14 protein-coding genes (1 of these 14 running past the window's edge) are annotated in these 57,671 nt (G+C 71.1%); 2 read left to right on the top strand and 12 right to left on the bottom strand.

What is annotated here, in order from left to right; translation table 11 throughout:
- Together D7V97_RS03305 and D7V97_RS03300 are read left to right on the top strand one after the other, a co-directional pair.
- On the top strand, positions 1-294 hold part of the coding region annotated (locus D7V97_RS03305; RefSeq protein ID WP_120609118.1) for an Hsp70 family protein (this coding region is incomplete at its 5' end). 1,595 nt of the annotated region lie to the left of the window's left edge; 294 of 1,889 annotated nt are visible.
- Between the two features lie 176 nt (positions 295-470).
- On the top strand, positions 471-45,350 hold the full coding sequence (locus tag D7V97_RS03300; protein WP_120609117.1) for a non-ribosomal peptide synthase/polyketide synthase: 44,880 nt from the start codon (positions 471-473) through the stop codon (positions 45,348-45,350).
- 127 nt (positions 45,351-45,477) lie between these two features.
- On the opposite strand, the gene D7V97_RS03295 is transcribed toward D7V97_RS03300, so the two are convergent.
- The 12 genes from D7V97_RS03295 to D7V97_RS03240 form a co-directional block, all read right to left on the bottom strand.
- The gene (locus D7V97_RS03295) at positions 45,478-46,269 is read right to left on the bottom strand and encodes a DedA family protein (protein WP_120609116.1); all 792 of its coding nucleotides are present in this window, start codon (positions 46,267-46,269) and stop codon (positions 45,478-45,480) included.
- Positions 46,270-46,599: 330 nt separating this feature from the next.
- Positions 46,600-47,070 (bottom strand): cyclic nucleotide-binding domain-containing protein, encoded by a 471-nt coding sequence (locus D7V97_RS03290; protein ID WP_120609115.1) that lies wholly within the window; start codon positions 47,068-47,070, stop codon positions 46,600-46,602.
- 33 nt (positions 47,071-47,103) lie between these two features.
- On the bottom strand, positions 47,104-47,619 hold the full coding sequence (locus tag D7V97_RS03285; RefSeq protein WP_120609114.1) for a gamma carbonic anhydrase family protein: 516 nt from the start codon (positions 47,617-47,619) through the stop codon (positions 47,104-47,106).
- A 40-nt stretch (positions 47,620-47,659) separates the two neighbouring features.
- A complete protein-coding gene (gene miaB, locus D7V97_RS03280) occupies positions 47,660-49,045 on the bottom strand; it encodes a tRNA (N6-isopentenyl adenosine(37)-C2)-methylthiotransferase MiaB (protein WP_120609113.1) in 1,386 nt (461 codons plus the stop codon).
- A gap of 73 nt (positions 49,046-49,118) precedes the next feature.
- Positions 49,119-49,634 carry a hypothetical protein gene (locus D7V97_RS03275; RefSeq protein WP_120609112.1) on the bottom strand — a complete coding sequence of 172 codons (516 nt, stop codon included), beginning with the start codon at positions 49,632-49,634 and terminating at the stop codon, positions 49,119-49,121.
- A gap of 26 nt (positions 49,635-49,660) precedes the next feature.
- On the bottom strand, positions 49,661-51,058 hold the full coding sequence (locus D7V97_RS03270) for a VWA domain-containing protein (protein ID WP_120609111.1): 1,398 nt from the start codon (positions 51,056-51,058) through the stop codon (positions 49,661-49,663).
- Between the two features lie 32 nt (positions 51,059-51,090).
- Entirely contained in the window at positions 51,091-52,380 is a 1,290-nt protein-coding gene (locus D7V97_RS03265) for a class I SAM-dependent RNA methyltransferase (protein WP_120609110.1), read from the bottom strand.
- A 36-nt stretch (positions 52,381-52,416) separates the two neighbouring features.
- Positions 52,417-52,821, bottom strand: coding sequence for a TIGR02266 family protein (locus D7V97_RS03260; RefSeq protein WP_120609109.1), 405 nt, complete (start codon positions 52,819-52,821; stop codon positions 52,417-52,419).
- 78 nt (positions 52,822-52,899) lie between these two features.
- Positions 52,900-53,556: a CoA transferase subunit B gene (locus D7V97_RS03255; protein ID WP_120609108.1), complete on the bottom strand. Its 657-nt coding sequence runs from the start codon at positions 53,554-53,556 to the stop codon at positions 52,900-52,902.
- Positions 53,557-53,560: 4 nt separating this feature from the next.
- A complete protein-coding gene (locus tag D7V97_RS03250; RefSeq protein ID WP_120609107.1) occupies positions 53,561-54,262 on the bottom strand; it encodes a CoA transferase subunit A in 702 nt (233 codons plus the stop codon).
- A 10-nt stretch (positions 54,263-54,272) separates the two neighbouring features.
- The gene (locus D7V97_RS03245) at positions 54,273-55,454 is read right to left on the bottom strand and encodes an acetyl-CoA C-acetyltransferase (RefSeq protein WP_120609106.1); all 1,182 of its coding nucleotides are present in this window, start codon (positions 55,452-55,454) and stop codon (positions 54,273-54,275) included.
- A 136-nt stretch (positions 55,455-55,590) separates the two neighbouring features.
- The gene (locus D7V97_RS03240) at positions 55,591-57,297 is read right to left on the bottom strand and encodes a 30S ribosomal protein S1 (protein WP_120609105.1); all 1,707 of its coding nucleotides are present in this window, start codon (positions 57,295-57,297) and stop codon (positions 55,591-55,593) included.
- Positions 57,298-57,671: the final 374 nt, after the last annotated feature.

Here is a 57,671-nt window from a genome sequence, read left to right as displayed (position 1 = left end):
TCGCTGCTGAAGGTCGTCGCACGGGAGGCCACGTCGGGGCGCGAGGTGGTCAGCACGTTCACCACGCGCGACACGCCGGAGACGGTGAAGGCACGGCTGGCGCAGTCGGAGTCCGCGCCTGTTGCCTCCGGTGTCACGCACGCGGCCGGGAATGGCGCGGCGTCGGCGGCAAGCGTGAACCGCAACATCGCTGTCGCAGCGCCCGTGGTGCCGGTGCTGACGCCAGACGCGGCGGTGGTGTCGAAGCAGAAAGGTTTCATGGGGTGGTTGAAGGGGCTGTTCGGGCGCGCCTGAGACGCTCCCCCGGGAAGCTGGCGGCGCAGCGTGTGCGCACCCTCGGCAGCACCGCGAGTACCTACGGGATTGAGCGCAAGGGCTGCTAAGAAGTGTCGGCGCTTTTTCCGACACATGGACGGCCCCCCGTGCCCGACTTCTCGCGAACCCTTCCTGGCGTCCTGTTGAATCTGGCGGTGGGCCCTTCGGCCCATGCGCCGCTGTACACGTTTCTGGGTGAGGTGGACGGCGACGAGACGGTGCTGAGCGCGTTCGAACTGGACGTGCGGGCCCGGCGCATCGCAGCGGCGTTGCAGGCGCGGGGCGCGGTAGGCGAGCGCGTGTTGCTGCTGTACCCGCCGGGGTTGGATTACATCGCGGGGTTCTTCGGGTGCCTGTACGCGGGCGCGATCGCGGTGCCGGCGTATCCGCCGGATCCGATGCGGCTGGAGCGCACCCTGCCCCGCCTGCGCGCCATCATCCAGGACGCCGAGGCGTCGGTGGTGCTCACCACGTCCGGCATCCTGGAGCTGTCGGACTTCGTCTTCGAGCAGGCGCCGGACTTCCGCGCGCTGCACTGGATGGCGACGGACGCGCTGCCGGAGGGCGGCGAGCGGGACTGGCGCACGCCGTCGGACGTGGGCGCGGAGTCGCTCGCGTTCCTGCAGTACACGTCGGGGAGCACGGGGATGCCGAAGGGCGTGATGCTCACGCACGCGAACCTGCTGCACAACCTGGGGCTCATCTCCGGGGCGTTCCAGGTGCGCCGCGACAGCGTGGGCGTCATCTGGCTGCCGCCGTACCACGACATGGGCCTCATCGGAGGCATCCTCCAGCCGCTGCTCGGAGGCTTCCCGGTGGCGCTGATGTCGCCGATGGCGTTCCTCCAGAAGCCGCTGCGCTGGTTGCAGGCGGTGTCGCGCTTCCGGGGGACCATCAGCGGCGGGCCCAACTTCGCGTTCGAGTTGTGCGCGCGTCGCGCGACGCCGGAGGACGTGGCGTCGCTGGACCTGTCGTCGTGGGAGGTGGCGTTCTGCGGCGCGGAGCCCATCCGCGCGTCCACGCTGAAGCGCTTCGCGGAGGTGTTCGCGCCGAGCGGCTTCCGGCCGGAGGCGTTCTACCCGTGCTACGGCCTGGCGGAAGGGACGCTCATCGTCACCGGCGAGGAGAAGGGCCGGGGCGTGCGCGTCCATGCGTTGGAAGACGCGGCGCTGTCGCGCGGGCTCGCGGTGGCGGGGCCCGTGGATGCGGCCGGCGTGAGGACGCACATCGGTTGCGGGATGACGTTGGCGGATCAGCGATTGCTGGTCGTGGATCCGGACTCGCTCGTGCCGCGCGCGCCCGGGCAGGTTGGTGAGATCTGGGTGTCGGGCGCGAGTGTGGCGCAGGGGTATTGGCGCAAGCCGGAGCTGAGCGAGGCCACGTTCCATGCGCGTCCCGCTGGCGTAGTGGATGGGCCGGAGTACCTGCGCACGGGCGACCTGGGCGTGCTGCGGGAGGACGGGCAGTTGCTCGTCACCGGGCGGCGGAAGGATTTGATCATCCTGCGCGGACGGAACCTGTACCCGCAGGACGTGGAGGGCGTGGTCGAGCGCACCGAGCCGCGCGTGCGTGCGGGCGGCGTGGCGGCGTTCTCCGTGGAGACGACGGCCGGTGAGGCGCTGGCCGTGGTGGCGGAGGTGAGCCGGGACCTGGCTGAGTCCGCGGATCCGACCGTGCTGGCCGCGGTGGCAAACGGTCTGCGTCAGGCGCTCTCGCGCGAGCTGGAGGTCCAGACGCACACGGTGGCGCTGTTGCCGCCGGGCGCGGTGCCCAAGACGTCGAGCGGGAAGATCCAGCGCTTCGCGTGCCGCGCGGGGCTCGTGTCGGGTGAGCTGTCTGTGCTGTGGCGCAGTGAGATGACGGGCGCGGAGCCGTTGGTGCGGGCGGCGGTGGCGCCTGTGTCCGTGGCGGATGCTTCGACTGGCGCGACGGCGGAGCACGTCGGCGCGGTAGCGGATGCCTCGACGGCCTCGGCTGAGGCTTCAGCAAACGTGCCGCCAGCGCCGGTTGCAGCGCCCCCTTCCCGCTCGGTGGAGGAGCTGGAGCGCATCCTTCGCGAAGAGCTCACCGCGGTCCTCGGCGCGGAGGCGGGCCTTCAGGCTTCGGACGTTCCGCTCACGCAGTTGGGAATGGATTCGCTCGCGGCCGCGGACCTCCAGGCCCGCATCGAAAAGCGACTCGGTGCTCGCGTCTCCGCCGCCACGCTGTTGCAGGACGTGACCCTCCAGGCACTCGTGGCTTCACTGGCCAAGGGCAGCACCGCGACGGGCCTTGCGGCCCTTCCTCCCGTGCAGCGTCGCTCTGCTTCGGCGGGCCTGGCTCCGGCCTCGTTCTCCCAGCAGCGCCTGTGGTTCCTCCAGCAGCTCGCTCCGGACTCCACCGCGTACCATGTCCCGGTGGCGCTCTCGTTTCGGGGCCCCCTGGTTCCGGAGACGCTGTCGCGGTCACTGACCGAACTGGTCCGCCGTCACGAATCACTGCGCACGAGCTTCGTGGCTCGGGACGGTGTGCTGTTCCAGCAGGTCCATGCCCCCTCGCCCGTGTCGCTCGGCGTGGAGGATGTCTCCGGTACGGAATCCGCTTCACGCCAGGCCGTGCTCGATGCGTGGGCGGTCCGTGATGCCCAGCGGCCGATGGACATGTTCACCGGGCCGCTGCTGCGCTTAGTGCTGCTGCGCTTCGCTTCGGATGACCACGTCCTGCTCGTCTTCGTGCACCACCTGGTCGCCGACGGCTGGTCCGTGGGCGTCATGGCCCGCGAGCTGACCGCGCTCTACGGTGCCTTCGGAGACCAGCGCCCCTCTCCCCTTCCCGAACCCGCGCTCCAGTACGGCGACTTCGCGGCGTGGCAGCAGACGAACCTGACGCCCCAGGCCCTGGGCACCGAGCTGGCGTGGTGGAAGCAGACGCTCTCCGGCGCCCCTTCGCTGCTGGCCCTGGCCACCGACAAGCTCCGGCCGCAGCGGCTGTCCTCCCAGGGTGCCCGCCGTCTTCGCGTGTTGCCCGCGCCCTTGATGGCGAAGCTGAACGCGCTGGGACGCCGTGAGGGCGCGACGCCCTTCGTGACCCTGGTGACCGCGCTGGCCACCGTGCTGCACCGGTGGAGTGGCCAGACGGACTTCGTCCTCGGCTCCGCGGCGTCCGGGCGCGATGTGCCGGGCACCCGCTCCCTCGTCGGCGACCTCACCAACTTCATCCCGCTGCGCCTGCGCGTGCCCTCGGACACCACCGTGTCGGGGCTCCTCGCCAGCGTGAAGCAGACGACCCTCGACGCCCTGGCCCACGGCCATGTTCCGTTCGACCACGTGCTCGCGGTCGCGCAGACCAGCGCGCAGCGGCGCGAGCTGTACAACATCGCGTTCGTCCTGGACGACTACGCCGTGCCCCATGGGCAACCGGTGGGCGGTGGGCTGACGCTCGACGTGGGGCTGTTGGACAACCGCACCACCGAAATCGACATGACCTTCGAGGCCGCCCCTGGCCCCGATGGCCTGCTCATCGGCTGCAAGTACGCCACCGACCTGTTCGAGCCCGAGACGATTGACCGGCTCCTGGCCCACCTGGAGGTCGTGGTCGGAGGCATGGTCGCCGCGCCGGAGACGAAGCTCTCCGAGCTGCCCGTGATGACGGAGGCCGAGCGCCACCAGGTGCTCCACGGCTGGAACCCGCCGTGTGAGCCGTTCCCTACGGGCACGCTGGTGGAGCGCTTCGAGGCACAGGTCGAGCGCACCCCGGACGCCATCGCCGTCACCTTCGAGCTGCGCCAGCTCACCTACCGCGAGCTGGACGCGCGGGCCAACCGGCTCGCGCATGTCCTCTGGGAGCGCGGCGTGCGCCCCGAGGTCCTTGTGGGCGTGTGCCTGGAGCGCGGCGTGGAGCTGGTCGTCACGCTGCTCGGCATCCTCAAGGCGGGCGGCGCGTACCTCCCGTTGGATTCGGCGCACCCGCGCGAACACCTGGCGTTCCTGCTGGAGGACGCGCGTGCGCCCATCGTCGTCACCCAGTCCTCGCTGGAGGACCGCGTGCCGTCGGTGGACGGAACCACCGTGCTCACGTTCGAGGCCGCGATGGCCTCCGGCGCTTCGTCGGAGCGGCTCGCGCACCGGAGCGCTCCCGGGGACCTGGCCTACGTCATCTACACGTCGGGCTCCACCGGACGTCCCAAGGGCGTGATGGTGCAGCACGATCACGTCACGCGGTTGTTCACCGCGACGGATTCGAAGTTCCACTTCGGGCCTTCGGATGTGTGGACGCTGTTCCACTCGTACGCGTTCGACTTCTCCGTCTGGGAGCTGTGGGGCGCGCTGCTGTACGGCGGCCGGCTGGTGGTGGTCCCGTACTTCATCAGCCGCTCGCCGCAGGCGTTCCTGAGTCTGCTGTCCGACGAGGGTGTCACCGTCCTCAACCAGACGCCCACTGCGTTCCGGCAGCTCCTGCACGCGGAGCAGCAGGCCGCGGCCCAGGGCGAAGCTCCGCCCCTGGCGCTGCGCTACGTCATCTTCGGCGGTGAGGCGCTGGACCTCGCGTCGCTGCGCCCCTGGTTCGAGCGTCACGGCGACGCGCGCCCGCAGCTCGTGAACATGTACGGCATCACCGAGACGACGGTGCATGTCACCTGGCGTCCGGTGGGGCTCGCGGACCTGGAGCGCCCTGCCTCCAGCGTCATCGGCCAGCCCATCCCCGACCTCCAGCTCTACCTGCTGGACGCGGCGGGACAGCCCGTGCCCATTGGCGTGCCGGGAGAGATCCACGTCGGCGGCGCGGGCGTTGCGCGCGGCTACCTGCGCCGGCCCGAGCTGACGGCGGCGCGCTTCGTGGAAGACCGCTTCGGCCCCGTGCCGGGCCGCAAGCTCTACCGCGCGGGAGATCTGGCGCGGCGGCTGCCCAACGGAGACCTGGAGTACCTGGGCCGCATCGACCACCAGGTGAAGCTGCGCGGCTTCCGCATCGAGCTGGGGGAGATCGAGTCCTCGCTCAGCACGCACCCCGACGTGCGCGAGACCGTGGTCATCGTGCGCGAGGACGTGCCCGGTGATCAGCGCCTCGTGGCCTACGTCGTCCCCGCCACCGTGGAGGCCGCTGTCCTGCGCGAGCACCTGCGCCAGCGGCTGCCCGAGTACATGGTGCCCTCCGCCTTCGTTGGCCTGGACGCCCTGCCCCTCACGACCAACGGCAAGGTGGAGCGGCGCGCCCTCCCCGCCCCCACGCTCGCCACGTCCGCCTCCGAGGACGAGGCCCCGCTGTCCCCGCTCCAGGAGCAGCTGGCGGCGCTGTTCCGCGAAGTGCTGCGCGTGGAGCGCGTGGGCCTGCATGACGACTTCTTCGACCTGGGTGGGCACTCGCTGCTGGCCACGCAGCTGGTGACGCGGGTGGGCGCGCGCTTCGGCGTGGACCTGCCCCTGCGCACGTTGTTCGAGGCGCCCACGCTGGCGCTGCTCTCGGAGCGCATCCAGGCGCTGCCGTCACGCAAGGCCACCCCCGCACTGCGCACCGTGCCCCGCGACGGGGACCTGCCGCTGTCGTTCGCGCAGCAGCGCATGTGGTTCCTGGATCAGCTCGAACCGGGCCAGGCGCTCTACAACATCCCCCTGGCGCTGCGGCTCACCGGCGCGCTGGACGTGGAGGTGCTGCGCCGCACCTTCGCGGAAGTGGTCCGTCGGCACGAACCGCTGCGCACCACGTTCCTGGAGCGTGACGGTCAGCCGCTCCAGCGCATCCACGCCGCGCCCGCGGAGTGGGCCCTGCCAGTGGAAGTCATCCCGGAAGGCGCCACGCGCGAGGACACCTTGCGGCGGCGCATGCGGGATGAGGCCGCACGGCCGTTCGACCTGGGCACCGGTCCGCTGCTGCGCACGCGGTTGCTCCGGCTGGGCGCGGAAGAGCACGTGCTGCTCCTGTGCATGCACCACATCGTCTCCGACGGTTGGTCCATGGGCGTGCTGGTGCACGAGGTGGGGAGCCTCTACGCGGCGTTCGCGGAAGGTCGTCCGTCCCCGCTGCCGGCGCTGGAAGTGCAGGCCGCCGACTTCGCCGTGTGGCAGCGACAGGAGGGGAACTCCGACGGCGTGCAGGCCCACCTGGACGCGCTCAAGGAGTCGCTCAAGGACCTGCCCACGCTGACGCTGCCTTCCGAGCACGGCCTGCCCGCGGCGCGGACCCTTCGCGGCGCGAGCCATGTCTTCACGCTGCCCGCCTCGCTGGTGCGCTCGCTGGAGCAGGTGGGCCGCGACCGGGATGCAACGCTGTTCATGGTGCTGCTGGCCGGGTACCAGACGCTGCTGTCGCGCTACTCCGGGCAGGACGACTTCGCCGTGGGCAGCCCCGTGGCCCACCGCACCCGGCCGGAGCTGGAGCCGCTCATCGGCGTGTTCCTCAACACGCTGGTGCTGCGCGCGCGCCTGGACGGCGACCCCCGCTTCACGGAGCTGCTGGACCGCGTGCGCGAGTCCTCCCTGTCCGCGTATGCCCACCAGGACGTGCCCTTCGAGCGACTGGTGGAAGCGCTGGGGGCGGAGCGTGGCGCGGAGCGCGCGTCGCTGTTCCAGGTGATGTTCGCGCTGCACAACGCGCCCGTGCCTCCGCCGTCCCTGCCGGGCGTGCGCGTGGCGCTGCTGCCCACCGCGCCGGACACGTCCCGCTTCGACGTGAGCCTGTCGATGATGGAGCGCGACGGCGGGCTGGAGGGGACGCTCGAGTACAGCCTGGACCTCTTCACCTCGGCCACCGCCGCGCGGCTGGCGTCGCAGCTCCGCGTGCTGCTGGAGGCCGTGGCGCACGATGCGACGGTGCCTGTCAGCCGCCTGCCGCTGATGGACGCGGAGGAGCGCTCGTGGGTGCTGGTGGACTGGAACGACTCCGGCTCGCACCCCTTCGTGGAGGACACCCTCCCCCGCTGCTTCGAGGCCCATGTCCGGCGCGCGCCCAACGCCGTCGCCGTGGAGCACGAGGGACGGACGCTCACCTACGGGGCGCTGGATGCGCGGGCGAACCAGCTTGCGCGGCACCTGCTGTCGCTGGGCCTGCGTCCGGAGGGCCGCGTGGGCCTGTGCCTGGAGCGCGGCCTGGACCTCGTGGTGGGCATGCTGGGCGTGCTCAAGGCTGGCGGCTGCTACGTGCCGTTGGATCCGACCTACCCCCAGCAGCGCCTGACGTTCATGTTCCAGGACGCGGGCCTGTCCGCGGTGGTGACGGAGCGCTCGCTCTTGCCGTCCCTGCTGGAGCAGTCCTGGCCCACCGTGTGCCTGGATGCCGAACCGGACGTGCTGGAGCGCCACGACACGAGCGCCCCCGCGCATGTCACGGTGCTGCCGGGCCAGCTCGCCTATGTGCTCTACACGTCGGGCTCCACCGGGACGCCGAAGGGCGCGGGCGTGGAGCACCGCTCCATCGTTCACCTGGTCCGCGACACGAACTTCGTGCGCCTGACGCCCGAGGACCGCATCGCGCAGGTGTCCACGCCGTCTTTCGACGCGGCCACGTTCGAGGTCTGGGGCGCGCTGCTCAACGGCGCGCGGCTGGTCATCATCCCGCGCGACATCACGCTGTCCCCGCCGCACCTCGCCCGGAAGCTGCGCGAGGTGGGCGCCACCACCGTGCTGCTCACCACCGCCCTCTTCCACGAGGTGGCGCGCGAGGAGCCCGGCGCGCTGGCGGCCCTGCGCAACGCCTTCTTCGGCGGGGACCGGGCGGATCCTCGCGCGGTGCGGAGCGTGCTCGCGGCGGGGTTGCGCGGGCAGCTCGTCAACCTGTACGGCCCCACCGAGGCCACCGTCTGCGCCACCTTCCACTCCGTGGACGCGCTGGCGGCGGACGCCACCATGGTGCCCATTGGCCGGCCCGTGGCCCGTGCGCGGCTGTACGTGCTGGATGCGCACGGTGAGCCCGTGGCACCGGGCGTTCCTGGCGAGCTGTTCATCGGCGGCGACGGCGTGGGGCGTGGCTATCCCGGCCACCCCGCGACGACGGCCGAGCGCTTCGTGCCGGACGCGTTCAGCGGCATCCCGGGCGCGCGGCTGTACCGCACGGGCGACCGGGCGCGGTGGCGGGCGGATGGGACGCTCGACTTCGTGGGCCGCGTGGACGCGCAGGTGAAGGTGCGCGGCTTCCGCATCGAACCGGGCGAGGTGGAGTCCGCCCTGCACGCCCATCCCTCCGTGCGCGAGGCGGTGGTCGTGGTGCGCGAGGACGTGCCCGGCGACAAGCGACTGGTGGCCTACGTCGTGGGCCACCCCTCGCCGGATCCCGTCGCGCTGCGCGCCTTCCTCGCGGAGCGGCTGCCCGCGCACCTCGTGCCGTCCGCGTTCGTGCCCATGACGGCGCTGCCGCTGACGCCCGGGGGCAAGCTGGATCGCAAGGCGCTGCCCGTGCCGGAGCAGTCCGTGTCGGCGCTGGTGCCCGCCGTCCCCGAGCGCCTGACACCCTTCCAGCAGCGCGTCGCCGGGCTGTTCCGCGACGTGCTGCACGTGGAGCGCGTGGGGCTGCACGATGACTTCTTCGCCCTGGGCGGACACTCGCTCCTGGCCACGCAGCTCATCTCCCGCCTGCGCGCCACGTTCCAGGTGGAGCTGCCCCTGCGCGGCCTCTTCACCGCGTCCACCGTGGCCCGCGTCACGGAGCTGGTGGAAGAGCAGCTCCTGGTGCGCACGGACGGCCCGCGTGTGCCCGCGCTCCGTCCCGTGTCGCGCGACGGCGCGCTGCCCCTGTCGTTCTCGCAGCAGCGGCTGTGGGTGCTGGATCAGCTCCAGCCTGGTGCCACGCCCTACGTGCTGCTCGGGGCCGTGCGGCTGGAGGGTTCGCTCGACGCGGAGGCCCTGCGTCGCGCGCTGGAGCTGCTGGTCGAACGTCATGAGGCCCTGCGCACCACGTTCGTGCTGAAGGGCAACGAACCCGTCCAGCTCATCCACCCCACGCCCGCGTGGACCCTGCCTGTCATGGACCTGGGCGACCTGTCGCCGGAGACGCGCGAGTCGGCGCTCCAGCGGCTGGCCCTGGAGGAAGCGGGTCAGCCCTTCGACCTGGGCACGGGCCCGCTGCTGCGCTCGAAGCTGGTGCGGTTCGCGCCCTCGGACCATGTGCTGATGCTGTCCATGCACCACATCGTCTCCGACGGCTGGTCCGTGGGCGTGATGGTGCGCGAGGTGGCGACGGCCTACGCGGCCTTCTCCACCGGGAAGGCGCACGGGCTTCCGGCCCTGCCGGTGCAGTACGCCGACTTCGCCTCGTGGCAGCGCGGCTGGCTCCAGGGGGACGTGCTTGCGGAGCAGGTTGCGTGGTGGAAGCAGCAACTCGCCGGGGCGCCGCACGTCCTGGACCTGCCCATCGACCACCCCCGTCCGACGCCGCGCTCCCCGAATGGCGCGATCCTCCCCGTGCACCTGCCCCGCACCCTGGGCGACCGCCTGGGGACGCTCGCGCGGCAGGAGGGCGCCACGTCGTTCATGGCGCTGCTGTCCGTGTGGCAGCTGCTGCTGTCGCGCTACAGCCGGCAGGAGGACCTGCTGGTGGGCTCGCCCATCGCGGGCCGCAACCATGGCGACGTGGAGGGGCTGGTCGGCTTCTTCATCAACACGCTGGTGCTGCGCGCCCGCGTCCGCCCGGAGGATTCATTCCGCGCGCTGCTGACGCAGGTGCGGGACACGACGCTCGCGGCCTATGAGCACCAGGACCTGCCGTTCGAGAAGCTCGTTGAAGAGCTTCAGGTGCAACGCGACCTGGGTCGCACGCCGCTGGTGCAGGCCATCTTCGCGCTCCAGAACGCGCCCGGTGGAACGCTGGAGGTGCCGGGCCTGACGCTGCGCATGCTGGACGTGGACACGGCCACGGCGCGCTTCGACCTGGGCCTCGTGCTCGCGGAGACGCCGGACGGCCTTCGCGGCGTCATCGAGTACAGCACCGCCCTCTTCGACCGCGACACGATGGTCCGGCTCGCCGGCCAACTGCGCGTGGTGATGGAGGCCGCGGTCGCGAACCCGGACGTGCCGCTGTCCCAGCTCCCCTGGCTCACGCCGGCCGAGCACCAGCAGGTGCTCGTCGACTGGAACGACACCGTCCGGCCCTACCCCGCCGAGAGCACCGTGGCGGCGGAGTTCGCGCGGCAGGTCGCGCGGCACCCGAACGCCATCGCGGTGGAGTCCGACGATGAACGGCTGACGTACGCGCAGCTCGACGTGCGGGCCAACCAGCTGGCCCATGAGCTGCGGGCCCGGGGTGTGGGCCCGGACGTGGCGGTGGCGCTGTGCCTGGAGCGCTCCGTCGTCTTCGTCGTCGCCGTGCTCGGTGTCATCAAGGCCGGCGGCTGCTACGTGCCGATGGATGCGTCGTACCCCGCGCAGCGGTTGACCTTCATGCTGGAGGACGCGAAGCCGAAGCTCGTCCTCACCACGCGCGCCCTGCGGGGGCGGCTGCAACTGCCGGACGCGTCCCTGCCGTGCCTCCTCGTGGAGGAGCTGTCGCTCGACGCCCATCCCGTCACCGCGCCGGTGGTGGACGTGGGCCCGCGCAACCTGGCCTACGTCATCTTCACGTCCGGCAGCAGCGGGCGGCCCAAGGGCGTGGCCAGCGAACAGCGCGGCCTGCTTCGCCTGATGCACGCGATGCCGTACGCGCGCTTCGACACCACCGACACGACGCTGCTCTTCGCGCCCATCTCCTTCGACGGCTCGGTGCTGGAGCTGTGGCTTCCGCTGATGCATGGCAGCCGGCTCGTCATCTTCCCGGCGCAGGCCGTGGCCGGTGACATGGACGCGCTCGCCCGGGTGGTGGAGCGGCACAAGGTCACCTTCGTCCACATGCCGGCCGGCCTCTTCGCGCAGCTCGTCGAGCACCGGATGGACATCCTCCGGCGCCTGCACGAGCTGCACGTCGGTGGCGACGTCGTCTCCGCGCCCCACGTGCGCAAGGCGATGGAGACCCTGCACATCCAGTTCACCAACGGCTACGGGCCCTCCGAGTGCTCCGTCGTCGCGACCGCCTACACGATGAACCAGCCGGAGCAGGTGGTGCCGGGGATGTCGGTGCCCATCGGGCCGGCGCTCTTCAACACCACGGTCTACGTGCTGGATGCGCGGCTGCGCCCGGTGCCGGTGGGCGTGCCGGGCGAGCTGTTCCTCGGCGGTGATGGCCTGGCGCGCGGCTACGTGTCGCGGCCGGATCTCACGGCGGAGCGCTTCATCCCGGACGCGCAGGGCACCACGCCCGGCGCGCGGCTGTACCGCACGGGCGACGTGGTCCGCTGGCTCCCCAGTGGGCTGCTGGAGTTCCTGGGCCGCGCCGACCACCAGGTGAAGGTGCGCGGCTTCCGCATCGAACTGATGGAGGTGGAGGCCGCCCTGCGCGACCTGCCCGCCGTGCAGGAAGCGGCCGTGGTGGTGCGCGAGGACGTGGCCGGCGACAAGCGGCTCATCGCGTACCTGATGCCCCGCGAAGGACACCCGCTGGACACCGCGTCGCTGCGCGCGGGCCTGCGGCTGCGGCTGCCGGAGTACATGGTGCCGTCGGTGTTCGTGATGCTGCCCGTCCTGCCCCTGAATCCCAGCGGCAAGGTGGACCGCAAGGCCCTGCCCGCGCCGGACGCCGCGTCCACCGGCCGCCAGGGCCGCTTCGTGGAGCCCACCCACCCGCTGGAGCAGCGGATGGCGCCCGTGTTCGCCCGCGAGCTGGGCACCGACAAGGTGGGCGTGCACGACCACCTCTTCGAGGACCTGGGCGGCACGTCGCTGTCCGTGGTCCGCATCGCCGCGCGCCTTCGCGAGGAGCTCCAGCGCGACGTGCCCGTGGTGTGGCTCTTCGAGCACCCCACCGTGCATGACCTGGCCCGCCGCCTGGAGCGTGAGTCGGGAGGCCCCGCGGCCTCCGCTGAACCCGTGGCCCCGGCCCCCGCGCCCCGTCCGCGCGAGGCGCCGAAGGCCGGTGCTGCTTCGGGCTCCATCGCGATCATCGGGCTCGCGGGTCGCTTCCCCGGCGCGATGACGGTGCAGGAGTTCTGGCGCAACCTGCGCGGGGGCGTGGAGTCCATCTCGCGCTTCACGCCGGAGGAGCTGGAGCACCTGCCCGGCCTGCCGGAGGGGCTGGAGCTGTGGCACCACCCGGCCTTCGTTCCGGCGGGCGGCGTCATCGACGGCGTGGAGAAGTTCGACCACGCGTTCTTCGATATGTCGCTGCGCGAGGCGCAGTTCACGGATCCGCAGCAGCGGCTGTTCCTCCAGACGGCCTGGGCGGCGCTGGAGGACGCGGGCGTGGATCCGGACCGGTTCCCGGGCGCCATCTCGCTCTACGCGGGCGCCACGGGCTCCGGGTACACGGAGGCCGTGCGTCAGGCGATGCCGCTGGACGCGGCGTCGTACCTGGAGCTGCACGGCACCGCCACGCACGAGAGCCTGGCGACCAAGGCGTCCTTCAAGCTGGGGCTCACGGGTGAGAGCACGCTGCTCTACACCGCGTGCTCCACGGGCCTCGTCGCGGTGCACCTGGCCTGCCAGAGCCTCCAGGTGGGCCAGTCCGACGTGGCGATCGCTGGCGCGACGCGCCTGTCGGTGCCGCAGCGCACGGGCTACGTGCACCAGGAGGGGATGATCTTCTCCCCGGACGGCCACTGCCGCGCGTTCGATGAGAAGGCGCAGGGCACGCTCGCGGCCAACGGCGTGGGCGCCGTGGTGCTCAAGCGCCTGGAGGACGCGGTGCGGGATGGCGACGCCATCTATGCCGTCATCCGGGGCTCGGCCATCAACAACGACGGCCGGCACAAGTCCGGCTTCACCGCGCCCAGCGTGCAGGGGCAGGCGGCCGTGGTGTCGCAGGCGCTCGCGAAGGCGGGAGTGTCGCCGGAAGCGATTGGCTACGTGGAGACCCACGGCACGGCGACGCCGCTGGGGGATCCGATTGAAGTGGCGGCGCTGACGCGCGCGTACGGCCTGGGCGCGGAGCACCAGGGCACCATCGCGCTGGCGTCGCTGAAGACCAACATCGGCCACCTGGACACGGTGGCGGGCCTGGCGGGGCTCATCAAGGTCGCGCTGTCGCTGCACCACGGAGAGATCCCGGCCAGCCTCCACTTCGAGCGGCCCAACCCGCAGATCGACTTCGACGCGGGCCCGTTCTTCGTCAACACCCGTTTGCGACAGTGGCCCCGGGGCGAGACGCCCCGCTTCGCCGCCGTCAGCTCCTTCGGCATTGGTGGCACCAATGCCCACGCGATTCTCGAGGAAGCTCCCATGCGGCAGAGTGGTTCCACCACCCGTTCCCACCAGCTCGTCCTGCTGTCTGCGCGCACGCCCGAGGCGTTGGAAGCGGCGTCGCGGCAGCTCGACGCGCACGCACAGGCCGGAGGCGCGGACCTGTCGATGGCGGACCTGGCGTTCACGCATGCCGTGGGCCGCAAGGTCTTCGAGTTCCGGCGGGCGCTGGTGGCGAAGGACGCGGCGGACCTGTCGCGGCAGTTGCAGAAGCCGGCCCCGGCCGTGAAGGGCACGAACCGCGCGCCGCGCGTGGCGTTCGTGTTCTCCGGTCAGGGTGCGCAGCAGGTGGGCATGGGGCGCGAGCTGGCGGAGGCGTCGCCGCTGTTCCGCGCGCACCTGGAGGCGTGCCTCGCGCTGCTGGACGCGCCGCTGCGGGCGCGGGTGTCGGGCTTGTTGCGCCCGGCGGAGGGCGCGGAGGCGGAGGCGACGGCGAGCCTCGCGGACACGCGCGTGGCGCTGCCCGCGTTGTTCAGTGTGCAGGTGTCGCTGGCGTGGCTGTGGAAGGACCTGGGGGTGACGCCGCACGCGGTGCTGGGTCACAGCTTCGGGGAGTACGCGGCGGCGTGCATCGCGGGCGTGCTGTCGTTGGAGGACGCGCTGCGGCTCGCGGTGACTCGCGGGGAGCTGATGCACCGCATGCCTCCGGGGGCGATGCTCGCGGTGGCGCTACCGGAGACGCAGGTGGCCCCGATGCTGACGGGGCGGCTGACGCTCGCGGCGGTCAACGCGGCGGACCGGTGCGTGGTGTCCGGACCGGTGGAGGAAGTGGAGGCGCTGAAGGCGGAGCTGGAGCGCCGCAAGGCGGGCGTCGTGCGCATGCCCGCGCCGCATGCGTTCCATTCAGCGGACGTGGAGCCGCTGATGCCGGAGCTGGCGCGGGTGGTGGGCTCACTCCGCCGTTCGGAGCCGACTGTGCGCTACGCGTCCGGACTCACCGGGACGTTCGCGCAGCGGGGGCAGTTGGTGGAGCCGCGCTACTGGACGGAGCAGATGCGCCAGCCGGTGCGCTTCAGTGACGCCGTGGGCGCCCTGCTGGAAGAGGGCTGCGGCGTGCTGCTGGAGGTAGGGCCCGGGCAGGACCTGACGCCGCTGGTCCGCGCCAGCCTGGGTCAGGATCGCGACCGCGTCCGCGCGCTGGCCTCGCTGCGCCGGGGCGGGACGACGACGGAGCAGCAGGGCTGGATGCAGGGCGTGGGCGAGCTGTGGACCGCGGGCGTCGCGGTGGACTGGAGCGCGTTCTACGCGCACGAGCAGCGCCTGCGGCTGCACCTGCCGACGTATGCGTTCCAGGAGAAGTCGGTGTGGGTGGAGTCGCGCGCCCGCGCCCTGCCCTCCGCGTTCACGGCGCCGGCCCTGCCCGCCGTGCGTGCACCGCAGACCGTGTCCGCGTCGAACGCGGGTGTTCCGTCGCAGGGCGTGGCTCCGACGGCTCCGGCTCATGCCGGCGCACAGGGGACGACGGGTCCGGTGCCTCAACACTCCGTGCCCACGGGCCCGGGGGCTCAGGGCTTCGTGCCCCAGCACGCCGTGGCTCCAGGGCCTCATCAGCCCGTGCTCCTCGGTCCGCCGCTCTCCGAGCCTCCGACCGCTGGGATGTCCGCGCCCTACGCGGGCCGTGCCCCGACGACCCAATCCGGCATCGCCGCGATGGCGACCTCGGGCCGCGTCGCCACGGTGACACTGTCTCCTGCCGATGGCTCCGAGCACACGGGCCCGTCGAACGCTCCGGCTCCCACGGTTGGCGACTCGAACCCGTTCGTGACGCCGGCCGCCTCCGGGCTCGCGCAGTCGGTTCATGCCGGCGCGTCCATGCCCACGGGCGCGGCGTTCGTTCCCACCCCGGAAGCCGCACCCACCACCGCGCGGACCCTGATGCCGGGCCTCAGCGCCCACACGGCTTCCGAGATCGTGGTCCCCGCCCCCGTCCCCGCGGGCCGTGAGGACGCGCCGCGCGGCGACGTCGAGGAACGCGTGGCCGCGCTGTGGCGCGAACGCCTGGGCCTGGAGTTCGTCGGCCGCGAGGACAACTTCCTCGAGATCGGCGGCAACTCGCTGACAGCGGCGCAGCTCCTCAACCAGGTGCGTGACACCTTCGGCGTGCAGCTCCCGCTCGCCGCGCTCTTCGAGGCCCCCACCGTCGCGGGCATCGCCCAGCGCCTGGAGCCGCTGCTGCGCCAGGCCCCGCAGGCCCAGGTGTCCGTGGAGCTTCCGCTGGTGCCCCGCGCGCGCACGGGTGAGCTGGCCCTGTCCTTCGTACAGGAGCGCGTCTGGCGCCTGGAGCAGCACCTGCCCGGCCTGTCCGCGTACAACATCCCGTTCGTGCTGCGGCTCGAAGGCGTCGTGAACGCCGACGTGCTGGAGCGCGGCATCCAGGAGATCGTCCACCGCCACGAGGCCCTGCGCACCACCTACGACGTGGTGGACGGCCGCCCCGTGCAGCGCTTCCACGCCAAGGTCCACATCCCGCTGGCGCGCGTGGAGCTCCGGGGCCCGCTGGACACGCGCGAACCCGAGGCCCTGCGCATCGCTCGCGAGGACGCGGCCCTGCCGTTCGACCTGGTGAATGGCCCCGTGCTGCGCACCACGCTCGTCCGGCTGGACGCGCAGGTGCACATGCTGATGGTCAGCATCCACCACATCGTCTGCGACACGCTCTCCGTCGCCCTCTTCGTCCAGGAGCTGGGGCAGCTCTACGACGCCTTCCTCCAGGGCCGTCCTTCTCCCCTGCCCCCGCTGCCCGTGCAGTACGCGGACTTCGGCGCGTGGCAGCGCCAGAGCATCGCCGAGGCGCGCCTGCCCGAGCAGGAGCAGTGGTGGCGGCAGCGGCTGGCAGGCATGCCCCGGCAGATCGACCTGCCCACCGACCGTCCACGGCCCGCGCTCTGCCCGCTCACCTCCGCGCGCATGACGGTGGAGTTCCCGCCCGCGCTCGCCCGCGAGCTATCCGCCTTCGCCCGGCGCGAGGGCTTCACCGCGTACATGACCGTGCTCGCGGCGTGGCAGACGCTGCTGCACCGCTACAGCGGCCAGACGGACCTCATCGTCGGCACGCCCATCGCCAACCGCACCCGGCCGGAGCTGTTCCCGCTCATCGGGTACGTGGCGCACTCGGCCGCGTTCCGCACGCGCTTCGTGGGCGACCCGACCTTCCGCGACATGCTCGCGCAGGTGCGTGAGGAGGTCGCGGACGCCCAGTCGCGTCCGGACGTGCCCTTCGAGTACCTCGTCGAGGCGCTCGTCCCCGGCAAGGACATCGGCAAGGGCCGCATGGCCGACTCCGTCTTCGTCTTCCACTCCGGCGTCAGCGCGGGCGCGATGTCGCTGGAGCTCACCGGCATGCGCGGCTCCGTGGTGGAGGTGCCCAACACGCCCGTGCAGTGGGGCTCCACCCTGGCGGACCTCACCCTGGTCCTCTCCGAGTCCCCGGGCCGCATCCACGGCGCGCTGGAGTACGGCACGGAGCTGTTCGACGCCGCCACGATGGAGCGCCTGGTGCAGCACTTCCAGGTGCTGCTGTCCGCCGCGCTGTCCCGGCCCGACACGCAGGTCTCCCGCCTCCCCCTCTCCACCGAAGCCGAGCGCCGCGCGTGGCCGCGTCCTCGCACCGTGTCTGGCTTTACCTCCGTGCCCGCCCTCCTCGCGGACCGGCGCGCGCGTCAGGCCGACGCCATCGCCGTGTCGCGCGGGGATGCGCACTGGACGTGGGCGCAGTTGGGCGCGCGGGTGCGGACCCTGGCCGCGCGGCTGCGCTCGCTGGGTGTGAAGGACGGGACGCCCGTGGCCGTGAGCCTGCGTCCCGGGCCGGAGAAGCTGGCCGCGCTGTGGGCCGTGCTGGAGGCTGGTGGCGCGGGCGTCGCGCTGGGCCCCACCGACCTGGGCGGCATGTCGCTCTACGCGCCCGAGGGCGCCAGCGTGCCGGTGCTCGTCACCTCGCGCGACCTCGTCACCGCCGTGCGCGTGGAGGCGTCGCGCGTGCTGTACGTGGAGGACGTCCTCGCGGACTCCGCCACCGTGAGCGCCGTGGAAGCCTTCGGCGCGAACGACGCTGGCACCCTGGCGTGGCTGTTGCCCATGGGCGCGGGACAGCCCGCGTGGGCGCTGGGCCACCGCGAGCTGGCGGACTTCTTCATCGCGCTGGATGCGCGGCTGTCCCCTTCCGAGGGCGGCGCGTGGCTGTCCGCAGGCGAGGCCGCTCCGGACCGGCCGGACCTGGAGGCGCTGTGGGCGCTGTCGCGCGGGCTGCGCGTGGTGTTCCCGTCGGAGCAGGTCACCGCGCGGCTGGTGAACCTGCAGGGCGGTGGACGCCGGGCGAAGGCGATGGACCTGAGCCTCATCTACTTCGCCAACGACGAGGACACCCTCTCCGGACCGAAGTACGAGCTGCTCCTGGAGGGCTCGAAGTTCGCGGACGCGAATGGCTTCTCCGCGGTGTGGACGCCGGAGCGGCACTTCCACTCCTTCGGCGGTCTGTACCCGCAGCCGGCCGTGGTGGCCGCGGGTCTCGCCACCGTCACCCGCAACCTACGCCTGCGCTCGGGCAGCGTGGTGCTGCCGCTGCATGATCCGCTGCTCATCGCGGAGCAGTGGTCCGTGGTGGACAACCTGTCGCAGGGCCGCGTGGGCCTGTCGGTGGCCACGGGCTGGCACGTCCACGACTTCACCTTCGCGCCGGCCAACTACGAGGACCGGCGCAACATCCTCCTCAAGAACCTGAAGACGCTGCGCGCGCTGTGGCGCGGTGAGAAGGTGACCCGCCCGGCCGGAGGCGGCACGACGGTGGAGCTGTCGCTGCGGCCCAAGCCGGTGCAGAAGGAGCTGCCGGTGTGGCTCACCGCCACGGTGAACCCGGAGACGTTCCGGCTGGCGGGCGAGCTGGGCGCGGGCGTGCTGACGGGCCTGATGTCGCACTCGCTGGAGGAGCTGAAGCCGAAGGTGGCGCTCTACCGCGAGGCGTGGCGCCGCAACGGCCACCCGGGCCGCGGCCACATCACCGTCATGCTGCACACGTACCTGGGCGACGACGAGGCGGAGGTGCTGCGCACGGTGCGACAGCCGCTGCTCGGCTACTTCCGGGGCTCCACGGACATCGTCACGTCGCTGCTGGCCGCGCAGGGCTACCAGGGGGAGATCAACAAGCTGTCCCCCGACGACATCAACGCGCTGCTGGAGCACACCTTCGAGCACCACGCGAGGACCACGGGCCTCGTGGGCTCGGTGGAGAACGGGCTCAAGCGCCTGCGCGAGGTGCAGCAGGCGGACGTGGATGAGGTGGCGGCCCTCATCGACTTCGGCCTGGAGACGCCGGTGGTGATGGACGGCCTGCGACGGCTGGCCCGCGTGCGCGAGCTGCTGGAGGGAGAGAGCGTCGCCCGCCAGGAGCAGGTGCTGGTGGAGGGCGATCAGGGCGTCGAAGGGCTCCTCGCGCTCGTGAAGCAGTCCGGCGCGGTGCTGGTGCACACGTCGGCGCGGCTCGCGCGCACGCTGACGGAGCTGCCCGGGGCGCAAGGCTCCCTGGGCACGGTGGGCACCCTGATGCTGGAGGGCGCGTCCGTGGAGCTGGCGTCCGCGCTGCAGCGGGCCGCGGGCGTGGAGGTGCTCCTGTCCGGTGGCGCCGTGGAGGGCGCGCTGCTGCCCCGCGCGCCGGGGGAGCGCATCCCGGCCAGCATCCAGGCGTGGGTGCTGGATCCGGACGGACAGCCCGTCCCCCTGGGCGTCGTCGGAGAGCTGGCCCTGGCCGGCGCGGGGCTCCCCTCGGGCCTGTGGAAGGACGAGGCGGAGGAGCAGCGCCGGCTGGTGCCGCACCCGCTGGAGGCCTCCGCGCGGCTGTACCGCACGGGCCGCCACGCGCGCCTGCGCACCGACGGACGCGTGGAGCCGGTGACGCTGCCGTCCCGCCTCCCGCCTCCGCCCGTGGCGCGTCCCAAGACGGAGGCGCCGCGCCCCGTCGCGCCCGCCACGGTTACGACTCCGGCCGCCGCCCCCAGCGGGCCGCCGCCCATCCCGTTGGTCCCGAGGAACCGGCCGCTGCCGCTGTCCTTCGCGCAGCAGCGCTTCTGGTACCTCCAGCAGTTGGAGCCGCAGAGCGGCGCGTACAACAACGCGTCCACGTTCCGGCTCACGGGTGACCTGGATGTCACCGCGCTCAGGGCCGCGCTGGATGAGCTGGTGGCCCGGCACGAAGTGCTGCGCACCACGTACTCGCTGGCGGGTGCCAGCGCGGTGCAGGTCATCCACCCGGCGCGCGGCCTGCCCCTGCCGATGGTCGAGGTGACGGGCGCGACGCCCGAGGCCCGCGAGGCGGAGCTGCTCCGCCTGTGCCAGGCCCACACGATGATCCCCTTCGACCTGGAGAAGATCGTGGTCCGCGCGCTGCTCTTGCGCGTGGAGCCCCGGGTGCACGTGGTGACGCTGGTGCTCCACCACGCGGTGGCGGACGCGTGGTGCACCATGGTGCTCGCGCGTGAGCTGACGGTGCTCTACGCGACGTTCAGCGCGGGGATGAAGGAGTCTCCCTTGCCCCCGCTGCCCGTGCAGTACGCGGACTACGCGGTGTGGCAGCGCGAGTGGCTGGAGGGCGGCGTCCTGGAGGCGCAGGTCTCCTGGTGGAAGCAGCGCCTGCTGGGGGCTCCGGCGTTGGAGCTGCCCACGGATCGGCCGCGTCCCGCCGTGCAGTCCTTCGTGGGGGCGGTGTACCGCTTCCAGTTCCCGGCCGACGTGGCGGAGCCGCTGCTGGCCTACGGCCGTCGTCACGGCGCCACGTCGTTCATGGTGATGATGGCGCTCTTCCAGACGCTGCTGTCGCGCTACTCGGGGCAGGACGACTTCGTCATCGGCACGCCCATCGCGGGCCGCACGCGTCCCGAGGTGGAAGGGCTGCTGGGCTGCTTCCTCAACACCCTCGCCTTCCGCAGCCGGCTGGACGGGGCGCCGTCGTTCATCGAGCTGCTGGGCCGCGTGCGCACCCAGTCGCTGGAGGCCTACGCGCGGCAGGACGCGCCGTTCGAGCGCATCCTCGACACGCTGGGGCTGCCGCGCGACCTGAGCCGCACGCCGCTGTTCCAGGTCGTCCTCAACGTGCTCAACACGCCGGAGGCCAAGGCGCAGCTGCCGACGCTGGAGCTGGGCCCGGTGGAGGTGCCCAACGACACGGCGAAGTTCGACCTGGGCCTGGAGGTCTTCGAGACGCGCACGGGCTTCTCCTGTCGCTTCGAGTACGCCACCGCCCTCTTCGACGCTGGCACCGTGGAGCGCATGGCGGAGCACCTCGTGGGCATCGCCCGGGAGGTCGTCGCGTCGCCGGAGGTTCCGCTCGCGCGCCTGCGGATGATGGGCGAGGCCGAGCGGCAGAACATCCTCGTCGCGTGGAACGACACGCGGGGCGAGTACCCGCGCGAGGCCTGCATCCAGGACCTCTTCATGCAGCAGGCCGCGCAGCGTCCGGACGCCGTCGCCCTGGAGTTCGGCGACACGCGCCTGACGTACGCGGAGCTGGACGCGCGCACGAACCAGTGGGCGCACCTGCTGCGCGAGCACGGCGTGGGCCCGGACGTGCTGGTGGCGGTGTGCCTGGAGCGCTCCGCCGAGTTGATCATCTCCCTGCTGGCCATTCTCAAGGCCGGTGGCGCGTACCTGCCGCTGGATGCCTCGTACCCGGCGCAGCGCCTGGCCGCGATGCTGGAGGACGCGCCGCCGAAGCTGCTGCTCACCACGCGCGAGGTGCGCGCGAGCCTGCCCGTGGACGCCGCCCTGCCCTCCCTGTTCGTGGAGGAGCTGCGCCTGGACGGAAGGCCCACGACGCCCGTGCACGCGGGGACGCATTCGCGTCACCTGGCCTACGTGGACTTCACGTCCGGAAGCACCGGCCGCCCCAAGGGCGTCGCCGTGGAGCACCGGGGCGTGATGCGCCTCCTGCACAACGCGCCGTATGCGCACCTGGGTCCGGATGAGACGTTCCTGCTCATCGCGCCCATCTCCTTCGACGCGTCCACGCTGGAGGTCTGGGGACCGCTGCTCTTCGGCGGACGCCTCGTGGTCTTCCCGCCCAAGTCGCCGTCGGACCTGGACCTGCTGGCCCATGTCCTGGAGCACCACCGCGTCACCACGCTGCACCTGACGGCCGGTCTCTTCGCCCAGGTCGTGGACCTCAAGACCGAAGCCCTCAAGGGCGTGCGGCAGATGCTCACGGGTGGTGACGTCGTCTCCGCGCCCCACGTGCGTCGCGTGGTGCAGCAGCTGGGCATCCCCGTCACGGCCTGCTACGGCCCGACGGAGACGACCCTCTTCGCGTCCACGCACCGGATGACGGATGCGGCCCAGGTGGGGACCACCATCCCCATTGGCCGGCCCATCTCGGACACGCAGCTCTATGTGCTGGATGCGCATGGACAGCCGGTTCCGTCGGGCATCCCGGGCGAGCTGTTCATCGGCGGTGATGGCCTCGCGCGCGGCTATCTGTCGCGTCCGGACCTGACGGCGGAGCGCTTCGTCCCGAATCCCTTCTCCGCCGTCGCGGGTGAACGCCTCTACCGCACGGGAGACCTCGCGCGTTGGAGGACGGACGGGGTGATGGAGTTCCTCGGCCGCGCGGACAACCAGGTCAAGGTGCGTGGCTATCGCATCGAGCTGGCCGAAGTGGAAGCCGCGCTGCGTGCCCATCCGGAAGTGCGCGAGGCCGTGGCAGTGGTGCGCGAGGACGTGCCCGGCGACAAGCGCCTCGTCGTCTACTTCGTCGCGAACCAGGACCTGGACCCGGCGGCGCTGCGCACGTTCCTGCTGGAGCGACTGCCGGAGTACATGCTGCCGTCGGCCTTCGTGCCCCTCGCGGCGCTGCCTTTGACGGCCAACGCGAAGGTGGACCGCAAGGCCCTGCCCGCGCCGGAGGGCCTGCGCGCCACGTCGAAGCGTGAGTTCGTCGCGCCCCGCACGGAGATGGAGCAGCGGCTGGCCGCGGTCTGGACCCAGGTGCTGCGCGTCGAGCGCGTGGGCGTGGACGACAACTTCTTCGAGCTGGGTGGTGACTCCATCATCAGCCTCCAGGTCGTCGCGCGTGCGCGCCAAGCCGGCGTACAGCTCGCCGTGCGCGACCTCTTCCAGCACCCGACCCTTGGCGCCCTGGCGTCCGTGGCCCGGGTCAGCGCGGGCAGCCTGGCCGAACAGGGCCCCGTGGTCGGAGAGGTGCCGCTCACGCCCATCCAGCTCCAACTGCTGGAGCGGGATCCGGAGCACGCCCACCACTCCAACCAGACGTTGATGCTGAAGGCGCGTCAGCCGCTGCGCGCGAACCACCTGGAGCAGGCGCTCCAGGCGGTCATCTCCCACCACGACGCCCTGCGCCTGCGCTACACCCGCGAGAACTCCTGGCGTCAGTACAACGCCGCTCCCGACGCCGCTCCCTTCCAGTTGCTCCAGGTGGACCTCTCCGAGCTTCCGGCGGAGGCCCGCGCGAGCGTCCTGGTGGAGCAGGCGAACCGCCTCCAGGCCAGCTTCGACCTGGCCCAGCCGCCCCTGGTCCGCGCCGCCCTCTTCCATTCCGGGCCGCAGGAGCCGCAGCGACTGCTGATCATCATCCACCACCTCGTGATGGATGCCGTCTCCTGGCGCGTGCTCGTCGAGGACCTCGAGTCCGCGTACCAGCAGGTGCTCGCGCTGCGTCCCCCCGTCCTCCCCGCGAAGACGACGTCCTTCCTCACCTGGGCGCGTCGGCTGGAGACCCACGCGCTGTCAGACGCGCTGCACGCGCAGACCTCGCTGTGGCTGGACGACGCGCGCAAGGACGTCGCCGCGCTGCCCGTTGATTCGGCGGGCCCCAACACCCGTGAGTCCCAGCGCGCGGTCGGCGTCTGGCTGGACGCGGACGAAACCCGGCTGCTCCTCCAGGAGACGCCCGCGGGCTGGCGCGCGCAGATCAACGACGTGCTGCTGACCGCGCTGGCGCTCGCGCTGCGGGATTGGACGGGCCAGTCGCGCCTGCTCGTCGACCTGGAAGGCCACGGCCGTGAGGAGCTGTTCGCGGACGCGGATGTGTCTCGCACGGTGGGCTGGTTCACCTCCGTGACGCCCGCGTTGATCCAGTTGCCTTCGAGCGGTTCCTACGGCGACAGCCTGCGCGCGGTGCGCGACTCGCTGAAGCAGTGGCCCGACCACGGCATCGGCTTCGGGCTGCTGCGCTTCATGGGACCGTCGGATGTCCGTCAGCGGCTCGCGGCCCTCCCCTCCGCGCAGGTGTCCTTCAACTACCTGGGCCAGTTGGATGGCTCGGCCGCCGCCAGCACCCTCTTCTCCCTGAGTGACGAGCCCGTGGGCGCGGCGGTGGCGCCCCAGGCGCTCCGGTCGCACCTGCTGGCCGTGGATGGCTCGGTGCGGGACGGCCGGCTGCGGATGGACTTCGGCTTCAGCCACCACCTGCACCACGCGGCCACCATCGAGGCGCTGGCGCAGCGCTTCCTCGCGGCCCTGCGCACGCTCATCGCGCAGCGGCACTCCGAGGACGCCCGCCGCAGGACGCCGGGCGACTTCCCCCTGGCGAAGATCTCCCAGCCCGCGCTCGACGCGCTGCTGGCGTCGCAGGGCCCGTCCGCGGAGGACGTGTACCCGCTGTCGCCCATGCAGCAGGGCATGCTCTTCCACGCGCTCTACGCGCCGGACTCGGTCTTCTATTTCGAGCAGCGCACCTGGTCGATCCACTCGAACATCGACATCGCCCTGTTCCAGAAGACGTGGCAGGCCGCGCTGGATCGCAACCCCGTCCTGCGCACGAGCTTCGTGTGGAAGGACCTCGACGCGCCCCTCCAGGTGGTGCACGCGAACGCGCCGCTGCCCTTCGAGCAGCACGACTGGCGCGACCTCTCCGCCGAGGAGAAGCAGACCCGCTTCGCGGAGCTGATCGACAAGGAACGCGCGCGCGGCTTCGACCTGTCGCGCGCTCCGCTGATGCGGCTGGCCGCGGTTCGGATCGCGGATGATCACTGGCGCATGGTGTGGAGCCACCACCACCTGCTCCTGGACGGCTGGAGCTCCGGCCTGTTCTTCCAGGAGGTCTTCGCGCTCTACGACGCCTTCCGGACGGGGACGAACCCACCTCCCTCCACGCGGCCCTCGTTCCGCGACTACATCGCGTGGTTGCAGCGGACGGACGCGGTCGCGGATGAGGCCTTCTGGCGCGGACAGCTCGCCGGCTTCACCGCCCCCACGCCCATGCCCGCCGAGCAGCCCGTGGCCGCGCGCACCACCGGCGAGCCGCCCTCCGCGGGCCTGACGCTGCCCCTGACCCCGGGTGTCGTCACCGCCCTCCAGTCCTTCGCGCGCCAGCACCAGTTGACGCTCAACACCCTCGCGCAGGCCGCGTGGGCCCTGGTGCTCGCCCGCTACAGCGCCACGCAGGACGTGCTCTTCGGCACCACCCTGGCGGGCCGTCCTCCAGAGCTTCCGGGCTCGGACGCGATGCTGGGCCTGCTCATCACCACCCTGCCCGTCCGCATCCAGTTGCCCCAGGAGACGGCGCCCGTGTTGCCGTGGCTCCAGGCGCTCCAGGTGCAGCAGCTGGGCATCCAGCAGCACCAGCACACGCCGCTCGTCACCGCGCAGGGCTGGAGTGACCTGCCGCGTGGCACGCCCCTGTTCAACTCGCTGCTCGTCTTCGAGAACTTCCCCGTCGATGCGTCGCTGATCAAGCGCTCCACCGCGCTCGACATCCGCGACCTCGAGTCCGGCGAGAGCAGCCACTACACGCTCACCGCTTCCGTCCTCCCGGGCGCCGGGCTCCGGTTGCACCTGGCCTACGATTCGAGCCGCTTCTCCACCGAGGGGATGCAGCGCGTGCTGGGGCACTGGGCCCAGGCCATGGAGTCGCTGACGCAGGCCGATGCCCGGCTGTCGGACATCTCGCTCCTCACCCAGGCCGAGCGTCAGCAGGTGCTGGTGGAGTGGAACGCCACCGCCGGTGCCTACCCGGACGTCTGCATCCAGGACCTGTTCGCGAAGCAGGCCGACCTGCGCCCCGACGCCATCGCGTTGGAGTTCGGGGACACGCGCCTGACGTACGCGCAGCTGGACACGCGGGCCAACCAGCTCGCGCACCTGCTGCGCCAGCATGGCGTGGGCCCCGACTCGCTCGTGGCGCTCTGTCTGGAGCGCTCCGTCGAACTCATCGTCTCGCTGCTGGCCATCCTCAAGGCCGGCGGTGCGTACGTGCCGCTCGATGCCTCGTACCCGGTGCAGCGCCTGACCGCGATGCTGGAGGACGCGCCGCCGCAGGTGCTCATCACCTCGCGCGCCCTGCGCTCCACCCTGCCCGTCTCGCCGGAGCTGCCCTGCCTGCTCGTGGAGGACGTGCGCCTGGACGAACAGCCGACGACCCGTCCTGTGCCCAGTACGCACCCGCGTCACCTGGCCTACGTGGACTTCACGTCGGGAAGCACCGGCCGTCCCAAGGGCGTTGCCGTGGAGCACCGGGGCGTGATGCGCCTGTTGCACAACGCGCCGTATGCGCACCTGGGTCCGGATGAGACGTTCCTCCTCATCGCGCCGATCTCCTTCGACGCGTCCACGCTGGAGGTCTGGGGTCCGCTGCTCTTCGGCGGTCGCCTCGTCGTCTTCCCGCCCAAGTCGCCGTCGGACCTGGACCTGCTGGCCCATGTCCTGGAGCACCACCGCGTCACCACGCTGCACCTCACGGCGGGCCTCTTCGCCCAGGTCGTGGACCTGAAGGCCGAAGCCCTCCGGAACGTGCGGCAGATGCTCACCGGTGGCGACGTCGTCTCCGCGCCCCACGTGCGTCGCGTCGTGCAGGAACTCGGCATCCCCGTCACGGCCTGCTACGGCCCGACGGAGACGACCCTCTTCGCGTCCACGCACCGGATGACGGATGCGGCCCAGGTGGGGATGACCATCCCCATCGGTCGGCCCATCGCGAACACGCAGCTCTACGTGCTGGACGGCAGCGGGCAGCCGGTGCCCGCGGGTGTCCCGGGCGAGCTGTTCATCGGCGGTGACGGTCTCGCGCGCGGCTACCTCTCGCGCCCGGACCTGACGGCGGAGCGCTTCGTCCCGAACCCGTTCTCCACCGTGGCGGGTGAACGCCTCTACCGCACGGGAGATCTGGCGCGTTGGAGGACGGACGGGGTGATGGAGTTCCTCGGCCGCGCGGACAACCAGGTCAAGGTGCGTGGCTACCGCATCGAGCTGGCGGAAGTGGAAGCCGCGCTGCGCGCCCACCCGAGCGTGCGTGAGGCCGTGGCCGTGGTGCGCGAGGATTCGCCCGGCGACAAGCGCCTCGTGGCGTACGTTGTCCTGCACCAGGACGTGAGTTCGGCCGTGCTGCGCGCGTTCCTGCTGGAGCGGCTGCCGGAGTACATGCTGCCGTCGGCCTTCGTGCCCCTCGCGGCGATGCCGCTGACGGCGAACGCGAAGGTGGACCGCAAGGCCCTGCCCGCGCCGGAAGGCCTGCGCGCCACGTCGAAGCGCGAGTACATCGCGCCTCGCACGGAGATGGAGCAGCGACTGGCGACGGTGCTGATCCAGATCCTGCGCGTCGAGCGCATCAGCCTGGATGACAACTTCTTCGACCTGGGCGGCGACTCCATCATCAGCCTCCAGGTCGTCGCGCGCGCGCGTCAGGCCGGAGTGCAGATCGCCGTGCGCGATCTCTTCCAGCACCCCACCCTGCGCGCCCTGGCGACCGTGGCCCGCGCGAGCACCGCCAGCACCGCGGAGCAGGGCCCCGTGGTGGGCGAAGCACCGCTCACGCCCATTCAGCTCGAACTGCTGGAGCGGGACCCGGAGCACGCCCATCACTTCAACCAGCCGCTGTTGCTGAAGGCACGTCAGCCCCTTCAGGCCGGTCACCTGGAACGGGCCCTGCGCCTGCTGCTCACCCACCACGACGCCCTGCGGCTGGGCTTCCTCCACGACGACAAGTGGGAGGGCGCCTGGTACCAGCGCAACGCCGCGCCGGACGCGGGCTCCTTCCAGCTCCTCCAGGTGGACCTCTCCCCGCTCGCGCCGAAGGCCCGGTTGGGCGCCATGGAGGAGCAGGCCGCCCGCCTCCAGGCCAGCTTCGACCTGGCCTCGCCGCCCCTGGTGCGCGCCGCCCTCTTCCACTTCGGCCCGCAGGAGCCCCAGCGCCTGCTGCTCGTCGTGCACCACCTGGTGGTCGACACCGTCTCGTGGCGCGTGCTCGTCGAGGACCTCGAGGCCGCGTACCAGCAGCTGCTCGCGGGCCGCACCCCCGCGCTGCCCGCGAAGACGACGTCGTTCCTCACCTGGGCGCGCCGGCTGGAGGCGTATGCCCTCTCCGCCCCGGTGAAGGAACAGGCCGCGCTCTGGCTGGACGAGGCGCGCAAGGACATCGCTCCGCTGCCCGTCGACGCGTCGGGCCCGAACACCTACGACTCGCAGCGCTCCGTGGCCGTCCGGTTGGATCCGGAGGAGACGCGGCTGCTGCTCCAGGAGACGCCCGCCGCCTGGCGCGTGCAGATCAACGACGTGCTGCTCACCGCGCTGGCGCTCGCGCTGCGCGAGTGGACCGGCCAGTCGAACCTGCTCGTCGACCTGGAAGGCCACGGCCGCGAGGAGCTGTTCGCGGACGCGGAGGTGTCTCGCACCGTGGGCTGGTTCACCTCCGTGACGCCCGCGCTGCTGCGGCTGCCCCCGGGCGGCACCTACGGCGACAGCCTGCGCGCGGTGCGCGATTCGCTGCGCAAGTGGCCGCACCACGGCGTCGGCTTCGGCCTGCTGCGCTTCATGGGACCACCGGAGGTCCGTGAGCGGATCGCGGCGCTCCCCCGGGCACAGGTGGCGTTCAACTACCTGGGCCAGCTCGACGGGTCGGCCGCCGCCAGCACCCTCTTCTCGCTGGGCGATGAGCCGGTGGGCAGCCCGGTGGTGGGACAGGCCTCGCGCCCGCACCTGCTGGTCATCAACAGCTCCGTGCTCAACAACCGGCTGCAGCTGGACTTCGGGTTCAGCCACCACCTGCACCACGCGGCCACCATCGAGGCGCTGGCCCGGCACTTCGTCACGGCGCTGCGCACGCTCATCGAGCAGCGCGACTCCGAGGACGCCCACCGGATGACGACGGGCGAGTTCCCGCTGGCCCGCCTGTCTCCGGCCTCGCTCGACGCGCTGCTGGCCTCGCAGGGCCCGTCCGTGGAGGACCTGTATCCGCTGTCGCCCATGCAGCAGGGCATGCTCTTCCACGCGCTCTACGAGCCGGACGCGGCCTTCTACTTCGAGCAGCGCTCCTGGTCGGTCCACTCGCACGTGGACATCGACCTGTTCCGCAAGACGTGGCAGGCGGCGGTGGACCGCAACCCCATCCTGCGCACGAGCTTCGTGTGGAAGGACCTGGAGGTCCCCCTCCAGGTGGTGCACGCGCACGCGGTGCTGCCCTTCGAGCAGCATGACTGGCGTCACCTGTCCGCCGAGGAGCAGCAGGCCCGGCTGGAGCAGGTGCTCGTGGAGGACCGTGCGCGCGGCTTCGACCTGGCGCGTGCGCCGCTGATGCGCCTGTCCGTCATGCGCACGTCCGACACGACGTGGCGCATGGTGTGGAGCCACCACCACCTGCTGATGGACGGCTGGAGCTCCGGCCTGTTCTTCCAGGAGGCCTTCGCGCTCTACGACGCCTTCCAGGCGGGCAAGACGCCGCCCCCGTCCACGCGGCCCCCGTTCCGCGACTACATCGCGTGGTTGCAGCAGACCGACGCGGCCGCGGACGAGGCCTTCTGGCGCGAGCACCTCGCCGGGCTGTCCACGCCCACCCCGCTGCCCGCGGCGCTCCCCACCGGGACCGACGGCGTGGGGACCGACGCTCCGCTCACGCAGGAAGTGCTGCTGTCGGAGGAGACCACCACGGCCCTCCAGGCCTTCGTGCGTCAGCACCAGTTGACGCTGAACACCCTGGTGCAGGCCGCGTGGGCGGTGGTGCTCGCGCACTACAGCGCCACGCAGGATGTCCTCTTCGGCACCACGCTGGCCGGCCGTCCTCCTGAGCTCCCGGGTTCGGACGCGATGCTGGGCCTGCTCATCACCACCCTGCCCGTCCGCATCCAGCTGCCGGCCGACGAGGCCGCGCCCCTGCTGCCCTGGCTCCAGGCGCTCCAGGTGCAGCAGCTGGGCATCCAGAAGCACCAGCAGACGCCGCTCGTCACGGTGCAGTCGTGGAGCGACATCCCCCGGGGCACGCAGCTCTTCAACACGCTGTTCGTCTTCGAGAACTTCCCCGTCGACGCAGCGCTGCTGAAGCGCTCCTCGGCGCTCGACCTGCGCGACCTTGTCACCGGCGAGAGCACGCACTACCCGCTGTCCGCCTCCGCCATCCCGGGCGCGCAGCTGAAGTTGAACCTCGCGTATGACGCGCGGCGCTTCGAGCCCGGCGCCATCCAGCGGGTGCTGAGCCACTGGCTCCGGACCGTGGAGGCGCTGGCCCGGCCCGACGCCCGGCTGGCCGACCTGTCCCAGGTCTCGCCCGAGGAGCACGCGCGGCTCGTGGGCGAGCTGTGCGGCACCGTCGCGGACTTCGACCGCGAGGCCACGCTGCACGGCCTCATCGAAGCGCAGGTGGCCCGCACGCCGGACGCGGACGCCGTGATGTACGAGGAGACGACGCTCTCCTTCCGTCAGCTCGACACGCGCGCGAACCAACTGGCCCGGCGCCTGCGCTCGCTGGGCGTGGGCCCCGACGCGACGGTGGGTCTGTGCCTGGAGCGGTCGGTCGAATCCATCGTGGCGCTGATCGCGGTGCTCAAGGCCGGTGGAGCGTTCGTGCCCATCGACCCGGCGGCCCCGGCCGCGCGCAAGTCGCTGCTCCTGAAGGACAGCGGCGCCTCCGTGCTGCTGACCTCGCGGGCCCAGGCCGACGCCTGGGAGCCCGAGGTCGCCCACGTCGTGCGGCTGGACGCGGATCGGGATTCGCTCGCGGCGCTCTCCGGGGAGGCCCTGCCTCCTTCGGCGGGTCCGCGGAACCTGGCCTATGTCCTCTACACGTCCGGCTCCACCGGTACGCCCAAGGGCGTGATGGTGCAGCACCGCTCCGTGCTCAACCTGCACCGCTCGCTGGCCCGGACCATCTACGCGGGCCTGCCGTCCGGGCAGCGCATCACCGTCAACTCGCCGCTGTACTTCGACGCGTCCATCGAGCAGGTCATCCAGCTCGTTGACGGCCACTGCCTGTGCATCGTCCCGGAGAACGTGCGCCTGGATCCGGAGCGGATGCTCCCGTGGCTGGAGCAGCGGCGCATCGATGCGCTGGACTGCACGCCCTCTCAGCTCAAGCTCCTGCTCGCCGCGGGCCTGCTGGAGCGCACGCACGTCCCGGCCCTGCTGTCGGTCGGCGGCGAAGCGCTGGATGCGGCGATGTGGCGCCAGCTCGTCGCGACGAAGCGCACGCGCGCCTTCAACGGCTACGGCCCCACCGAGTGCACCGTGGACGCCACGACGTGGGCGCTCCAGGGTGCCCCGCAGCCGGTCCCCGTCATCGGGCGGCCGGTGGACAACCTGCGCGCCTACGTGCTCGACGCGCGGCAGCGCCTGGTGCCCTTCGGCATGCCGGGCGAGCTGTGCTTCTCCGGTGAAGGCGTCGCGCGCGGCTACCTCGGCCGCCCGCACCTGACGGCGGAGCGCTTCGTTCCGGATCCGTTCAGCACGGAGCCGGGGACTCGCCTCTACCGCACGGGTGACAAGGCCCGCTGGCGCGAGGACGGCACGCTGGAGTTCATGGGCCGCCTGGACTTCCAGGTGAAGCTCCGTGGGCACCGCATCGAGCTGGGTGAGATCGAAGCCACGCTGCGCACGCACCCGGGCGTCCGGGACGCGGTGGCGCTGGTGCGCGAGGACGTCGCGGGCGATGCCCGGCTCGTGGCCTACGTCGTCACCGAAGGCGACACCGCACCGCTGCGTGAGCACCTGCGCCGGCACCTGCCGGAGTACATGGTGCCGGCCGCGTTCGTCGCCCTGCCCGTCCTGCCGCTGACGTCCAACGGCAAGCTGGACCGCAAGGCCCTGCCCGCGCCGGAGGCGTCGCTCCTCCCGTCGAGCACCTACGAAGCGCCCGTGACGCCCACCGAGGTGGCCCTGGCCTCGCTGTGGAGCCAGTTGCTGCACGTGCCCAACGTGGGCCGTCACGACAACTTCTTCGAGCTGGGTGGCCACTCGCTGCTGGCCACGCAGGTGGTGTCGCGCATCCGGTCCACGCTGGGCGTGGAGCTGCCGCTGGGCGACCTGTTCACCGCGCCCACGGTGGCGGCCCTGGCCGAGCGCCTGTCCCAGGCCGCGCGCGCCAAGACGCCTCCGCTCGTGCGTGCGGAGCGGACGACCGCGCCGCCGCTGTCGTTCGCGCAGCAGCGGTTGTGGTTCATCGATCAGCTGGAGCCGGGCAGCAGCCTCTACAACATGCCGCTGCCGCTGCGGCTGTCCGGAGCGCTGGACGAAGGCGCGCTGCGCGCGAGCTTGAATGCGCTGGTGGCCCGGCATGAATCCCTGCGGACCACGTTCCGCGTGGAAGCGGGCCAGCCCGTGCAGCACATCCACACTGAAGCCTCCGTGCCGTTCGAGTTCGTGGACCTGACGGGTCTGGACGAAGCCGAGCGCCAGTCCGAGGCCGTGCGACGCGGCATCGCCGAGTCCCGCCGTCCGTTCAACCTGGAGCAGGGGCCCGTCATCCGCGCCCTGCTGATGAAGCTGGAGGCGCAGGAGCACGTGCTGGTGCTGCACCTGCACCACATCGTGTCCGACGGCTGGTCCCTGGGCGTCCTCGTGCGCGAGATGACCGCGCTCTACGAGGCGTGCCGTCAGGGCCAGACCCCCACCCTGCCGGAGCTGCCGGTGCAGTACGCGGACTTCGCCGTCTGGCAGCGCGGCTGGCTCCAGGGTGATGTGCTCAAGGCGCAGCTGGACTGGTGGAAGCAGCAGCTCGCCGGCGCACCGCACGTGCTGGACATGCCCACGGACAAGCCGCGTCCGGCGGTCGCCACGCAGCGTGGCGCGTCGGTGCGCGTGCAGCTCCCGCAGGTCCTCGCGGAGAAGGTGGAGGCGCTGGCGCAGAAGGAAGGCGCCACGCCGTTCATGGTCCTGCTCGCGGCGTTCCAGACCGTGCTGCACCGGTACACCGGTCAGGACGACGTGCTCGTGGGTTCGCCCATCGCGAACCGTCGCCACGCGGAGACGGAGGGCCTGATCGGCTTCTTCGTCAACACGCTGGTGCTGCGTGGAAGCTTCGGCGGGCGTCCGTCGTTCCGGCAGCTCGTCACGCAGGTGCGCACCACGACGCTGGGCGCGTACGAGCACCAGGACATCCCGTTCGAGCGGCTGGTGGAGTCGCTGCAACAGACCCGCGACCTGTCCCGCACGCCGCTGTTCCAGGCGATGTTCGCGCTCCAGAACGCGCCCCTCCCGGAGCTGGTGCTGCCCGGCCTCTCCGTGAAGGGCGCCGACCTGGGCAGCCGTGGCACCGCCCAGTTCGAGCTGAGCCTGGACCTCAACCGCGAGGCGGACGGCTTCGTCGGGTTCATTGAATACGCGGCGGACCTCTTCGAGCGCTCCACCATCGAGCGCCTGATGGCGCACCTGCGCGTGCTGCTGGAGACGGTGCTGGAGCGGCCCGACGTGCCGCTGGCGGACCTGTCCTTCGTGTCGCCGGAAGAGCGTCAGCGCCTCCTGGTCGACCTGGCGGGCCACGTCGCGCCCTTCGACCGAGAGGCCACGCTGCACGGTCGCATCGAGCAGCAGGTGGCCCGCACGCCGGACGCGGACGCCGTGGTGTTCGAGGGGACGACGCTGTCGTTCCTCCAGCTCGACACGCGCGCCAACCTGCTTGCCCGGCACCTGCGTTCGTTGGGCGTGGGCCCGGAAGTCACCGTGGGCCTGTGCCTGGAGCGGTCGGTTGAATCCATCGTCGCGCTGCTAGCCGTGCTCAAGGCCGGCGGGGCGTTCGTCCCCATCGACCCGACGGCTCCCGTCGTGCGTCGGTCGTACATCCTGAAGGACAGCGGCGCGTCCGTGCTGCTGACCACGCAGACGCTGGCGGAGGCGTGGCGGCCCGAGGTGCGGAACCTCGTGCGGCTCGACACCGACGCGAAGCACTGGGCGGACCACTCGCCGGAGGCCCCGTCCTCCAGCGTGGGGCCGGACAACCTGGCCTACGTGCTCTACACGTCGGGCTCCACCGGCATGCCCAAGGGCGTGGCGGTGCAGCACCGCTCCGTGCTCAACCTGCACCACGCGATGGCACAGGACATCTACGTCCAGCCGCAGCGCGGACTGCGTGTCAGCGTGAACGCGCCGCTGTACTTCGACGCGTCCATGGAGCAGGTCATCCAGCTGCTCGACGGTCACTGCCTGTGCCTTGTCCCCGAGGACACGCGCAAGGATCCGGAGGCGATGCTCGCGTGGCTTGCGCAGCAGCGCATCGACTCGCTGGACTGCACGCCTTCGCAGCTCAAGCTCCTGCTGGACGCGGGCCTGCTGGAGCGCACGCACGTCCCGGCGCTGCTCATCGTCGGCGGTGAGGCGCTGGACATGGTGACGTGGCGGAAGCTCGCCGCGACGAAGCGCACGCGCGCCTTCAACGTGTACGGACCCACCGAGTGCACCGTCAACGCCACGGCGTGGACGGTCCAGGGTGCCACGCAGCCGCTGCCCGTCATCGGCCAGCCGCTGGACAACGTGCGCGCCTACGTCCTCGACGCGCGGCAGCGCTTGGTGCCCTTCGGCATGCCGGGCGAGCTGTGCCTCTCAGGTGAAGGCGTCGCGCGCGGCTACCTTGGCCGCCCGGACCTGACGGCGGAGCGATTCGTCCCGCACCCGTTCAGCCCGGAGCCCGGAGCCCGCCTGTACCGCACGGGTGACAAGGCCCGTTGGCGCGAGGACGGCACGTTGGAGTTCATGGGCCGCCTGGACTTCCAGGTGAAGCTGCGCGGCTACCGCATCGAGCTGGGCGAAATCGAAGCCACGCTGCGCACGGCTCCCGGCCTCAAGGACGCGGTGGCGCTGGTGCGCGAGGACGTGCCCGGTGACGCACGGCTGGTGGCCTACGTCGCGCCCGAAGTGGACACCGCCCCGCTGCGCGAGCACCTGCGCCGGCACCTGCCGGAGTACATGGTGCCGGCCGTCTTCATCGCCCTCCCTGCCCTGCCGCTGACGTCCAACGGCAAGGTGGACCGCAGGGCGCTGCCCGCGCCGGAGGCCTCGCAGCTCGCGTCGCGCGACTTCGAAGCCCCGGTCACGCCCACGGAGGTGGCCCTGGCCTCGCTGTGGAGCGAGCTGTTGCGCGTCTCCACCGTGGGACGCCGCGACAACTTCTTCGAGCTGGGCGGACACTCCCTGCTGGCCACGCAGCTCGTCGCCCGCGTGCGCACGAGCTTCGGCGTGGAGCTGCCGCTGCGCGCCTTCTTCGAAGGCCCCACCGTGGCGGCGCTGGCCACGCGCATCGAAGCGCTCCAGGGTGCGGGTGGCGCGTCGCAGGCCCTGCCCTCGCTGGTCCGCGCGGAACGCCCCGACGTCATCCCCCTGTCGTTCGCCCAGCAGCGGCTGTGGTTCATCGAGCAGCTCGGCACGGTGGGCACCGCCTACAGCCTGCCCAGCGTGTTGAAGCTCGAAGGCACCCTGGACACGATGGTGCTGCTGGAGGCCTTCGACGAGCTGGTGCGCCGCCACGAATCGCTGCGCACCACCTTCCGGACTCACAACGGCACGCCGTCGCAGGTCATCCATCCGCCCTTCCCGATGCCCCTGCGGTCCGAGGACCTCACGGGCCTCGCCACGCCGGAGGAGCGTCAGGCCGAGGCCATGCGGCTCGCCCTCGAGGAGGCCCACGCCCCGTTCGACCTGGAGCACGGCCCCCTGTTCCGCGGGCTCCTGGTGAAGCTCGCGCCCACGGAGCACGTGCTGGTGCTGAACACGCACCACATCGTCTCCGACGGCTGGTCCACGGGCGTCCTGGTGCGGGAGATGGGCGCGCTCTACGCCGCCTTCTCCGCGGGTCAGCCCTCGCCCCTGCCGGAGCTGTCGGTGCAGTACGCCGACCACTCGCTCTGGCAGCGCGGCTGGCTCCAGGGCGAGGTGCTGGAGGAGCAGGTGCGGTACTGGCGCGAGCAGCTCGCGGACGCCGCGCCCTTCCTGGATCTGCCCACGGACCACCCGCGTCCGGCCCAGCAGTCCTTCCAGGCCGCTGACGAGCCCGTGCGCCTGTCGCGCGAGCTGAGCGAGGCGCTGGAGACGCTGGCGAAGCAGGAGTCCGCCACGCCCTACATGCTGCTGCTGTCGGCCTTCTCGCTGCTACTGCACCGGTACTCGGGCCAGGACGACATCGTCATCGGCTCGCCCATCGCGGGTCGCCGCCACGCGGAGTCCGAGGCCCTCATCGGCTACTTCGCCAACACCGTCGTGCTGCGCACGCAGGTGCGGGACACGCTCACGTTCCGCGAGCTGCTCGCCCAGGTGCGCGCCAACACGCTGGGCGCGTACGAGCACCAGGACCTGCCCTTCGAGAAGCTGGTGGAGGTGCTGAAGCCCGAGCGCGACCTGAGCCGCACGCCCGTGTTCCAGGTGACGTTCACCCTCCAGAATGCGCCGCTGCCGGAGGTGTCCCTCCCGGAGCTGACGCTCCGGCCGATCCACGAGGACGCGAGCATCATCCTCTTCGATCAGCAGCTGCAGCTGACCCGCGGCCCCGACGGCTTCACGGGCGGGCTGCTCTACAACACGGCCCTGTTCTCGCAGCCCACGGCGGCCGGCATGGTCCACCGCCTGCGGGTGCTGCTGGAGGCCGCCGTCCGCGCGCCGGACACGCGGCTGTCCCAGCTCCCGTGGCTCACGCCCGAGGAGCGGCAGCGGCTGCTCGTCGTCTGGAACGACACGTCGCGCGACTACCCGCGTGACGCCTCCGTGCCCGCGCTGTTCTCCGAACAGGCCGCGCGCACGCCGGACGCCATCGCACTGAAGTCCGGCGCATCGCAGCTCACCTACGCGGCCCTGGAGAAGGCGTCGAACCAGCTGGCGCACCACCTGCGTCGCATGGGCGTGCGGCCCGGAGACCGCGTGGGCCTGTGCCTGGAGCGCTCGTTCGAGCTCGTCGTCGGCATGCTCGGCATCCTCAAGGCCGGCGCCGCCTACGTCCCCGTGGACGCGAAGTACCCCGCCGACCGCATCAGCTGGATCTTCCAGGAGGCGGGCGTCAGCGTGCTCGTCACCCAGGAGGCGCTGGCGGACGAACTGCCCGCGGTGGCGGACCTCCAGGTCAGCTTGGATTCGGACGCGGACGCGGCCCAGCTCGCGAAGCAGCCGGACACCCTGCCGGACGTGAAGGTGCCCGCGGAGGCCCTGGCCTACGTGATGTTCACGTCGGGAAGCACCGGGCGCCCCAAGGGCGTCAGCGTGCCCCAGCGCGGCATCGTGCGCCTGGTGCGCGGCAACGACTTCATCCACTTCGGTCCGGAGGAGGTGTTCCTCCAGTTCGCCCCGGTCGCGTTCGACGCGTCCACGTTGGAGGTCTGGGGTGCGCTGCTGAACGGCGCGAAGCTGGTGCTCGCTCCGCCCAGGGCGCTGACCTTCGCGGAGCTGGCCGGGTTGCTCACCACCGAGGGCATCACCACGCTGTGGCTCACCGCCGCGCTCTTCGAGCAGATGGTGCTCGAGCAGGGCGAGGCGCTGGCCCGCGTGCGGCAGGTGCTGGCGGGCGGCGACGTGCTGCCCGTCGAGCGCGTGCGCGACCACCTGGCGCGGCTGCCCTCGGGCGCCGTGCTGGTCAACGGCTACGGCCCCACGGAGAACACGACGTTCTCCGCCACGCTGGCCCTGCGTGCCGGTGATCGCGTGGGCCGGTCGGTGCCCATCGGGCGGCCGCTGGCGCAGTCCACCGCGTGGGTGCTGGATGCGTCGCTCCAGCCCGTGCCGGTGGGCGTGCCGGGCGCGCTCTACGTTGGAGGCGACGGCCTCGCCTGGGGCTACCTCCAGCGGCCCGACCTCACCGCCGAACGCTTCATCCCCCACCCCTTCGCCACCGAGCCCGGAGCGCGCCTCTACAGCACCGGTGACAAGGTGCGCTGGCAGGCGGACGGGACGTTGGAGTTCCTGGGCCGCACCGACTTCCAGGTGAAGATCCGCGGCTTCCGCATCGAGCCGGGCGAAGTCGAGGCCGTGCTGCGCCAGTCGCCCCAGGTGCGGGAGGCCGTGGTGCTGGCGCGCGAGGACGGGCCCGGAGAGAAGCGGCTCATCGCCTACGTCGTGACCACCGGGGACAGGCTCGAGGTCGGCGCCCTGAAGGCGTTCGTCCAGAAGCAGCTCCCCGAGTACATGGTGCCCGCCGCATGGGTGGAGCTGCCGACCCTGCCGCTGTCGTCCAACGGCAAGGTGGACCGCAAGGCCCTGCCCACGCCGGAGGCGCCTCGCGGCTCCGAAGCGAAGGGGGCCACGCCTCGCGACACGCTGGAGACCGCGCTCGCGGCCATCTGGGCGGAGGTGCTGCACCTGGAGCACGTGGGCATCCACGACGACTTCTTCGAGCTGGGTGGCCACTCGCTGCTGGCCACGCAGGTCGTGTCGCGCATCCGCTCCACGTTGGGCGTGGAGCTGCCGCTGGGCGAGCTGTTCGGCGCGCCCACGGTGGCGGCCCTCGCAGAGCGGCTGGTCAACGCGAAGCGCACCCAGGCGCCCCCGCTGGTGCGTGCCGGGAGGACGTCCGCGCCGCCGCTGTCGTTCGCGCAGCAGCGCCTGTGGTTTATCGATCAGCTGGAGCCGGGCAACAGCCTCTACAACATGCCGCTGCCGCTGCGGCTGATTGGCGCGCTGGATGTGGACGCGCTGCACGCGAGCCTGGATGCGCTGATGGCGCGGCATGAATCCCTGCGGACCACGTTCCGCATGGAGGGCGGCCAGCCCGTGCAGCACATCCACGCCGAGGCCACCGTGCCCTTCGAGTTCGTGGACCTCACGGACCTCACCGATGCGGGCGACCGTCAGGCCGAGATGATGCAGCGGGGCTTCGCGGAGTCCCGCCGCCCGTTCGACCTGGCGCGGGGCCCCGTCATCCGCGCCCTGCTGATGAAGCTGGAGGCGCAGGAGCACGTGCTGGTGCTGCACCTGCACCACATCGTCTCCGACGGCTGGTCGTTGGGGGTGCTCGTGCGCGAGATGACCGCGCTCTACGAGGCCTTCAGCCACGGCCGCGCCCCCACCCTGCCGGAGCTGCCGGTGCAGTACGCGGACTTCGCCGTCTGGCAGCGCGGCTGGCTCCAGGGCGGCGTGTTGGAAGCGCAGCTGGGCTGGTGGAAGAAGCAACTCGCCGGTGCGCCGCAGGCGTTGGACATGCCCACCGACAAGCCGCGTCCGGCGGTCGCCACGCAGCGTGGCGCGTCGGTGCACGTGCACCTGCCGCGCGTCCTCGCGGAGCAGGTGGAGGCGCTGGCGCAGAAGGAAGGCGCCACGTCCTTCATGGTCCTGCTCGCGGCGTTCCAGACCGTGCTGCACCGGTACACGGGCCAGGACGACGTGCTCGTGGGTTCGCCCATCGCGAACCGCCGTCACGCGGAGACGGAGGGCCTGATCGGCTTCTTCGTCAACACGCTGGTGCTGCGCGGAAGCTTCGGCCCCCGGACGACGTTCCGGGAGCTGGTGGCCCAGGTGCGCACCACCACGCTGGGCGCGTACGAGCACCAGGACATCCCGTTCGAGCGACTGGTGGAGGCGATGCAGCCCGAGCGTGACCTGGGCCGCACGCCGCTGTTCCAGGCGATGTTCGCGCTCCAGAACGCGCCCGTGCCGGAGCTGGCGCTGCCCGAACTGGCCGTGAAGCCGGCCCACTTCGGCGAGCGCACCACGTCGCTCCACGAGCTGGGCCTGGACCTGAGCCGGGGGGAAGACGGCTTCATCGGCATGCTCGACTACGCGACGGACCTGTTCGAGCCCGCCACGATGGAGCGGTTCATCGTCCACCTGCGCATGCTGCTGGAGGCCGTGGTCGCGCAGCCGGATGCACCGCTGGCGGACCTGGCCCTCATCTCGGCCGAAGAGCAGGCGCGGCTCCTGGGCACCGGGCGCGGCGACGTCGCGGACTTCGAGCGCGACGCCACGCTGCACGGCCTCATCGAAGCGCAGGTGGCGCGGACTCCGGATGCACCCGCCGTGGTGTACGAGGAGACGACGCTCTCCTTCCAACAGCTCGACACGCGCGCCAATCAGTTGGCGCGGCACCTGCGCTCGCTGGGGGTGGGCCCGGAGGTCACGGTGGGCCTGTGCCTGGAGCGCTCGGTGGACGCCATCGTGGCGCTGCTCGCGGTGCTCAAGGCGGGCGGTGCGTTCGTGCCGCTCGACCCGGCGGCCCCCGCCGCGCGCAAGTCGTTCCTGCTCAAGGACAGCCGCGCGTCCGTGCTGCTGACCACGGAGGCGCTGACCGACGAGTGGCGGCCCGACGTGGACGAGGTGGTGCTGCTGGACGTCGAAGCGGCGCCGCTCTCCGCCCTCTCCGGGGACACCCTGCCCCCGCTGGCGGGCCCGCAGAACCTGGCCTACGTGCTCTACACGTCCGGCTCCACGGGCACGCCCAAGGGCGTGATGGCGCAGCACCGCTCCGTGCTCAACCTGCACCGCGCGATGGGCCAGGCCCTCTACGCGGGACAGCCCAAGGGGCAGCGCATCACCGTCACCGCGCCGCTGTACTTCGACGCCGTGATGGAGCGAGTCATCCAGCTCATCGACGGCCACTGCCTGTGCCTCGTCCCCGACGACCTGCGAAGGGATCCGCAGGCGATGCTCCCGTGGCTGGAGCGTCAGCGCATCGACTCGCTGGACTGCACGCCCGCGCAGCTCAAGCTCCTGCTGGACGCGGGGATGCTGGAGCGTGCCTGGGTGCCGCCGCTGCTCGTGGTGGGCGGTGACGCGCTGGACGCGACGACGTGGCAGCGGCTGGCCACGACGAAGCGCACGCGCGCCTTCAACGCCTACGGCCCCACCGAGTGCACCGTCGGCACCACGACGTGGCCCATCCAGGGCACCGGCACGGCGGTCCCCGTCATCGGCAGGCCGCTGGACAACCTGCGCGCCTACGTGCTCGACGAGCACCAGCGACTGGTGCCCTTCGGCATGCCGGGCGAGCTGTGCTTCTCCGGCGAGGGCGTCACGCGCGGCTACCTGGGCCGGCCGGACCTGACGGCGGAGCGCTTCGTTCCGGATCCGTTCAGCCCGGAGCCCGGCGCCCGCCTCTACCGCACGGGTGACAAGGCCCGCTGGCGCGGAGACGGCACGTTGGAGTTCATGGGCCGCCTGGACTTCCAGGTGAAGCTGCGCGGCTACCGCATCGAGCTGGGAGAGATCGAAGCCGCCCTGCGCACGGCCCCGGGCATCCGGGACGCTGTCGCGCTGGTGCGTCTGGACGTCCCCGGCGATGCGCGGCTGGTGGCCTACGTCGTCACCGACGGGGACACCGCGCCGCTGCGCGAGCACCTGCGCCGGCACCTGCCGGAGTACATGGTGCCGGCCGCCATCGTCGCCCTGCCCCTCCTGCCGCTGACGCCCAACGGCAAGGTGGACCGCAAGGCCCTGCCCACGCCGGAGGCCTCGCATCGCGCGGCGCACACCTACGAAGCGCCCGCGACGCCGTCCGAGGTGGCCCTGGCCTCGCTGTGGGAGGAGCTGTTGAACGTCCCCGCCGTGGGCCGTCACGACAACTTCTTCGAGCTGGGTGGACACTCCCTGCTGGCCACGCAGCTCGTGTCCCGCATGCGGGCCCGCTTCGGCGTGGACGTGGGTGTCCGCGCGCTGTTCGAGTCGCCCACCGTGATGACCCTGGCGCAGCGCCTGCCGGATGCACCGGCCGCCAACGCGCTGCCGCCGCTGCTGCCCGCGACGGGGCCGGGACCGCATCCGCTGTCGTTCGCCCAGCAGCGACTGTGGTTCATCGACCAGCTCGATCCGGGCAGCCCGCTCTACAACATGCCCACCGCGCTGCGCCTGTCGGGCACGGTGGACGTGCCGCAGCTCCAGCGGGCCTTCGACGCCCTGGTCCAGCGCCACGAATCGCTGCGCACCACGTTCGATGCCCGCGACGGCGAGCCCCGTCAGCACATCCACCCCGCCCCGGCCCAGGCCCTGAAGGTGGTGGACCTGAGCGCGCTCCCCGACGACGCACGTGAGGCGGAGGTCTTCCGGCTCGCGAGCGAGGACGCCCTGCGTCCCTTCGACCTGGCCGTGGGTCCGCTGGCGCGGCTCACGCTCCTGAAGCTCGGCGCGAACGAGCACGTGCTGCTCATGTGCCTGCACCACAGCATCGGCGACGGGTGGTCCATCGGCGTGCTGGTGCGCGAGGTGGTGGCCCTCTACGAGGCCTTCCGCCAGGGACAGCCCTCGCCGCTGCCCCCGCTGCCGGTGCAGTACGCGGACTTCGCCGTCTGGCAGCGCACCTGGCTCCAGGGTGACGTGCTCGACGCGCAGCTGGGCTGGTGGAAGCAGCAGCTCACCGGCGCGCCGCAAGCGCTGGCGCTGCCCACCGACAAGCCGCGTCCTCCGCAGCGCTCGGCCGCCGGCGCCACGATCCCCGTGCGCCTGCCCCCGGCCCTGAGCGACGCGGTGGAGGCGCTGGCGCAGCAGGAAGGCGCCACGCCGTTCATGGTGCTGCTGGCGGCCTTCCAGACCCTGCTGCACCGGTCCTCCGGGCAGGAGGACCTGCTGGTGGGCACGTCCATCGCGGGCCGTCGTCACGCGGAGACGGAGGGCCTCATTGGCTTCTTCGTCAACACGCTGGTGCTGCGCGCCCGCTTCGACGCGCGGCCCTCGTTCCGCCAGCTCCTCGCGCAGGTGCGCGCCTCCACGCTGGGCGCGTACGAGCACCAGGACATCCCGTTCGAGAAGCTCGTTGAAGCCGTGCAGCCCACGCGCGACCTGTCGCGCACGCCGCTCATCCAGGCCCTCTTCGTGCTCCAGAACACGCCGGACACGGAGGTGCGCCTGCCGGAGCTGACGCTGCGCCCGGTGGACGTGGAGCTGACCACGACGAAGTTCGACCTGGACCTGAGCCTGGGCCGCACGCCGTCCGGCTTCGAGGGCGCCCTCTCCTACAGCACGGACCTCTTCGAGGCCGCCACGGCCCGTCGCCTCACGGAGCACCTGGTCCAACTGCTGGAGGGCGCCGTCGCCACCCCGGACGCGCCCGTGGAGACCCTGCCCCTGCTGACGGCGGATGAGCGTCAGTGGGTGCTGGAGGAGTGGAGCGGCGAGACGGGCGACTTCCCGAGCGAACTGCCCTTCCACACGCGCTTCGAGCAGCAGGTGACCCGCACGCCCAAGGCCCCCGCGGTGGTGATGGGCGACACGACGGTGTCCTTCCACCAGCTCAACGTGCGCGCCAACCAGCTCGCCCACTACCTGCGCACGCTGGGAGTGGGGCCCGAGGTGCCGGTGGCGTTCTGCATGGAGCGCTCGCCGGAGGCCATCGTCGCGCTGCTGGGCATCCTCAAGGCGGGCGGCGCGTACGTGCCGCTCGACCCGGCGGCCCCCGCCACGCGCAAGGCCTTCATCCTGGAGAACAGCGGAGCCCCCGTGCTCCTCACGACCCAGGCCCTGGCGGAGACGTGGCAGCCGACGGTGCGCCATGTGGTGCGGCTGGACGCCGAGGCGCGGCGCATCGAAGCGCTGTCGCCGGGCAACCCGCGCACGGACGTGCGGCCGGAGCACCTGGCCTACGTCATCTACACGTCCGGCTCCACGGGCACGCCCAAGGGCGTGATGGTGCAGCACCGCTCCGTGATGCACCTGCACAAGGCCATGAACGACGCCGTCTACCCGCAGGCGCCGCAGGGCATGCGGGTGAGCCTCAACGCGCCCTTCTACTTCGACGCGTCCGTGACCCAGCTCCTCCTGCTGCTGGACGGACACAGCCTGTGCCTCGTCCCGGAGGCCGTGCGTCAGGATCCGGAGGCGATGCTCGCGTGGCTGGAGCACCACCGCATCGACGCGCTGGACGGCACGCCTTCGCAGCTCAAGCTCCTGCTTGACGCGGGGATGCTGGAGCGCGCCCATGTGCCGGGGATCCTCTTCATCGGCGGTGAGGCGATGGATGAGGTCACCTGGCGCACCCTCGCGGGGACGACGCGCACCCGCGCCTTCAACGGCTACGGCCCCACCGAGGGCACGGTGGCCGCCACCACGTGGTGCATCCAGGGCGCGCCGCAGCAGCTGCCCGTCATCGGGCGGCCGCTCCTCAACGTGAGCACGTTCGTCCTCGACGGGAACCTGAACCCCGTGTCCGTGGGCGTTCCGGGTGAGCTGTTCATCGCGGGCGAAGGCATCGCGCGCGGCTACCGCGGGCGCGCGGACCTCACCGCGGAGCGCTTCGTCCCCCACCCGTTCAGCACCGAGCCCGGCGCGCGGCTGTACCGCACCGGCGACCGGGCCCGCTGGCGGCAGGACGGCACGCTCGACTTCATGGGGCGCGTGGACTTCCAGGTGAAGCTGCGCGGCTACCGCATCGAGCTGGGCGAAATCGAAGTCGCGCTGCGTGCGCACCCGGGCATCCGGGACGCCGTGGCCCTGGTGCGCGAGGACGTCCCTGGCATCCAGCGCCTCGTGGCCTACGTGGCCCCCGACGTGGACACCGCTCCGCTTCGCGGCCACCTCCAGCGCTCGCTGCCTGAGTACATGGTGCCCGCGGCCTATGTCGCCCTGCCCGCCCTTCCGCTGACGCCCAACGGGAAGGTGGACCGCGCGGCCCTGCCGGTGCCGGTGGACAGCGGCGCACGGGCCGAGGCCCGCGTGGGACCGCGCGACGCGAACGAGGCACGGCTCGCGCCGCTCTGGGCCCAGGCCCTGGGTGTCGCGGCCGTGGACGTGCGCACCAGCTTCTTCGAGCTGGGCGGCCACTCGCTCCTCGCGGTGCGCCTGCTCGCGGCGGTGAACCGCGAGACAGGCCGCAGGTTTCCGCTGTCGGCCCTCTTCCAGGCCCCCAGCGTGGAGCGGTTCGCGCAGCTCATGAACGAAGCGGAGGGCGCGAGGCCCTTCACGCCGCTGGTGCCCTTCGGCGCGCAGGGCACGGGCAAGGCCCCGCCGTTCTTCTGCGTCCACCCGGTGGGCGGCAACGTGCTCGCCTACGCGGAGCTGGCGCGGCGGCTGGGCCCGGATCAGCCCTTCTACGGCCTCCAGGCCCGCGGCCTGGATGGCGCGAGCGAACCCCTGGGAACCGTGGAGGAGATGGCCGCCACCTACGTGCAGGCGCTGCGCACGGTCCAACCCGCCGGGCCCTACCACCTGGGCGGCTGGTCCCTGGGCGGCGTCATCGCCTACGAGATGGCGCACCAGCTCCGCGCGGCGGGTGAGGAGGTGGCGCTGCTCGCGCTCATCGACTCGTACGTCCCGGAGACCGTCGCGGACTCCGAGCCGAAGCTGGATCGCACCCTGGCGGTGGGCCTGTTCGCGCAGGACCTGATGGGCGTGTCCCTGGCGGACCTGTCCCTGGAAACGGCGGAGCTCGCGACGCTGGAGCCCGAAGTGGCCCTCGCCCGGGTGCTGGAGTCCGCCGCCCACGCCGGGGCCCTGCCGCCCGGTGTGGACAGCGCGAACCCGGCCGCCCTCTTCCGCGTCTTCGAGGCCAACCTCGAAGCGGCCCGCCGCTACCACCCGCCCGCGATGAAGCAGCGCGTGCTGCGAGTCCAGGCGGAGGAGCTCGCGGACACCGGCCCGGGCGACGGCGGCTGGTCCGCGCTCGTCGGCCAGCATTTGGAGTCGCACCGCCTGCCGGGCAGCCACTACACGCTGCTGCGCGAGCCCGTCGTGCAGGCCGTGGCCGACCTGCTGACGAAGGCCTTCCGCGGCCCGCGCGAGGACTGACGGCGGCAGGCCGGCGGGGCCTTCTCAGCAAGGCCCCGCTAGCATCAGCCCGCAATGAGAAACCCCGCTCCCTCCAGTCGAGGGGGCGGGGTTCGTGGACACCGTCACCGGTGGATGAAGCGCGAAGCTACTTGTGCACGTTCGGGGACGGCTCGGAGGCGGGCGCCTTCTCGGCGGGCACGTCGAAGAAGCTGGTGCTGCTGGCCGCGCGCGTCGGCGCCACGTTGTTCTCCAGCGTCTCCGGCACCGGCGGCAGGGCCACGGCCGTCACCCCGGCGCGAGCGGCTTCGGCGGCGCGACGGGCGTTCTGACGACGGCGGAACAGGAAGTAGCCCACGGCCAGCGCCGCCAGCGAGCCCATGACGACGACCTGGCCCTCCTTCAGCTTGCCGATGACCATGTCCAGCTCGCCGCCGAAGTGGAAGCCGAGCCACACGAACACCGGCGCGGAGAGCAGCGCCGCCAGCCCGTCCCACAGGATGAAGCGCCAGTACGCCATGTGCACGGAGCCCGCGGTGAAGTACGTCACCGCGCGCACGCCCGGCATGAAGCGGGCGATCATCACGATCTTCTGGCCGTGCGCGACGAAGAGCGACTCCACCTTCGCGCGCTTCGCCGGCGTGACGATCTTCGCGAAGAAGCCTCCGCCCTTCGCATCCGGGTTGCGTCCCAGCCGCGACCCCAGCCGGCGGCCCGCCAGGTAGATGAGGCTGTCGCCCACCAGGATGCCGACGAAGCCCACCACCATCATCACCGGCAGGCTGGCGGCGCCCTTGTGCGCCAGGAACCCCCCGAGGATGAGGGAGATGTCCTCTGGCAGCGGGACACCCAGGCCACACGCCACCAGGATGGCGAACACCGTCGCATAGGCGATGAGACCCTGGGAGTTACCGAGCAGGTTGGTGAGCAGTTCTTCCACGCGTCGTTCCGTCCAATCACTTCCCGAAGGGTCGCCTGGTATCCACCCGGGCCAGCCCGTTCAGCACCCAGCGAACAACCGGGTGCGCGTCTTGAAAACTCCGGCCGCCAAGCTTCCCACCTCAAGCGCCCCATCCCCACCACGAAAGCCCGTCTCCTCGCGGCTTCCACCCACTCCCACCCACCGTGTGCGCCAGGATGGCTGCCCGTGAGGCTGACTTCCGGCGAAGACAGTAACCACATCCCGTGCGGGTGGCAGTGCCTCCTGCCTTCCCGACCTCCGGGCGCGAGGACGAGGCCTTCCACCCGACACCCGGCGCAGGCGTCAGGCCTAGGCTCCAGTGGACCGCGCGACGAGCGTGCGCAGCATGTCGCGGTTGTCCCGCGCCTTGGCGCCGAAGTGGCTGACGATGCCCATCAGCAGCTTGATGCAGGCCTGGGGCTTCTGGGCGAGCAGCTTCTGGAAGTCCGCGGCGCGGATCTCCAGCGCGAGCACGTCCGTGGAAGCGGTCGCGGTGCACAGCCGCTCCCCCTTCTGCACGAGCGCCAGCTCCCCCAGGGGCTCCCCGACAGTGACTTCGCCCAGGGACACGTCCTCGCCCCCGGGATTGCGGGCGCTCAGCCGCACGGTGCCCTCGCCGACAATCAGCAGCGAGTCACCGGCCTTGCCCTCGGAGAACAGCGCCGTGCCCTTGGGGAAGGCGCGCGACACGGCCGCCGCGGCGAAGATCTGGATGCCGGTGTCGGTGAAGCCCTTGAAGAGCGGACAGGCCTTGAGGGTCGTCTCGGGCGAGAGAGCCATGAGGGTGTTCCTAACACGCACAACGCGCTGTCGTCAGCGGCTCGCGCGGTGTTCGGAAGCGGTGTGCACGTAGTGGAGGGCGGACTGGACCAGGAACTCGCGCTCGCCGTCGGAGAGGGGGCGCTTCACCTTGCCCGGCGAGCCCACCACGAGCGAGCCCGGGGGAATCTTGGTGCCCGGCGTCAGGAGCGTGCCGGCGCCGATGATGCAGTCGTCGCCCACCTCCACCCCGTCCATCAGGATGGCGCCCATGCCCACGAGGACGCGGTGGCCCACGAGGCACCCGTGGAGGATGACCCGGTGGCCCACCGTGCAGTCGTCGCCCACCGTCGTCGAGTCCCCCTGGCTGGTGACGTGCACCATGGTGAGGTCCTGGATGTTGGTGCGCTTGCCGATGCGGATGGCGTTCACGTCCCCGCGCAGCACGGAGTTGAACCAGACGGAGGAGTCCTCGCCCAGCTCCACGTCGCCCACCACCTGGGCGGAGTCCTCGACGAAGCAGCTCGGGTGGACGCGGGGGGACACCCCGCGAAACGGCCTCAACGGCATGGCGGAACCTCCGAGGACGGCGGGGACCAACAGCGGAGCGTCAGGCCTCCGCGGGCACGTGCAGCGGCACCGTGAGCTCCACCGGCGGCGGCGCCACCGTGGGCTCCTTGAGCACCGCCACCTGCTTGCCCTGGAGCTGGTTGGGCGTGGCGCGCTCGATGTGGACCTTCACGAAGGAGCCCGCGGGAGCGTCGCCGTCGAAGTTGACGGTGCGGTTCTCCGGCGTGCGCCCGAAGCGCTTGGTGGCGTCGTAGCGCGAGCGGCCCTCGACCATGACCTCCACGTCCAGGCCCACCTGCGCCTGCGTGTACTCGCCGCTGATCCGCCGCTGCACCTTCTGCAGGCGCTCCAGCCGGGCCACCTTCACCTCGTGCGGCACCGGGCCCCAGTCCTTCTCGCGCAGCGCGGCGCCCGTCTTGGGGCGCGGGCTGTAGACGAAGGAGAACTGGTTGTCGTAGCGCACCTGCTCCGTGAGCTGGAGCGTCATCTCGAACTCCTCCTCGGTCTCTCCGGGGAAGCCCACGATGATGTCGGTGGTGATGGCGATGCCGGGCCGAGCGGCGCGCAGCTTCTCCAGCCGCTCCAGGTACTGCACCACGGTGTAGTCGCGGCGCATCATCTTCAGGATGCGGTCGCTGCCGCACTGCACCGGCAGGTGGAAGTGCGGGGCGATCTTGGGCTGCGTGCGGAACGCTTCGATCAGCTCATCCGACAGGTCATGCGGATGGCTGGTGGTGAAGCGCACGCGCTCGATGCCCGGCACCTCCGCGGTGCGCAGCAAGAGCTGCGCGAAGCTGATGCCGCCCTGGTACGAGTTGACGTTCTGCCCGATGAGCGTGACTTCGCGCAGGCCCACGCGCGCCAGGTCCGCGACCTCCAGCAGCACCTCCGGGAACGCGCGGCTCACCTCGCGGCCACGGGTGTGCGGCACGACGCAGAAGGAGCAGACGTTGTCGCAGCCCTTCATCACGGTGACGAACTCGGTCACCTTGCCCCGGGACGTCTCCGCGTCGGCGCGCGGGAAGACGTACTCCTCGGAGTCCACGAAGGCGGTCTCCACCACGCGCTCGCGCTCTTCCTGCACGCGGCGGATGACGTCCGGCAGCTTCGCGATGTTGTCCGGGCCGAAGACGAAGTCCAGGTAGGGCACCTTCTTCAGCAGCTTGTCCTTCTCCTGCTGGGCCACGCACCCGCCCACGCCCAGGATGGCGCCGCGACTGGCCTTCACCGCGCGGTAGCGCCCCAGCGCGGACAGCATCTTGTCCTCGGCCTTCTCCCGGATGGAGCAGGTGTTGAGGATGATGAGGTCCGCGTTCTCCGGCTCCGGCGTCGGGACGTAGGACATCGTCGACAACGCTTCGCTCATGCGGAGCGAGTCGTTGACGTTCATCTGACAACCGAAGGTGTGGATGAAGTAGCGCTTCATGGGTTGGCCTTGAGGGAAAACGGGCCCTTATGCGATGCCCGGCCGCGGAATGCAACCGGGCGGACGGGCTGGTTCATCCCCGGCTGAGCACCTTCGTGAGCCGGGTGTGCAGGGCGACCAGCGTGGCTTCGTGCTCCCGGAGCAGCGCCACCGTCTCCGCACCGTAACGCCGGCTGAGCGCCTCCGTGTGACGCTCCTGCTTCTGGAGCTCGTCCCGGACGCGCTGGCGCAGTGCGTCCACCTCCGGCCCGCGGGCCGCCTCCAGCTCCGTGAGCTTCGACTGGAGCCGCTGGAGCGTCCACCGCCGCCCGCCAAAGGCCCGGAGCACGGACAGTCCCCACTCCACCGCCTTGAGGTCCAGCCCGCTGGCGGCGAGCGCCTCCGTCTGCGCGCGGGCCATGGCCTCCGGACGGACATCCGCCTCCACGTGGGCCAGGAAGGTCTCCTGGTAGCGGACCAGGGCGTCGAGCATCCCCTTGTCCACCGGCCGGGAGGCCATGCGCAGCGTGCGGTCGTCGGCGGCGTCGAAGTCCGGGCCGGTCTCCACGTTGCGGACGTCCAGGTAGTCGTCGAAGAGGGACGGAGCCATGGGGGAAGCCTCGGGGGAAAGGGGGTTCAGGTGGGGACGAGCTGATCCGCGATGCGGCTCAGGTCCGACACGGACGTCACGACCACGGCCTGGTGACAGTGCTTCTCGTAGGTGAGCATCTCGCTGTCGCCGATGCCCCAGTTGCCGCGCTCCTCGGGGCAGATCCACAACAGCCGCTTCGCCTTGCGGCGCAGGTCCTTGAGGGCCCACGCGTTGCTCGCGTTGTAGTTGTTGCGACCGTCGCCAATGATCATCACGGTGGTGCGGCGGGTGATGCTGCCCAGGTGATCGCGCGTGAAGTCCGCCAGCGCGCGGCCGTAGTTGGAGTTCGCGCTCATGGACACCGTGCGCCCGGCGGTCGCCGCGTCGATGGCCTCGCTCACGTCCAGGTCCTTGAAGAAGTGCGTCACCTCTCCAATGTCGGACACGAAGACGAACGAGCGCACGCGCACGAATAGCGACTGCAGCGTGTGCATGAACAGCAGCATCATCCGCGACGCGTTCCGCACGGAGTCGGAGACGTCGCAGAGCACGACGAGCTCCGGGCGCTCGGGCCTGCGGCGGCGGAACTGCGGCACCATGGGGATGCCGTCCCACGGCATGTTCCGGCGCAGCGTGCGGCGCACGTTGAGCGAGCCCCGACGGTGCGAGCGCTGCTTGCGGATGAGCCGGCTCTTGAGCTTCTCCGCCAGCGTGCGCACTGCGGCCTCCATCTGGTCCACCTCCGCCTGGGTGAGCAGGTGGAGCGGCTTCTCCAGCACGGAGTCCGTGCGGCGGCGGATGCGGGCCTCGGACTGACGCCGCACCTCAGCGCGCGCGGCGTCTTCAATCTTGCGCATCGCCGCCGCGACGTGGCGCGAGACGATCTCGATGCCCTCCGCGCTCAGCCCCCGCGCGTGCAGCTCGTCCTCCATGGACTTGAGGTCCGAGCGCGCCCGCTCCATGCCCGCGCCCGCGAGCAGCCGCCGCGTGAAGAACCCCGTCTGCAGCGGGCTCTCCAGTTGCCCCAGGTCGAGCTGGAGTGAGGCCTGCCGGAAGATCTGCGCCAGCCGCGCGCGGTCACCCGCGAGGATGGCCTGGGCCAGCGGGGACATCTCCGGCGCGAGCAGGTTCATCTGGTAGACGACCATCTTCAGCAGGTCGCCCTCCAGGTAGCCCTCGTCCTCCAGCTGCTTCGCCAGCGATTCGTCCAGGGCCTCGAACGAGCGGGCCGCGCCGGAGAAGTAGAAGTCGAACGCGCGGAGGAAGGTGTCCACGTCCAGCTCGCGCTTCACGAGCGTGGTGCGCAGCACGGCGCGGAACAGGTTCCGGTCCTCGAGCCCCACCTCGGCGGTGGCGCGCAATGCGTCCTGCACCTCGGACGTGCTGACGCGCACGCCGTTCTGGCGGAGGACCTCGGCGAACTCGACGATGCGGGCGTCCATGGTGAAGGCGGCCTTGCGTCCCTTTCCCTGCGCTACCGTTCGAACGACATGACGGCTTCCACGTGGTGCGTCTGGGGGAACATGTCCACCACCTGGAGCGCCACGGGCTTGTAACCCGCCTCCACCAGCCCCGCCGCGTCGCGCGCCAGCGAGGCCGGATCGCACGCCACGTACACCACCCGGCGCACGTTCAACGCGCGCATCCACTTCGCCAGGCCCGGCGCCCCGGCGCGCGGCGGATCCGCGAGGCACAAGTCAAACGTCCGCCCCTCCGCCACCAAGCCGTCGCACACCTTGCGCGCGTCGCCCTGGATGAAGCGCACGTTGCCCACCCCACCCTCGCGGGCGCTGCGCTGGGCCAGCTCCACGCCCACCGGCGAGGACTCCACCCCCAGCACCGACGCGGCCGTGCCCGCCAGCGGGAAGGTGAAGTTGCCGTTGCCCGAGTACAGCTCCAGCACCGAGTCCGTCTCCCGCGCGCCCAGCTCCTGGATGGCGGAGGACACGAGCCCCACGTTGGCCTCCGCGTGCGCCTGGGCGAAGGCATCCGGCCGCAGGTACACCGGCACCTCCGGCCGCAGGGGCGACAGCGAGCGCAGCACCGGCTTGCCCACGAGCCGCGCGGAGCCCTCCTTCGGCACCAGCACCGCGCCCTCCAGCCGCAGCGCGCGCACGGCGGCCTCCGCGGCCTCCAGGTGCCGCGCCGTCACCGGCCCGGAGAGGTTCACCGCGAACGCGGCCTTGTCCCCTTCCGCGAGCAGCAGCACCTCCTCCGTGTCCTTCGCCAGCGGCTTGAGCAGCGGGGCCAGCTTCCCCGGCAGCGCGGTCAGCACGGGCGTGAGCGCGGGGCACACGTCCACCGGGACGCGCTCATGCGTGCGCCGGCCGAAGTAGCCGAGCGCCCCCTTGCCCGCCCCGTGCAGCACCGCGCGGCGCCGGTAGCCCCAGTCGCGGGGCGCCACCATCAGCGGCCGCACCGTGAAGCCGGTACGCGGCAGGTGGCCCAGGTGCTCCAGCGTGGAGAGGACGATCTCCTGCTTCGCGGACCGCTGCGCGGACACGCCCAGCTCCAGCCAGTCACAGCCGCCGCAGGCCTCGGAGTAGACGCAGCGCGAGGTGACGCGCTCGGCCCCGTCCGCGAGCACCTGCCGCAGCTGCCCGCGCAGCACCCGGCCGTGGGACTCCAGGAGGACGCGCACGGTGTCACCCGGGAAGGCGCCGGGCACGAAGACGGTGCGGCCCTCCCACGAGGCCACGCCCTCGCCGAGCTGGCCCAGCCGTTCAATCGTCAATTCGATGGGGGTCTCTGGCAGCGTCAGCATGCAGGCGCTCTCAAGGGGACGCCTGGGACGGCCGCCCTACTTCCGGGTCGCGCTGCCACGCTCGTCCGCCGGCAGGGCTTCCCGCAGGCGCTCCACGAACGCTTCAATGCGCGACCGCTTGTCGTCATCAACGTCCACGAACTCCACCGCCATCCCCGGAACCTCTCCAGGAGCCCCGGGGCCCGTCGTTCCCTGTGCGTTGGTGCGGGTCACCTTCCCCACCAGGTCCACCGGGAAGCTGGCGCCCGGCAGCGACACCAGCAGGCGCACCGCGGTGCCCACCGGCAGGGGCTGCTGCGTATTGATGTACAGCCCGCCGCGCGACAGGTTCACCGCCCAGTCCGTCACGAAGCCCGCCACCGTGCGGTAGGCCACGGGCAGCTCGTGGTCGATGCGGTGGGCTCTCGGCGCGGGGACGTGCTTTTCCTGGGGGTCGGCCATGATGCGCTCCGCTTTTTTCCGAGGGGGCAAGGTGCCTTCCGTCCCTGGGGAACGGAAGGGCACCCTAGCCCGGGAGGCTCAGAACTTCATCTCACGAAGGTCGGGCGCGATCTTCAGCTTCGGCTCCGTGAGCTGCTGCACCCGCTCCACCGTCAGTCCGGGTGCCAGCTCCCGGAGGACCAGCCCCTCCGGCGTGACGTCCAGGAACGCGTGGTCGGTGACGATGTGGTGCACGCACTTGAGGCCCGTCAGCGGCAGCGAGCACTTCTTCAAGATCTTGGGCTGCCCGTCCTTGTTGGCGTGCTCCATGGCCACGTAGATGCGCTTCGCACCCACCGCCAGGTCCATGGCGCCGCCCATGCCCTTGACCATCTTGCCGGGGATCATCCAGTTGGCCAGGTCGCCTTCTTCACTGACCTCCATGGCGCCCAGCACGGCCAGGTCGATGTGGCCGCCGCGGATCATCCCGAACGAGAGCGCGGAGTCGAAGAAGGCGGAGCCCTTCACCACCGTCACCGTCTCCTTGCCCGCGTTGATGAGGTCCGGGTCCTCGCTCCCCTCCTCCGGGTACGGCCCGATGCCGAGCAGGCCGTTCTCCGACTGGAGCACCACCTCCACCCCGGGCGGGATGTAGTTGGGCACGAGCGTGGGGATGCCGATGCCCAGGTTGACGTAGAAGCCGTCCTTCAGCTCCTGGGCAATGCGCTGTGCAATCTGTTCACGTGACAGGGGCATGGCTTTAGGACGCCTTCTTGCGGACGGTCCGCCGCTCGATCCACTTGTGGAGGTTCTTCGCCTGCACGATGCGGTGCACGAAGATGCTCGGGATGTGCACCAGGTCCGGATCCAGCTCCCCCGGCTGCACGATGTGCTCCGCCTCCACGATGGTGACCTTCGCCGCCATGCACATCATCGGGGAGAAGTTCCGCGCCGTCTTGTGGAACACCAGGTTGCCCCAGGTGTCCGCCTTGTACGCGTGGATGATGGCGAAGTCCGCCTTGAGCGGCGTCTCCAGGACGTGCAGTCGCCCGTCGATGATGCGCGACTCCTTGCCCTCCGCCACCTGGGTGCCCGCGCCCGTCGGCGTGAAGAACCCGCCGATGCCGCAGCCCCCCGCGCGGATGCGCTCCGCGAGCGTGCCCTGCGGATTCAGCTCCACCTCCAGCTCGCCGGAGAGGAACTGCCGCTCGAACTCCTTGTTCTCCCCCACGTAGCTGGCCACCATCTTCTTGACCTGCTTGTTCTGCAGCAGGACGCCCAGGCCCAGCTCCGTGGTGCCACAGTTGTTGGAGATGATGGTGAGGCCCTTCACGTTCTTCTTGTGAAGGGCTTCGATGAGGTTCTCGGGGTTGCCGCACAGCCCGAACCCACCACTCATGAGGGTGATGTTGTCCGGGATGTCGGCGACCGCCTCCTCCGCGCTCGCATAGACCTTGTTCATCCGTGCGCCCTCAGCGCTCGACCATCAGCGCGATGCCTTCGCCGCCGCCGATGCACAGCGACGCCACGCCCCGCTTCTTGTCCTGGTCCTTCATCGTGTGCAGCAGCGTGACGAGCACGCGCGCACCGGAGGCGCCAATGGGGTGGCCGAGCACCACCGCGCCGCCGCGCACGTTCACCTTCGACGGGTCCAGGCCGAGGATGCGGTTGTTGGCGACGGACACCACCGCGAACGCCTCGTTGATCTCCCAGAGGTCCACGTCCTTGGCCGTCAGCGACTGCTTCTTGAGCAGCGTGTTGATGGCGTCCGCCGGCGCGATGGTGAACTCCACCGGCTTGCGGGCCGCCTGCGCGTAGCCCTTGATGCGGCCCAGGATGGTGCGGCCTTCCGCCTTCGCCTTCTCCTCGCTCATCAGCACCAGTGCCGCGGCGCCGTCGTTGATGGAGGACGCGTTGGCGGCCGTCACCGTGCCGTCCTTCTTGAACACCGGCTTCAGGGTGGGGATCTTCTCCGGCCGGGCGTTCTTCGGGCCCTCGTCCTCGGAGACCGTGACGAACTCGTCCGGCTTCTTGCCGGGGATCTGCACGGGGACGATCTCCGAAACGAAGTGGCCGTCCTTCTGGGACTGGATGGCGCGGCGCGTGGACTCCAGCGCGAACTCATCCTGCTGCGAGCGGCTGATGTCCTGGCTGGTGGCACAGGCCTCGGCACAGATGCCCATGTGGACGTTGTCATAGACGTCCCAGAGGCCGTCCAGGATCATCGCGTCCTTGAACTCCACGTTCCCCATGCGGGCGCCGCCGCGCATCGTGTGGCTGACGTAGGGCGCGTTGCTCATGGACTCCATGCCGCCCGCGACGATGACGTCCGCGTCGCCCAGGGCGATGGACTGCGCCGCGGCCATCACGGCCTTGAGGCCGGAGCCACAGACCTTGTTCAGCGTGACGGCCGGCACGGTCTCCGGGAGGCCCGCGAAGATGGCCGCCTGACGGGCCGGGGCCTGGCCCACGCCGGCCTGGAGCACGTTGCCCATGATGACTTCCTGAACGGCCTCCGGCTTCACGCCCGCGCGCTCCAGCGCCGCCTTGATGGCGATGGCGCCCAGCTGGGGAGCGGTGAGCTTGGACAGGGCGCCCTGGAAGGAGCCGATGGGGGTACGGGCCGCGCCCACGATGACGACTTCACGAGCCATGGAACTGCCTCCTGGAAGGGACTTCGCTAACAGCGCCGGACGCCCATATCACGGGGCGTTTCGGCCGAATCAAATGGAAACGGCCGGGCTCCCACTGGGGAACCCGGCCGCTATTCACGTCATGACGTTGGGCTGATTACTTCTTCAGCTTGGAGGCCATCACGTCGCCCAGGCGGGCCTTGGAGCCTTCGGCCTGCTTGCGCAGGTACTCGCGGTAGTCCTCGCCCTCGCCGATGAGGGCCTTGATGGACAGCGCGACCTTCCGGTCCGGGGTGTTGATGTCGATGATCTTCACTTCGACATCCTGGCCTTCCGTCACCACGTCGCGGGGGTTCTCCACGCGCTCTTCCTTCAGCTCGGAGACGTGGACGAGGCCCTCGATGCCCGGCTCGATCTCCACGAACGCGCCGAAGTCGGTGACCTTCGTGACCTTGCCCTTCACGCGGCTGCCCACGGGCAGGCGCTCGGACAGGGTCTCCCAGGGGTCCGGCTGGAGCTGCTTGATGCCCAGGCTGAAGCGCTCGTTCTCGACGTCGATGTTGAGGACGACCGCCTCGACCTCGTCGCCCTTCTTGAACATCTCGCCCGGGTGCTTGATGCGCTGGGTCCACGAGATGTCGGACACGTGCACCAGGCCGTCCACGCCCTCCTCGACGCCGACGAACACGCCGAAGTCGGTGACGTTGCGGATCTGGCCCTTGATGACGGAGCCGATCGGGTACTTGTCCTCGAGCAGCGTCCAGGGGTTCTGCTCGATCTGCTTCATGCCCAGCGCGATGCGCTTGGCCTTGGGATCGATGTCGAGGACGACGGCCTCAACAACCTGGCCGACCTCCAGGATCTTGGACGGGTGCTTGAGACGCTTGGTCCAGGACATCTCGCTGACGTGGACGAGGCCTTCCACGCCCTGCTCGATCTCGATGAACGCGCCGTAGTCCGTGATGGACACGACCTTGCCGCCCACGCGGGTGCCGACCGGGTACTTCTCGTCGGCGCGGTGCCACGGGTCCTCCTGGATCTGCTTGAGGCCCAGGCTGACGCGCTCCTGCGTCGGGTCGAACTTGAGGACGACCACGCGCACTTCGTCACCGACGTTGAACATCTCGCTGGGGTGACCGATGCGGCCCCAGGACATGTCGGTGATGTGCAGCAGGCCGTCGATGCCGCCGAGGTCGATGAAGGCGCCGTAGTCCGTGAGGTTCTTGACCACGCCCTTGAGGACCGCACCCTCCTTCAGGTTCTTGAGGGTCTCCTTCTTCATCTCCTCGCGCTGCTTCTCAAGCAGGACGCGACGAGAAAGCACGATGTTGCCGCGCTTCTTGTTGAACTTGATGACCTTGAACTCGAACTCCTTCGAGATGTACTGATCAAGGTTGCGCACCGGGCGGATGTCCACCTGGCTGCCGGGGAGGAACGCCTTCACGCCGATGTCGACGGAGAGGCCGCCCTTCACGCGTCCGACGATGGTGCCCTTGACGATCTCGTCGCGCTCGCAGGCGGCGGAGATTTCGTCCCAGATGCGCATCTTGTCGGCCTTCTCCTTGGAGAGGACGACCATGCCGGTGTCGTTCTCGCGGCTCTCCAGGAGGACCTCGACGGGGTCGCCGGCCTTGACCGTGACCTCACCGCGGGGATTGGTGAACTCGGAGATCGGGACCTGACCCTCGGACTTGTAGCCGATGTCGACGATCGCGAAATCCTTCGTCACCTGCACGACCGTGCCCTTGACGATTTCGCCTTCCTTCAGGATTCCGTCGCCACCACGCTCCTTGAGCGAGGCCTCGAACATCGCCGCGAAGTCTTCGTCACCGCCGTCGATCTGCTGGTTCACGTTCTGCTGCATGAAGTGGAAGTCCTTGGAAACGGTACAACTGCCCCCTGTTTGAGAGGTGTTCGCAACCGCCTGCGGGGAGCAACCGGAAGCTGCGGGTGTCCCTCCAATAGGGACCTGAGGCTTTGCTGAGGCCGCGCACCCTAGACACCGGATATTCCGGGAGTCAAGCCGTGCCCCGCCTCATGTGCTGATCCGTGGAAGGTGTGGACCGGTTCTGTCAACCCGGTAGTCCGTGCCTGCCTGGACGCCCTTCCTAACACCGAACACGCTTCCCGGCAGCCGGAGGGGCACTACTTTTATGAACGTTCGCCCCCCTGCGCACCCCTGTCTCTTATACACCTCTGACGCTGCCGACGAACTCTAGGGTGTAGGTCTCGGTCGTC

Origin of the sequence: Corallococcus sp. CA053C, assembly GCF_003611675.1 — a bacterium.
Classification (GTDB): Bacteria; Myxococcota; Myxococcia; order Myxococcales; family Myxococcaceae; genus Corallococcus.
This window is presented reverse-complemented; position numbering and strand designations above follow the sequence as displayed.

What these genes read in the sequence shown, in the direction of transcription:
- D7V97_RS03265 (WP_120609110.1), bottom strand. Translation starts at nt 52,380, where the DNA reads ATGCTGACGCTGCCAGAGACCCCCATCGAATTGACGATTGAACGGCTG.
- D7V97_RS03245 (WP_120609106.1), bottom strand. Translation starts at nt 55,454, where the DNA reads ATGGCTCGTGAAGTCGTCATCGTGGGCGCGGCCCGTACCCCCATCGGC.
- D7V97_RS03260 (WP_120609109.1), bottom strand. Translation starts at nt 52,821, where the DNA reads ATGGCCGACCCCCAGGAAAAGCACGTCCCCGCGCCGAGAGCCCACCGC.
- D7V97_RS03250 (WP_120609107.1), bottom strand. Translation starts at nt 54,262, where the DNA reads ATGAACAAGGTCTATGCGAGCGCGGAGGAGGCGGTCGCCGACATCCCG.
- D7V97_RS03270 (WP_120609111.1), bottom strand. Translation starts at nt 51,058, where the DNA reads ATGGACGCCCGCATCGTCGAGTTCGCCGAGGTCCTCCGCCAGAACGGC.
- D7V97_RS03275 (WP_120609112.1), bottom strand. Translation starts at nt 49,634, where the DNA reads ATGGCTCCGTCCCTCTTCGACGACTACCTGGACGTCCGCAACGTGGAG.
- D7V97_RS03240 (WP_120609105.1), bottom strand. Translation starts at nt 57,297, where the DNA reads ATGCAGCAGAACGTGAACCAGCAGATCGACGGCGGTGACGAAGACTTC.
- D7V97_RS03290 (WP_120609115.1), bottom strand. Translation starts at nt 47,070, where the DNA reads ATGGCTCTCTCGCCCGAGACGACCCTCAAGGCCTGTCCGCTCTTCAAG.
- D7V97_RS03255 (WP_120609108.1), bottom strand. Translation starts at nt 53,556, where the DNA reads ATGCCCCTGTCACGTGAACAGATTGCACAGCGCATTGCCCAGGAGCTG.
- D7V97_RS03285 (WP_120609114.1), bottom strand. Translation starts at nt 47,619, where the DNA reads ATGCCGTTGAGGCCGTTTCGCGGGGTGTCCCCCCGCGTCCACCCGAGC.
- miaB (WP_120609113.1), bottom strand. Translation starts at nt 49,045, where the DNA reads ATGAAGCGCTACTTCATCCACACCTTCGGTTGTCAGATGAACGTCAAC.